At 55.4% G+C, this 57,423-nt stretch carries 52 protein-coding genes and 1 pseudogene (1 of these 53 only partly in view); 34 read left to right on the top strand and 19 right to left on the bottom strand.

Annotated features, from left to right (window positions below):
* On the bottom strand, positions 1–764 hold the start of the coding sequence (locus F7C11_RS07995; protein ID WP_366927982.1) for a DUF4129 domain-containing protein. 1,015 nt of this gene lie to the left of the window's left edge; 764 of the gene's 1,779 nt are visible here — the first part of the coding sequence; its start codon is at positions 762–764; its stop codon lies off the left edge, out of view.
* A gap of 41 nt (positions 765–805) precedes the next feature.
* On the opposite strand from F7C11_RS07995, the gene F7C11_RS07990 reads away from it, so the two are divergent.
* The 7 genes from F7C11_RS07990 to F7C11_RS07960 all read left to right on the top strand — a co-directional run bounded on the left by F7C11_RS07990 (position 806) and on the right by F7C11_RS07960 (position 8,819).
* Positions 806–1,579, top strand: coding sequence for a hypothetical protein (locus tag F7C11_RS07990; protein ID WP_297092672.1), 774 nt, complete (start codon positions 806–808; stop codon positions 1,577–1,579).
* Entirely contained in the window at positions 1,570–1,812 is a 243-nt protein-coding gene (locus tag F7C11_RS07985) for a hypothetical protein (protein ID WP_297092671.1), read from the top strand. The genes F7C11_RS07990 and F7C11_RS07985 overlap by 10 nt, the downstream gene beginning before the upstream one ends.
* Entirely contained in the window at positions 1,809–2,798 is a 990-nt protein-coding gene (locus F7C11_RS07980; RefSeq protein WP_297092670.1) for a DUF1616 domain-containing protein, read from the top strand. Before F7C11_RS07985 ends, F7C11_RS07980 begins: the two co-directional genes overlap by 4 nt.
* Positions 2,799–2,837: 39 nt before the next feature.
* The gene (locus F7C11_RS07975; RefSeq protein ID WP_297092669.1) at positions 2,838–3,479 is read left to right on the top strand and encodes a TasA family protein; all 642 of its coding nucleotides are present in this window, start codon (positions 2,838–2,840) and stop codon (positions 3,477–3,479) included.
* 30 nt (positions 3,480–3,509) lie between these two features.
* Positions 3,510–4,325 (top strand): HAD-IIA family hydrolase, encoded by an 816-nt coding sequence (locus F7C11_RS07970; protein ID WP_297092668.1) that lies wholly within the window; start codon positions 3,510–3,512, stop codon positions 4,323–4,325.
* A complete protein-coding gene (locus F7C11_RS07965; RefSeq protein ID WP_297092667.1) occupies positions 4,322–4,756 on the top strand; it encodes a ferritin family protein in 435 nt (144 codons plus the stop codon). Before F7C11_RS07970 ends, F7C11_RS07965 begins: the two co-directional genes overlap by 4 nt.
* A gap of 190 nt (positions 4,757–4,946) precedes the next feature.
* Positions 4,947–8,819, top strand: a complete 3,873-nt coding sequence (locus tag F7C11_RS07960) for an adenosylcobalamin-dependent ribonucleoside-diphosphate reductase (protein ID WP_297092666.1) — start codon at positions 4,947–4,949, stop codon at positions 8,817–8,819.
* Here the strand turns inward: F7C11_RS07960 and F7C11_RS07955 are convergent.
* Positions 8,809–9,222, bottom strand: coding sequence for a hypothetical protein (locus F7C11_RS07955; RefSeq protein ID WP_297092665.1), 414 nt, complete (start codon positions 9,220–9,222; stop codon positions 8,809–8,811). The genes F7C11_RS07960 and F7C11_RS07955 overlap by 11 nt on opposite strands.
* Before the next feature lie 383 nt (positions 9,223–9,605).
* Here F7C11_RS07955 and F7C11_RS07950 point away from each other — a divergent pair, with 383 nt between their 5' ends.
* From F7C11_RS07950 to cca, 6 genes are all read left to right on the top strand, one after another.
* Positions 9,606–10,070: a phosphoribosyltransferase gene (locus tag F7C11_RS07950; protein ID WP_297092664.1), complete on the top strand. Its 465-nt coding sequence runs from the start codon at positions 9,606–9,608 to the stop codon at positions 10,068–10,070.
* A 246-nt stretch (positions 10,071–10,316) separates the two neighbouring features.
* Positions 10,317–10,943: a hypothetical protein gene (locus F7C11_RS07945; RefSeq protein ID WP_297092663.1), complete on the top strand. Its 627-nt coding sequence runs from the start codon at positions 10,317–10,319 to the stop codon at positions 10,941–10,943.
* Positions 10,944–10,948: 5 nt separating this feature from the next.
* Positions 10,949–12,058 (top strand): hypothetical protein, encoded by a 1,110-nt coding sequence (locus F7C11_RS07940; protein ID WP_297092662.1) that lies wholly within the window; start codon positions 10,949–10,951, stop codon positions 12,056–12,058.
* Positions 12,059–12,380: 322 nt separating this feature from the next.
* Positions 12,381–12,935 carry an RNA 2',3'-cyclic phosphodiesterase gene (thpR, locus tag F7C11_RS07935; RefSeq protein WP_297092661.1) on the top strand — a complete coding sequence of 185 codons (555 nt, stop codon included), beginning with the start codon at positions 12,381–12,383 and terminating at the stop codon, positions 12,933–12,935.
* A gap of 16 nt (positions 12,936–12,951) precedes the next feature.
* Positions 12,952–14,187 (top strand): hypothetical protein, encoded by a 1,236-nt coding sequence (locus F7C11_RS07930; protein ID WP_297092660.1) that lies wholly within the window; start codon positions 12,952–12,954, stop codon positions 14,185–14,187.
* A 61-nt stretch (positions 14,188–14,248) separates the two neighbouring features.
* A complete protein-coding gene (cca, locus tag F7C11_RS07925; RefSeq protein WP_297092659.1) occupies positions 14,249–15,616 on the top strand; it encodes a CCA tRNA nucleotidyltransferase in 1,368 nt (455 codons plus the stop codon).
* Here the strand turns inward: cca and F7C11_RS07920 are convergent.
* Positions 15,539–15,766: a hypothetical protein gene (locus tag F7C11_RS07920; protein ID WP_297092658.1), complete on the bottom strand. Its 228-nt coding sequence runs from the start codon at positions 15,764–15,766 to the stop codon at positions 15,539–15,541. The genes cca and F7C11_RS07920 overlap by 78 nt on opposite strands.
* Before the next feature lie 106 nt (positions 15,767–15,872).
* Positions 15,873–17,612 (bottom strand): glycoside hydrolase, encoded by a 1,740-nt coding sequence (locus tag F7C11_RS07915; protein WP_297092657.1) that lies wholly within the window; start codon positions 17,610–17,612, stop codon positions 15,873–15,875.
* A gap of 126 nt (positions 17,613–17,738) precedes the next feature.
* On the opposite strand from F7C11_RS07915, the gene F7C11_RS07910 reads away from it, so the two are divergent.
* Positions 17,739–18,047, top strand: coding sequence for a hypothetical protein (locus F7C11_RS07910; RefSeq protein WP_297092656.1), 309 nt, complete (start codon positions 17,739–17,741; stop codon positions 18,045–18,047).
* Here F7C11_RS07910 and F7C11_RS07905 read toward each other — a convergent pair.
* From F7C11_RS07905 to F7C11_RS07895, 3 genes are read right to left on the bottom strand one after another with little or no spacing between them, the layout of a single operon-like run.
* Complete coding sequence (locus tag F7C11_RS07905; RefSeq protein ID WP_363316533.1) at positions 17,985–18,266, bottom strand: MoaD/ThiS family protein; 282 nt, start codon at positions 18,264–18,266, stop codon at positions 17,985–17,987. The two genes, F7C11_RS07910 and F7C11_RS07905, sit on opposite strands and share 63 nt — an antisense overlap.
* Positions 18,267–18,286: 20 nt before the next feature.
* The gene (locus F7C11_RS07900; protein WP_297092710.1) at positions 18,287–20,158 is read right to left on the bottom strand and encodes an aldehyde ferredoxin oxidoreductase family protein; all 1,872 of its coding nucleotides are present in this window, start codon (positions 20,156–20,158) and stop codon (positions 18,287–18,289) included.
* Between the two features lie 5 nt (positions 20,159–20,163).
* Entirely contained in the window at positions 20,164–20,691 is a 528-nt protein-coding gene (locus F7C11_RS07895) for a 4Fe-4S dicluster domain-containing protein (RefSeq protein WP_297092655.1), read from the bottom strand.
* Positions 20,692–20,817: 126 nt separating this feature from the next.
* On the opposite strand from F7C11_RS07895, the gene F7C11_RS07890 reads away from it, so the two are divergent.
* Complete coding sequence (locus F7C11_RS07890) at positions 20,818–21,648, top strand: DMT family transporter (protein WP_297092709.1); 831 nt, start codon at positions 20,818–20,820, stop codon at positions 21,646–21,648.
* On the opposite strand, the gene F7C11_RS07885 is transcribed toward F7C11_RS07890, so the two are convergent.
* The gene (locus F7C11_RS07885) at positions 21,632–22,243 is read right to left on the bottom strand and encodes a DUF116 domain-containing protein (RefSeq protein WP_297092654.1); all 612 of its coding nucleotides are present in this window, start codon (positions 22,241–22,243) and stop codon (positions 21,632–21,634) included. The two genes, F7C11_RS07890 and F7C11_RS07885, sit on opposite strands and share 17 nt — an antisense overlap.
* Positions 22,244–22,368: 125 nt before the next feature.
* Here F7C11_RS07885 and F7C11_RS07880 point away from each other — a divergent pair, with 125 nt between their 5' ends.
* Together F7C11_RS07880 and ileS are read left to right on the top strand one after the other, a co-directional pair.
* Positions 22,369–22,734 carry a hypothetical protein gene (locus tag F7C11_RS07880; protein WP_297092708.1) on the top strand — a complete coding sequence of 122 codons (366 nt, stop codon included), beginning with the start codon at positions 22,369–22,371 and terminating at the stop codon, positions 22,732–22,734.
* A 253-nt stretch (positions 22,735–22,987) separates the two neighbouring features.
* The gene (gene ileS, locus F7C11_RS07875) at positions 22,988–26,185 is read left to right on the top strand and encodes an isoleucine--tRNA ligase (protein WP_297092653.1); all 3,198 of its coding nucleotides are present in this window, start codon (positions 22,988–22,990) and stop codon (positions 26,183–26,185) included.
* Between the two features lie 22 nt (positions 26,186–26,207).
* On the opposite strand, the gene F7C11_RS07870 is transcribed toward ileS, so the two are convergent.
* On the bottom strand, positions 26,208–26,390 hold the full coding sequence (locus F7C11_RS07870; RefSeq protein WP_297092652.1) for a hypothetical protein: 183 nt from the start codon (positions 26,388–26,390) through the stop codon (positions 26,208–26,210).
* Positions 26,391–26,427: 37 nt separating this feature from the next.
* Entirely contained in the window at positions 26,428–27,204 is a 777-nt protein-coding gene (locus F7C11_RS07865) for a hypothetical protein (RefSeq protein WP_297092650.1), read from the bottom strand.
* Between the two features lie 82 nt (positions 27,205–27,286).
* On the opposite strand from F7C11_RS07865, the gene F7C11_RS07860 reads away from it, so the two are divergent.
* Positions 27,287–28,339 carry an ATP-binding protein gene (locus F7C11_RS07860; protein WP_297092648.1) on the top strand — a complete coding sequence of 351 codons (1,053 nt, stop codon included), beginning with the start codon at positions 27,287–27,289 and terminating at the stop codon, positions 28,337–28,339.
* Positions 28,340–28,402: 63 nt separating this feature from the next.
* On the opposite strand, the gene F7C11_RS07855 is transcribed toward F7C11_RS07860, so the two are convergent.
* The gene (locus F7C11_RS07855; protein ID WP_297092646.1) at positions 28,403–29,488 is read right to left on the bottom strand and encodes a radical SAM protein; all 1,086 of its coding nucleotides are present in this window, start codon (positions 29,486–29,488) and stop codon (positions 28,403–28,405) included.
* Between the two features lie 72 nt (positions 29,489–29,560).
* Here F7C11_RS07855 and F7C11_RS07850 point away from each other — a divergent pair, with 72 nt between their 5' ends.
* Complete coding sequence (locus F7C11_RS07850; RefSeq protein ID WP_297092707.1) at positions 29,561–29,923, top strand: ribonuclease P protein component 2; 363 nt, start codon at positions 29,561–29,563, stop codon at positions 29,921–29,923.
* Here F7C11_RS07850 and F7C11_RS07845 read toward each other — a convergent pair.
* Both F7C11_RS07845 and trmBL1 read right to left on the bottom strand, forming a co-directional pair.
* Complete coding sequence (locus F7C11_RS07845; protein ID WP_297092706.1) at positions 29,920–31,272, bottom strand: glycogen synthase; 1,353 nt, start codon at positions 31,270–31,272, stop codon at positions 29,920–29,922. The two genes, F7C11_RS07850 and F7C11_RS07845, sit on opposite strands and share 4 nt — an antisense overlap.
* 52 nt (positions 31,273–31,324) lie before the next feature.
* Positions 31,325–32,347: an HTH-type sugar sensing transcriptional regulator TrmBL1 gene (gene trmBL1, locus F7C11_RS07840; RefSeq protein WP_297092644.1), complete on the bottom strand. Its 1,023-nt coding sequence runs from the start codon at positions 32,345–32,347 to the stop codon at positions 31,325–31,327.
* Between the two features lie 72 nt (positions 32,348–32,419).
* Between trmBL1 and F7C11_RS07835 the strand changes: the two genes are divergently transcribed.
* From F7C11_RS07835 to glmM, 8 genes are all read left to right on the top strand, one after another.
* Entirely contained in the window at positions 32,420–34,360 is a 1,941-nt protein-coding gene (locus F7C11_RS07835) for an alpha amylase N-terminal ig-like domain-containing protein (RefSeq protein WP_297092642.1), read from the top strand.
* Positions 34,361–34,482: 122 nt separating this feature from the next.
* On the top strand, positions 34,483–35,835 hold the full coding sequence (locus F7C11_RS07830; protein WP_297092640.1) for an extracellular solute-binding protein: 1,353 nt from the start codon (positions 34,483–34,485) through the stop codon (positions 35,833–35,835).
* Between the two features lie 38 nt (positions 35,836–35,873).
* On the top strand, positions 35,874–36,773 hold the full coding sequence (locus F7C11_RS07825) for a carbohydrate ABC transporter permease (protein ID WP_297092638.1): 900 nt from the start codon (positions 35,874–35,876) through the stop codon (positions 36,771–36,773).
* Positions 36,770–38,038 carry a sugar ABC transporter permease gene (locus tag F7C11_RS07820; protein WP_297092636.1) on the top strand — a complete coding sequence of 423 codons (1,269 nt, stop codon included), beginning with the start codon at positions 36,770–36,772 and terminating at the stop codon, positions 38,036–38,038. The genes F7C11_RS07825 and F7C11_RS07820 overlap by 4 nt, the downstream gene beginning before the upstream one ends.
* Before the next feature lie 9 nt (positions 38,039–38,047).
* Positions 38,048–42,097, top strand: a complete 4,050-nt coding sequence (locus F7C11_RS07815) for a glucodextranase DOMON-like domain-containing protein (RefSeq protein WP_297092634.1) — start codon at positions 38,048–38,050, stop codon at positions 42,095–42,097.
* A gap of 32 nt (positions 42,098–42,129) precedes the next feature.
* Positions 42,130–43,248, top strand: coding sequence for an ABC transporter ATP-binding protein (locus F7C11_RS07810; protein WP_297092633.1), 1,119 nt, complete (start codon positions 42,130–42,132; stop codon positions 43,246–43,248).
* A gap of 32 nt (positions 43,249–43,280) precedes the next feature.
* Positions 43,281–43,685: a UPF0146 family protein gene (locus F7C11_RS07805; RefSeq protein WP_297092632.1), complete on the top strand. Its 405-nt coding sequence runs from the start codon at positions 43,281–43,283 to the stop codon at positions 43,683–43,685.
* A gap of 29 nt (positions 43,686–43,714) precedes the next feature.
* A complete protein-coding gene (glmM, locus tag F7C11_RS07800) occupies positions 43,715–45,079 on the top strand; it encodes a phosphoglucosamine mutase (protein WP_297092631.1) in 1,365 nt (454 codons plus the stop codon).
* 16 nt (positions 45,080–45,095) lie between these two features.
* On the opposite strand, the gene F7C11_RS07795 is transcribed toward glmM, so the two are convergent.
* Positions 45,096–45,317, bottom strand: a complete 222-nt coding sequence (locus F7C11_RS07795; RefSeq protein ID WP_297092630.1) for a hypothetical protein — start codon at positions 45,315–45,317, stop codon at positions 45,096–45,098.
* 10 nt (positions 45,318–45,327) lie between these two features.
* Entirely contained in the window at positions 45,328–46,143 is an 816-nt protein-coding gene (locus F7C11_RS07790) for an MBL fold metallo-hydrolase (protein ID WP_297092629.1), read from the bottom strand.
* A gap of 294 nt (positions 46,144–46,437) precedes the next feature.
* Between F7C11_RS07790 and F7C11_RS07785 the strand changes: the two genes are divergently transcribed.
* Genes F7C11_RS07785 through F7C11_RS07770 form a run of 4 tightly spaced genes read left to right on the top strand, consistent with a single transcriptional unit; the run spans position 46,438 to position 50,763 of the window.
* On the top strand, positions 46,438–48,312 hold the full coding sequence (locus F7C11_RS07785; RefSeq protein ID WP_297092626.1) for an OPT family oligopeptide transporter: 1,875 nt from the start codon (positions 46,438–46,440) through the stop codon (positions 48,310–48,312).
* A 53-nt stretch (positions 48,313–48,365) separates the two neighbouring features.
* On the top strand, positions 48,366–48,701 hold the full coding sequence (locus tag F7C11_RS07780; protein WP_297092624.1) for a PqqD family protein: 336 nt from the start codon (positions 48,366–48,368) through the stop codon (positions 48,699–48,701).
* A gap of 12 nt (positions 48,702–48,713) precedes the next feature.
* The gene (locus F7C11_RS07775; RefSeq protein WP_297092705.1) at positions 48,714–49,982 is read left to right on the top strand and encodes a M20 family metallo-hydrolase; all 1,269 of its coding nucleotides are present in this window, start codon (positions 48,714–48,716) and stop codon (positions 49,980–49,982) included.
* A gap of 37 nt (positions 49,983–50,019) precedes the next feature.
* Positions 50,020–50,763 carry a class I SAM-dependent methyltransferase gene (locus F7C11_RS07770; protein WP_297092622.1) on the top strand — a complete coding sequence of 248 codons (744 nt, stop codon included), beginning with the start codon at positions 50,020–50,022 and terminating at the stop codon, positions 50,761–50,763.
* A gap of 164 nt (positions 50,764–50,927) precedes the next feature.
* On the opposite strand, the gene F7C11_RS07765 is transcribed toward F7C11_RS07770, so the two are convergent.
* On the bottom strand, positions 50,928–52,118 hold the full coding sequence (locus tag F7C11_RS07765; protein WP_297092621.1) for a class I SAM-dependent rRNA methyltransferase: 1,191 nt from the start codon (positions 52,116–52,118) through the stop codon (positions 50,928–50,930).
* A gap of 70 nt (positions 52,119–52,188) precedes the next feature.
* Between F7C11_RS07765 and F7C11_RS07760 the strand changes: the two genes are divergently transcribed.
* Entirely contained in the window at positions 52,189–52,497 is a 309-nt protein-coding gene (locus F7C11_RS07760; protein WP_297092619.1) for a DUF5748 family protein, read from the top strand.
* Between the two features lie 10 nt (positions 52,498–52,507).
* Here the strand turns inward: F7C11_RS07760 and F7C11_RS07755 are convergent, their stop codons facing one another.
* The 3 genes from F7C11_RS07755 to F7C11_RS07745 form a co-directional block, all read right to left on the bottom strand.
* Entirely contained in the window at positions 52,508–53,635 is a 1,128-nt protein-coding gene (locus tag F7C11_RS07755; RefSeq protein WP_297092617.1) for a tripartite tricarboxylate transporter permease, read from the bottom strand.
* The gene (locus F7C11_RS07750; RefSeq protein WP_297092615.1) at positions 53,617–54,783 is read right to left on the bottom strand and encodes a hypothetical protein; all 1,167 of its coding nucleotides are present in this window, start codon (positions 54,781–54,783) and stop codon (positions 53,617–53,619) included. The genes F7C11_RS07755 and F7C11_RS07750 overlap by 19 nt, the downstream gene beginning before the upstream one ends.
* Positions 54,784–54,848: 65 nt before the next feature.
* Positions 54,849–55,598, bottom strand: a complete 750-nt coding sequence (locus F7C11_RS07745) for an ATPase domain-containing protein (protein WP_297092612.1) — start codon at positions 55,596–55,598, stop codon at positions 54,849–54,851.
* Positions 55,599–55,875: 277 nt separating this feature from the next.
* Between F7C11_RS07745 and priL the strand changes: the two genes are divergently transcribed.
* Together priL and F7C11_RS07735 are read left to right on the top strand one after the other, a co-directional pair.
* Complete coding sequence (gene priL / locus F7C11_RS07740; protein WP_297092704.1) at positions 55,876–57,087, top strand: DNA primase large subunit PriL; 1,212 nt, start codon at positions 55,876–55,878, stop codon at positions 57,085–57,087.
* Positions 57,080–57,423: pseudogene (locus F7C11_RS07735) on the top strand (DNA primase catalytic subunit PriS); the annotation flags it as partial. The gene priL and the pseudogene F7C11_RS07735, both read left to right, overlap by 8 nt.

The raw sequence follows: 57,423 nt of genomic DNA, 5'->3' as shown, positions 1-57,423 counted from the left end.
GCATGGTAAACTCCAGGCCTCTCGAAGGAAACCTCAAGGTGGAACATTCCGTTGGTGACGTTGGCCCTGTAGGCCGTGCCGTTTATTAGGATCCGCACGTCCTTGAGGCCAAGGGTGAAGCCGTAGAAGGTCACGTTTTCGTAGGCGTAGGGGGCAGGATTGGAGACGGAGAGTGTAAAGTTTTCGGGAACCTGGACCTGATCCAGAAGCCGTTCATACCTCCCAATCAGGAGATCAAGCTCCCCCAGCCTAGCGCGCAACTCTCCCACGTCAAACGCCAGCCGGGTTCCGTTTGGCCCGGTGAGGGTTGCGGAGGAGATCGAATCGAGGGCAGAACGGCACTCCCTCAGGCCCAGCTTCATCCTTATCAGCGCCCTCCTTGCACCGGGGTAGTCGCCCTCCGAAAAAGACTCTCTGAAGAGCCCGTTCCCGGAGGCCATCTCAACGGCACACGAACCCATCTGGACGAAGTAGGGGGCAACATCAAGGGCGCTCTGGCCGATTCCGGTGGCCGAGTAGGTTATGAGGGTCTCGTAGGTGGCGTTCAGCTGGGAGTACAGTTCCGCAGCAGTTTCAACCGTGCCGTTCTCTCCGCCAATAATCCCAGAGAAGAGAAGGTTAAACTCGCTCAAAAAGGAGTTGAAGTAAATGTAAGTCCCGTAATCGTCAGAACCTGCCGTCAGGTAGTCCGGCCCCCTGGCGGCAACGGTACCATAGCCAAAAACCAGCATGAAGATGAGCAGGAAGAGTGCCAGTTTCCTCATTTTAATCAACAACTCATGGTAAGACAAATCTTTTAAGGTTAATGGTTGTTGTGAGCGTGGGGGAGAGAATGGAAGCGAAGAACATCGTGGGTGCCTCTCTGCTCGCGGCCGGCGGCTTCCTGGCCGTTTACGGCTTTCTCAACGTCGTGGCCGGCTACATAAACCTGGGGATCGCCGGGATGTTCCTGGGGGCCGTTGTGCTCACGTTCAAGTCCTCAGGGTACGTGAAAAGGGAGTCCGTAGGCCTGGTCATGAAATCCTACGAGAGGTTTTCCAGGTCATTCGTTGAGAACCTGAGGCTGGAAGGAAATTCCGTTTACATACCCCCCTTCGAGAACCTGCCCGAAGGAGGGGTGTTCGTCCCTCTCCATGAGGATTTTGAGATTGACCTGGCGAGGATAGACGAGGGCACGGTCTTCCTGACGGAGGTTCCAAACGACAGGGCCATGGGGCTCTTCCTCGGGCCGCTGGGTGTTGATCTTGTAAAGAAGTACGAGGAGCACCTTGAGTATTCCCTGGCCGGTGCAGGGCCCGGAGAGGTTGAGGCGGCCGCCGGTTCCGTGCTCAAGGCCCTCGGACTGGCAGGGAGGGTCTACATAGAGGAAGCCGAGAACTCCTTCAGGGTGATCGTCCAGCCGACGATTCCCTGCGATGCCGGAGCATGTGAAAAGATGCCCTGTCCGATATGCTCCTCGGTGCTGCTCGCCCTCGCAAAGGCCACGGGGGAGCTAATCCACGTGGAGAAGGTGGAGGAAAAGGACTACGGGATAGAGATATCGGCGAGAAAGCTGGGAGGCGTCGAGGAATGGATGTAGAGGACTACATAGTGCTCGTCCTGTCCCTCTGGATCATCGTATCGGCCCTCACCGCTGGAAGCGTTGACGTGTTCCTGACGCTGACCCTCATAGGCCTCCTCATAACCCTGGAAGTGGGAGGCCTCTTCATGAGCAGGGAGCAGAAGGAGAGCCTGAAGCCCATGGTTGAACTCCTCATCGTCATATTCGTAATAATCGTTATGAAAAAGGTCTACGAGGTGCTGAGTGCATGAACCTACGCGACTACTGGGATTTAATAATGATTATGGCACTCTCACTCCTCCTCGACGTCCTTATTGCAGTCTACCCTGACAGCATTCTAAGAAAGGCCCTCGGCCTGGCCTTCGTCCTCTTCTTCCCCGGCTACGTCTTTATAACCGCCCTTTTCCCAGAGAGGAAGGAGCTCGACAGCCTTGAGAGGCTCGCCCTCAGCTTCGGCCTCAGCATAGCCATCGTTCCGCTCATCGGCCTCGCCCTGAACTACACCCCGTGGGGCATAAGGCTCATCCCAATACTCGTCAGCCTGACGGTCTTTAACATGGTATTCTCGCTGGCGGCAATTTACAGGAGGAAAAAAGCGATAAGTCCCTGGATACCGTGGATAACCCTCGACAGAATAAAGGAGGAACTCGAGTGGGAACGCTCAAGTAAGCTCGACAGGGCACTGACCGTCATCCTGATAATCGCCATACTGACCTCCATCGGGACGCTCGCCTACGTGGTCACCCACCCGAAACCCGGTGAGGCCTTCACCGAGTTCTACATCCTGGGCCCGGGAGGAAAGGCCGCCGACTACCCGACCGACCTGTTTGCAGGAGAGAACGGCACCGTCATCATCGGCATAGTCAACCACGAGCACAGGAACGTGACCTACTACGTCCAGATATGGCTGGTGAACCTGACGTGGGACAACAGCACGAACACGACAATAATCCACGAGATGTACCCCATGCCCGGCTGGTTCAACGTAACCCTGCCCAGCGTCCCGGTGAACATCGAAGGCAACTGGACGCCGCAGTTCGAGGCCAACTACACCTTCAGCATCGACAAACCCGGCCAGTGGCAGGTCTGGTTCCTCCTCTTCAAGGACAAACCTCCGGAGCTTCCCCCCGCACCTCCGGACGGGAACTACGCAGAAACCGGGGCCAGGAACCTCATCCTTGAGGCGATAAACGGCACGGTGCAGAGCCTCAAGCTCAACGTGAAGGTGACCTCCTGAACCCCACTTCTTACTATTTCAAGAGAAAATTTTATAAGCATGCCTTACGTAATTCTTCCGACCTACTACGTTAGGTGGTGCTTCATGAAATATGCAGGAGTTGTAGCAATCGGCCTCCTCGCCAGCCTGCTGGTGCTCGCCGGGTTCTCCAGCTCCCTCTTCACCGACACGGCCCTCTCGAAGAACAACGAGATATCCTCCGGGGAGTTCGACATAGCCATAAGCAAAGACGGAAACAGGTTCTACAACGACCTCAAGCTCTTTGACTTCTCCGACCTGAAGCCCGGCGACGAGGGAACCTTTACGTTCTACGTCAAAAACCGCGGCGACATCGACGTCTCCAGGCTGAGCATGGTGCTCAACGTCAAAGACCTCGAAGACGGCTCTATGAGCCCCGCGGAAAAGGCCGTCGACAACACGACAGACACGGGGGAGCTCAGCGGCTACCTCATCGTGAAGGAGCTGAATGTCTACCTCGGGGACGATTCGTGGACGGTCGGCTCGGTGGAGGGGAAGAGCCTGCGGGAGCTCAGCGGGAGGGGGATAGTGCTCGCGGAGAAACCTCTCAAGGGGGGCGATGTCCTGAGAGTCACGATGACCCTTAAGTTCTCAGAAAAAGCGGGAAACGAGTGCCAGACCGACAGGGTGGTTGTCGACATGAAGCTCAGTGCCGAGCAGTGAACTTTTAAACCCTTCCTCCATTCTTTTTCCATGCGGAGAAAAATCGGCCTCATCTTCGACATGGACGGGGTCATCTACCGGGGGAGAGAGCCGGTTGAGGGGGCGGGGGAGCTTATACGCTTTCTGAAGGAGAAAGGCATTCCTTTCATCTTCCTCACCAACAACTCGACCAGGGGCCCCTCCATGTACAGGGAGAAGCTCCTTTCGATGGGAATCGATGTCCCGGAGGAGGTTATAGTCACCTCTGGCCTCGCCACCAGACTCTACATGGAGCGGCACATGGAGCCAGGGAAGGTCTTCGTCATCGGCGGCGATGGTCTTCACAGGGAGATGGAGCGCCTCGGCTGGGGAATCGTTGGCATCGACGATGCCCGGAAAGGCCTGTGGAAAGAGGTTAAATACGTCGTCGTCGGCCTCGACCCGGCTTTAACCTACGAGAAGCTCAAGTACGCCACGCTGGCCATAAGAAACGGAGCGCGCTTCATAGGCACCAATCCGGACACAACCTATCCCGCCGAGGAGGGCCTCTACCCCGGCGCGGGTTCAATAATAGCCGCGCTGAGAGCCTCAACCGATGTCGAGCCCATCATCATAGGAAAGCCGAACGAACCGGCCTACGAGGTGGCGAGGAGCAGGCTCAACGCTGATGAGATATGGATGGTCGGCGACAGGCTCGACACCGACATGGCCTTCGCAAAGCGCTTCGGCATGAAGGCGGTGATGGTTCTAACCGGGGTGAGCACGCTGAAGGACGTTGAGGGGACGGGGACAAGGCCGGATTTAGTCATCCCAAGCGTTAAGGAACTGCTCGACTATATGGAAACCATTATGGAGGCGTCGGAATGAAGCTCCAGGAACTCCTCGAAAGGCTCATATGGCAGGAGAACGAGCTCTACAACCTCCACAAGCTCGGCGAGACCTTTGCCACCTTCGAGAGGCCGGAACTCGTGGAGACCTTCCAGCTGATGGCGGAAGAGGAGCTCAGGCACAGGAGGACCCTTGAGGGGATGCTCTCGGAGGGGACGCTGGAGGAAACCGCGGTCATAGACTACCTCGACTCTCTCTCCCTCGAACCCATGCTGAGCGACGGGAGGGCGGAGCCAAAAAGCCTCGAAGAGTTAATCCTCGAAGCTCTCGTGAGGGAGAAACACGCCTACGAGCTCTACACGAGGCTCTCCCAGATACTGGAGGGTTCGCTGGGGCACATCTTTAAAATGATGGCCGGGGAAGAGCTCAAGCACGCCTATCGGCTCAAACTGGTCTACGAGGGCCTTTGACATTTGGATAAATTATCCGACATCCCCCTTTTCTACCACCTTACATACCAGGCAAAGTTAGGGGCATAAATTCGTCACCCCGGCAACTTCCAACGGGGTAAGGTATATGTAGGGGTGACCGACATAAAATTTTGCTGATGCTTCTACCAATGGGGGCAACGATAAACAGCTGTATGTCAGGGGTGTTTATATGCCGGTTGAAAAAGTGATGAAAAGGGACGGCAGAATTGTCCCGTTCGATAAAGAGCGTATAAAATGGGCTATACAAAGGGCAATGCTTGAAGTGGGTGTCCGCGACGAGAAGCTCCTCAACAAGGTCGTCAGAAGGGTCGTCAGAAGGGTCAACGAGCTGTATGACGGCCAGGTTCCCCACATAGAGAACATCCAGGACATAGTGGAACTCGAACTCATGCGCGCCGGATTATTCGACGTGGCCAAAGCTTACATCCTCTACCGCAAGAAGAAGGCCGAGATCCGTGAAGAGAAGAAGAAAATCCTCAACAAGGACAAACTGGATGAGATAGACAAGCGCTTCTCCATCAACGCCCTCCGCGTCCTGGCGAGCAGATACCTGATAAAAAACGAGAAGGGGGAGATAGTTGAGAGTCCGAGGGAGCTCTTCGAACGCGTCGCAGTCCTGTCGGTCATACCCGACCTGCTCTACGATGAGAGGGTCTTTGACAGGGAAGGAGGACACAGGCAGAACCCCAAGGCGATCGAGAAGTACCTCTCAAAGCTGGACGAGTACGACGGGAAGCTCTCAATTGGAAGGTTCAGGCTCAACAAGTACCACTTTGAGAGGCTCCTAAACCTCTACCGCGAGCTGGCCGAGAAGGGCCAGATGAAAGTCCCAATCGACGATGTAATAAAGATGCTCGAAAACGGCGCCTTTGACGACTATGAGAGCGAAGTCGAGGAGTACTTCAGGCTCATGACGAGCCAGGTATTCATGCCGAACACACCGGCGCTCATCAACTCCGGCAGACCGCTTGGAATGCTCTCGGCGTGCTTCGTCGTGCCGATAGAGGACGACATGGAGAGCATCATGAAGGCGGCGCACGATGTGGCGATGATACAAAAGGCCGGTGGAGGCACCGGAATCAATTTCTCAAAGCTCCGCCCTGAGGGCGATTTGGTTGGGACCACCACCGGCGCCGCAAGCGGGCCAGTCAGCTTCATGCACCTCATCGATGCCGTCAGCGACGTCATCAAGCAGGGTGGCGTAAGGCGCGGGGCGAACATGGGCATTCTTGAAGTCTGGCACCCGGACATAGAGAAGTTCATCCACGCCAAGGAGAAGAACGTCGGAACCAACGTGCTCAGCAACTTCAACATCAGCGTGGGCATATGGGAGGACTTCTGGGAGGCCCTGAAGGAGGGCAAGCGCTATCCGCTTATCAACCCGAGAACCGGTGAGAAGGTCAAGGAGATAGACCCCAAGAGCCTCTTTGAGGAGCTCGCCTACATGGCCTGGGCTAAGGCCGACCCCGGCGTGGTGTTCTTCGACGTCATCAACAAGAGGAACGTTCTGGAGCCCGCAAAGGGCGAGAAGATAAGGGCCACCAACCCATGTGTCGTTGGAGATACCAGAATCCTGACGCCGGAGGGCTATTTGAAGGCAGAGGAGCTCTTCAGCATCGCAAAGGAGAGAGGTAAGAAGGAGGCCGTGGCGGTAGAAGGAATAGCGGAGGGTGGAGAACCGTACGCCTACTCGGTCGAGGTTCTTCTGCCAGGGCGTGAAGAGATCAAGTACGAAACCGCCCACGGAAAAGCCCTCGCGGTTGCCGATCCGGTTGCAGTTCCCGCCTACGTCTGGAAGGTCGGAAGGAAGAAGGTTGCCAGAGTGAGGACGAAGGAAGGCTACGAGATAACCGCGACGCTCGACCACAGGGTTATGACACCCAACGGGTGGAAAGAGATTGGGGAACTCAGGCCCGGCGACGAGGTACTTCTCCCACGCTTTGAAGTGGAGGAGGAATTCGGAAGTGAGAGCATAGGAGAGGAGTTAGCCTTTGTCCTCGGCTGGTTCATCGGGGACGGCTACCTCAACGTGAACGACAGGAGGGCATGGTTCTACTTCAACGCCGAGAAGGAGGAAGGGATTGCCTGGAAAGTTAAGGAGATACTGGCGAAGCACTTTGGAACTAAAGCCGAACCACACCGCTACGGCGGGCAGATAAAGCTCGGCGTCCGCGGGGAGGCTTACAGGTGGATTGAAAGCATTGTAAAGGGCAATGGGAAGAGGGTTCCGGAAATAGTCTACAGGCTCAAACCGAATGAAATGGCCGCATTCCTTAGAGGCCTCTTCAGTGCCGACGGGTACGTGGACAACGACATGGCCATAAGGCTCACCTCAAAGGACAGGGAACTGCTCAGGGATGTCCAGGATCTGCTCCTGCTCTTCGGGGTCCTCTCAAAGATATACGAGAGGCCCTACGAGAGCGAGTTCCACTACACCACCAAGGACGGGGAAGAAAAAACATACAGGGCCAAGGGCTACTACGAGCTCGTCATAGCAAACTACAGCAGGAAGCTCTTTGCGGAGAAGATAGGCTTTGAGGGCTACAAGATGGAGAAGCTCAGCCTTAAGAAGACAAAGATCGACGAGCCAGTCGTGACGGTTGAGAGCGTCGAAGTACTCGGAGAGGAAATCGTCTACGACTTCACGGTGCCAGAGCACCACTCCTACATAAGCAACGGCTTTATGAGCCACAACTGTGGAGAAGAGCCGCTCTATGACTATGAATCGTGTAACCTCGCCTCGATTAACCTTGCAAAATTCGTGAAGTACGACGAGAAAGGCCAGCCGTACTTCGACTGGGACGAGTACGCCTACGTCATTCAGAAGGTCGCCAAGTACCTCGACAACGCCATCGACGTCAATAAATTCCCGCTGCCGGAGATAGACCACAACACCAAGCTGACGAGAAGGATAGGCGTCGGAATGATGGGTTTAGCGGATGCGCTCTTCAAGCTCGGCATAGCGTACAACAGCAAAGAGGGCTTCGACTTCATGAGGAAGGCCACCGAGTACCTCACCTTCTACGCGTACAAATACTCCGTCGAGGCGGCGAAAAAGCGCGGGCCGTTCCCGCTCTACGAGAAGAGCAGGTACAGAGAGGGTGAACTGCCGGTCGAGGGCTTCTATCACCGCGAGATATGGAACCTCCCCTGGGACGAGCTGGCCGAGGAAATCAAGCGCTACGGTGTGAGGAACGGAATGACCACCACCTGTCCGCCGACGGGTTCGGTTTCGATGATAGCAGACACTTCGAGCGGAATCGAGCCGATATTCGCCCTGGTCTACAAGAAGAGCGTCACGGTTGGAGAGTTCTACTACGTCGACCCCGTCTTTGAAGCCGAGCTTAAGAAGCGCGGCCTCTGGAGCGACGAGATACTCAGGAAGATAAGCGACAACTACGGCTCGGTTCAGGGCCTTGAGGAGATACCGGAGGACATGCAGCGCGTTTTCGTCACGTCGATGGACATCCACTGGCTCGACCACATCCTGGCGCAGGCCAACATCCAGCTCTGGCTCACCGACAGCGCGAGCAAGACCATCAACATGCCCAACGACGCCACCGTCGAGGACGTTAAAGCCGCATATCTCCTCGCTTACAAGCTCGGCTGTAAGGGAATAACGGTCTACCGCGACGGCTCGCTCTCGGTGCAGGTCTACAGCGTTGAGGGCGAGAAGAAGCAGCGCGTGAAGGTCAAACCGAGCGCCTACGCGGTGGAGAAGCTGAAGGCGGTGGTGGAGGCCGAACCGTGGCTGGCGAAGTTCATCAACGTCGAGGGCATACTCAACGGCACCAACGGCAAGGAGAAAACCGAGAGCTCCCTCACATTCTCGATAAGCAGGCCCGTTGCGGCAAAGCCAAAGCACGAACACCCGCATCACGCCGAGAAGCCTGATGTGCCTGAAGAAAAGATACAGGAGCTCCTCGGCGTTGCATACTGCCCGGTCTGCTACGAGCAGGACGGTGAACTCGTCGAGCTCAAGATGGAGAGCGGCTGTGCAACGTGCCCGCGCTGTGGATGGAGCAAGTGCGTTATAAGTTAGCTTCTCTTCTTTCGGCTTTTATACCCATTTCCTCAAGGCGTATTTTGTAAGTCCTGTGGAAGAAAAAGACAGTCAAGATTATAATCAGAGACAGGGCGTAGCGAGACTGTAGTGGAAGAAAAGCCACCAGGGCCACTGAGAGGATATAATACGCCATCATCCTCTTGCTACTGTGGTATTTCTCCGCAATTCTCCTCTGTCTTGGATTTCTCATCAGGGCAAAGTATATTGCCAGTGAAAAACCTACCCAATATACAAAACTTTTAAGTCCCTCCCAGCTAAATCCGGGAAATCTCTCGGGGGTTGGAGTAGCGAGGACGTAGATACAGAACACCACGGGTATGAAAAGATAGATAAAGAGGAACTCACTCCAAAACTCGCCCAGGAAATTCCTCACATTCATCAATTAATCCCCCCACAATCAACGCTCTTGGGCCTGAAACATCAGCAGTCAAGCACACTACTAAACTCTAACTGGCACCCCAATATGCCCTGCTCTATTCTGCCATATAAATGTTTCCTGCTATCCAAAGTAATTTTTCTTTTTTGAGAGATAAATTTTTTCAGAGCACCCCATTGCAGGCAAAATGAATCAAAAGAAAGCGAAGTAAAACAACATATAAATGGAGCCAATTGTCATGTAAACGTTTCACATCCCAAAAATGATACTCGATTAACATTTCCCTGTCAAAGCATCCTTTTTAAGGGCCACGTTTTAACTTTTGCCACTCAGAGGAAAGCCTTAAGTGGACTTAGCGTTAACCCCCTGTATTCGGAGGTGTTGAGATGGACAAGGTTTACCTCACCTGGTGGCAGGTTGACAGGGCGATATTCGCGCTTGCAGACGAGATAAGAAAGCGCTTCACACCCGACGTCATAGTGGGAATAGCGAGGGGCGGGCTCATCCCGGCGGTGAGGCTCAGCCACATCCTCGGCGACATCGAGGTCAAGGTCATCGACGTCAAGTTCTACAAGGACATCGAGGAGAGGATGGAAAAGCCACGCATAACGATCCCCCTCCACGGCTCGCTGGAGGGCAAGAAGGTCGTCATAGTCGACGACGTCAGCGACACTGGGAAGACCCTCGAGGTTGTTATCGAGGAGGTCAAGAGAGCAGGGGCGAAGGAGGTTAAGGTTGCCTGCCTCAGCATGAAGCCCTGGACTAAAGTGGTTCCGGACTTCTACGTCTTCCGCACCGACAAGTGGATAGTCTTTCCCTGGGAGGAGTTCCCGGTCGTCGTGAGAGAATGAGGTTTCTTTCTTGCACTTTCTTTGCATCGCCATGCAACTCCTCTACTCAGACTTCTTTTGAAAAGTTCTAAGAGGAAAACTCGCATTAGAATAAATCCATACTCGAAAATAAAGGGAAGAATTTTTACTAAGAGTAAACGGAAAAGCTTATAAGGGATAAATCATCCAAATAGTAATGCAAAAACTATAAGGGGGGTGAACCACTTGCGATGGAAGCCACTGTTCGCAGTCCTGTTAGGACTGCTAATGATTGGAGTGACGGCTGGAGGAGCAATGGCTGTATCCTGGTATGTGACTCCTGAGAAGGCCCCCAAAAATCCACAGAAACCAGCTAGCTGGGGCCTAACTGCGCAGCTCACCACAATCGTGAAAGTTAATGGACAGGAATACAGACATCCTCAGCAGTTTGATAATTACAGAGTGTATGTCGTTCCTAAAAACTCAAAAGGGTCTTTCAAAATAGCCATCGGCAGGTTTCCAATAGGCACTTATCACGTGAAAATAGCAACTAATAAAGGATTCAAAATATATCCTTCGATGGTTAAGTCACTTGGAAGTGAGGAATGGGAGTATCAGGGCGTTAGATACAATGCAGGATACCCATTTTACGAGTTCAGCACCCCGCACCATGGATGGTGGGCCAGTTCTTCCTTCGAAGTTCCAGTTGAATTCAACAAGAAGACCGGAATTCTTGTGTACGGATACATAGGGGGAGATCCCGTTGAAACAGCCATAGCAGGAGGCCTTGGCGGCACTATTGGCGGCATTCTGGCAGCAGGCTTGGAGTTACCTTCTGCAGTTGGTGCATTACTAGGAGCAATCGCTGGGACAGAGTTCAGCATTGATGTTTTTGTCATTGTGCCCTCGGGGTGAGATTTATGAGCAAGATAAACCTCAGCACGGTTACAATACTCCTTTTTTCTTTTGTTATATTCCCTTTTATGTACTGGGAGGGCAATTTAACGTTTGGAGAAATCTATCTTTTAGTTGCACTGAGCATTGCTGGTTATATAACAGCCACGGGCATAATCACCACAGCCAAAGTAGGCAATATCAAGAAATTGTGGGGCTACTCCGTCATACTCATTTACACCCTTACAGCCTACTTCACTAGAGGCAATGACGTATTTTATGTTCAGGTGATTCCGTTATTTACTGGAATGATGTGTGGGATTATAATTGCATATACCCTCTTCTCGAGATCTTCAGAAGTATATTCTATCCCCTTAAAGTACTTAGTAATCCTCCTTGCACTCATCTACACAAGCATCTCTATTGTAATACTCCAAGGCAATGGGAACATGTCTAGTTCATCCTTGATTGGAGCTTTTATGATAGGAACAATGGGAATCATTACTAATGAGCAGAACCAAAACAGAAAAGAGATAATCTTGTATTCCCTTCTGGCAGTATATGCATATTTCATAGGATACTATCTGGGCAAATATGGAAATATGCTGGAAATAATTGTTGGTGGATTAATTCTAACAGGATTTTTATTTTCATTTTTTGTGAAGGGATTCCTTGATATTGGTGTTCAGATCTTCACCGTTGGCTTTCTGTTCCACTTGAATCAAATCGTCCCAATCCTTCTAACAGGAGAATTCCAAGTTCTCGTGCTCCAGATAATGGTAGGGTCAATACTAAAAGTGACACTGTGGGTCACTTTGACGATATTAACAACCTGGACAATAATAAAAATCACAAACTCCAGAAAGATACAGGTAAGTTCCTGTTTAAACCTCTACCCACTAGCATATTGGGGGTTAGTGGCAATACCGATCAAGGCAATTCCATATTTTGTGGATATGCACTTTACATGGACAATAAGGATCCTCCTAGATGTTGGAACACTCACCGCATGGGGAATATCTTACTATCTCCTGGCCAAGAATTTGAAGAGACAGGTGAAAAGCACAAAGACAGCAATAGTCTCAGCTCTAATCTCAGGAATAATGAATTTTGTGTTATTACCTCCACCTTTATAACGCAACCAGTACGGGACAGAAGTGTTGAATCCGATACTCACCCATACTTCTTTTTCCTTCTGTTCATGTTTACTTTTGATTTCTAAAGTGGGATAATCAGCCAATTAATGGGGGAGATATTGGAGTAATTGACTTCATCACACCCTTCCAAACAGGATATCTTTTAATGACTACCTAAAAAGAACCTCTCGCCCTCCCCTAGCTTATAACATACTTCATCACTTTTAGGATGAGTTAATCCTGATCATGAAGAACTCATATTTTTAAGAACAATGGTTCGAAACCCCTTTAACCCCTTTCCCCAACTTTTCTCGGTGGTGTTATGAGGGCATTCATAGCGATAGAGGTTAGCGACGAAGTCCGCGACAACCTCCTGAAGGCCCAGGAGAGAATAGGGAACAAAGCGGCAAAGATAAAGTTCGTCGAGAGGGAGAACTTCCACGTGACGCTCAAGTTCCTTGGAGAGATAGACGAAGCCTTGGCCGAGGAGGTCAAGAGAGCCCTGGAGGAGATAGCGAAGAAGCACAAAAAGCACCGCGTTCGCGTTAAGGGAATAGGCGTCTTCCCGAACCCGAACTACGTGAGGGTAATCTGGGCCGGCATAGAGAACGACGAGGGCATAAAGGCGATAGCGGCCGATGTGGAGAGGGAGATGCGCCGCCTGGGCTTCAAGAAGGACAAGGACTTCGTGGCGCACATCACCATTGGCCGTGTCAAGTTCGTCCGCGACAAGCTTGAGCTGGCGATGGCGTTAAAAGACCTCGCCAACGAGGACTTCGGGGAGTTCGACGTCGAGGCGATAGAGCTGAAGAAGAGCACGCTTACTCCTAATGGGCCGATTTACGAGACGGTGGCGAGGTTCGAGCTGGCCGAATGAGGTCTGGGGGCATAGAATGGAGCGGCAGGTTTTCTCATTTCTTCTCGTTGTGGCTTTGCTTCTCCCCCCTTCAAACATTGCACTGGGCCAGGACTGGGCCTTCAAAGATGTTGCCGTCTCAGACGGGATATACGCCATAACCGAAAACAACACCCTTGTTAAGCTTACCAAAAGCCTGGAACCTCTTTGGGCCCTTGAGCTCCAAAGGAATGCCTATATCGAACGCCTGATTCCCTCCAATGATGGAGTTCTCCTCCTTGGAGGCCTTCTGGCTAAGCTCGACGGTAACGGAACCCTGCTCTGGGCAAAGAACCTGAGCGTTGAGGACGCAGAGCCCCTGCCCAATGGAGATATTGCACTCTTGACGGACAACGTTGTGGGGCGTATAAGCCGGAACGGGAGAATCCTCTGGGCCACCAAAATCCTCCCGAACGGAACCAATGAGCGAACCCCCAGGGTTGAGGTACGCTTTGTCGCTCCCCTTAGAGAGGCCATTCTGGTCGTTGGAACCATCAGTCTTCCAGACGATCCGAAGTCCCATCTCTTCCTCGGGACTCTCTCGCTGAACGGAAGTCTCCTCTGGGCCAAAGTCATCAACACAAGCTACCATGACTCTCCCGATACTGCCCATTCCATGGGGAACTATGCTCTCGTTGCTGGGGTCTACGGCGGTGGAAGTGATGCACCGTGGATAGCGGACTACTTTGCCCTGAAAGTTTCTCCAGACGGAAAAATCGAGTGGTTTAACTCCTACATGTGTCCAAAAGGAGAAAACTGGGACGCATTCTGGACAATGAGAATACAGGGCGCCTTCTGTAACGGGGAGGTTTGCGCCTTCGACACAACTACTGGAACTTTCATCATAAACTCTGAGGGGGAACCTCTCGAGTACCCCAACGTTTCTGGGAAGGTCGCGGGAATAATGAACGACTCCCTGGTCTTGCTCTCCAAGGGAACGATACTCACTGTCCCACTCAGACAAAATGGAGAAACGGAAAAGTGCTACGCTCTGAAAATTCATTTTAGAGACGAGCCTGTTGATGTAAGGGCCGTTCCAGCGGAGTTCAAGGCACCTGACCTTCATCTGAGCGTGGTAAAACTGGGGGAAAGGAGCGAGCCAAAAAAGGAAGATGAAAAACTCGACAACCCTCAAGAGACGGAACCGAAGGGGAAGAACTACTATGGTATTGCCCTTACCGCCCTCGCACTTGTCGGGATTGCTCTGATGGTATTCAGAAAGACGAAACGATGAGCAAAGGCCGGAACAAAAAGTATATCAACCACACAATGGCCAAATACTAACAGGTGACGACATGGACGTCGAGGCTGTCATCGAAGAAGTCCTGCCCAGGATAAGGCCCACGGAGGATGAGAGGGCCTTCGTCGAGGGCCTGATGAAAGAGCTTGAAAAGCTGGCAGTGGAGACCATAGGGGAGCTCGGCCTCGACGTTAAACCCTACTTCGTGGGTTCCCTCGCGAAGGACACCTATTTGGCCGGAGACCACGACATCGACCTTTTCCTTGCCTTCCCCCTTGAGACCCCGCTTGAGGAGCTCCGGAAGAAGGGACTGGAGCTCGGAAAGGCCATAGCCGAGAGGCTCGATTCCTACGAGCTCGCCTATGCGGAACACCCCTACGTGAGGGCGCGCTATAAGGGCGTGAAGGTTGACCTCGTGCCCTGCTACGACGTTAAGAGCTGGGGGGACGTCAGAACCGCCGTTGACCGCTCGATACTCCACAACCGCTGGGTCCTTGAGAACCTCAACGGGAGAAACGAGGAAGTCAGGCTCCTCAAGCGCTTTTTGAAGGGTATAAACGCCTACGGAAGCGAGATCTACGTCAGGGGCTTTTCGGGCTATCTGGCCGAGATTCTGGTCATCAAATACGGCTCGTTCCTCGAAGTCCTCAAAAACACCGACTTCATGCTGAGGCAGAAGATAATCGACCCCGGGAACTGGCTCAAGCGCGAGTATGAGACCGCTATGCGAACCATCAGGCGCGAGGCCGATGCCGACAGACCGCTCATAGTCATCGACCCCGTCGACCCGAGGAGGAACGTCGCGGCGAACCTGAGTTGGGAGCGCTATGGGGTTTTCTACTTCAGGGCACACCAGTTTCTGGAGAGGCCCTCCGGGGAGTTCTTCTTCGGGAAAGAGAAGAGAAGCGGGAACTACCTTGAGGAACTCAGAAGGAAGGGAACTCACCTCGTAACTCTGGCCTTCAATGCCCCGAACCTCGTCGAGGACGTCCTTATCCCCCAGCTGGAGAGGAGCGCGCGGGGCTTTGAGAAGGCCCTCTCCAGAGAGGGCTTCAGCGTCCTCGGCTGGGACGTTGGACGTAAAGGTGAGAGGGCCTTCATAATGCTGGAAGTGGACAGAAGGGAGCGGGAAAGGGTGAAGATAAAGCCCGGGCCCGAGTTCTTCACGGAGAGGGGCTGGGACTTTTACAGAAAGAACGAGCGGGTGTGGATCATCGGAAAGAGACTCTTCGCGGAAAAGGCCGTGAAGGAAGACGTCTCCGGAGTCATCGTTGAACTCATCGAGAAGAACCGGATTGCCATGGGGAAGAACGTGAGGGAGAACATCAGAAACGCGGAGATTCTGCTAGATTACGTTCCGAAAGAGCTGGAGAACGAGGCTTACCTCTTCCTGAGCAGAGAGAAGTGGAACCTGAAGGAGTAGGAGGAGCATTCTGCTCCTGCCAATCCACCTTTCAATCTCATCCAGAACGCGCCTTATCCTTAGGTACATCGCACCATCGAGAATCCCAAAGATGAGCTCAAGCAGGCACTCACCCTCCCCCTCGAACTCCGGCCTCTTCAAGGACACCACCACCCGCACCTGGAAAGTACCGCCTGGATTTGTTTATAGGGCAAGAATAGTTTAAAAAGTTATGTGCCGGGCAGAAAAGTTGGATAAAAAGTCCAAAATTGTTTCCCTAATGTCCCCTATGCTCGCACCACTCGCGGTTCTCCCACTCCCCGTGAACCTCGCCCGGGATGTGGCCCGTGTCGGCGACGGCCCACTCAAGGTTGTAGGGCTCGATAAGGGAGCGGAGCTCGCCACGCAGGTCGAGCCTTCCAACGTAGAGTGCAGCCCTCGTCACGACGTTGTAGCCGCTGGTCGGGACTTCTGGCTTTAACGCATCCAGCCACGCTTTCTCACCCGTCTCCCAGCCCCCCAGGGAGGGCATCGCGCCGAGATTCCAGAGGTTGTAGAGGCTCTCGAAGTTGAGGAGCCTCAGGTAGGCTCCAATGAAGAGGCTCTGAAGCTCACTGCCGTCGAAGTGCTTCATCAGCTCAATGAGGGCCTTCGCCATGACCGAGACGTTGCCGAAGGCGACCCTCGTGTCGAGGTTCTCCCAGAAGCGGGGGCAGGAGTGGTTGGCGAGGAGCATGAGGTAGTAGACCCTTCCGAGCTTCAAAGCTTCCCTCTCGCCGTTCACCGGCTCAATGACATAGTCGGACGAGGTCTCCATGCCGAAGTACTCGTAGTAGTCCCTGAAGAAGATACGCGCGTAGCGGACGAGGAACTCTTCGGCCTTTGAAGGCTCAACCCCGAGGCCTTCGAGGCCCTTGATGACTCCAAGCCTAACCGCCTTGTTCAGCTCCTCAAACAGGCGCGTGAAGGCGACCTTCCAGAGCTGGGAGATCTTTCTCCCCTTCACCTCCCTCGCGAAGACCTTCCCGTCGGCCCTCCTGTAGCCGAGCCACCTTGAATCGCTCGTCTTGCCGTCGGGGCTCAAATCGAAGTAGTCGCTCCAGGAGGAGTGGTCCTTGACGCGCATCTCAAAGGAGCACTCGCCGTCGAGGCGTTTGAACTCACCGGAGAGCTTTCTCCTCACGAACTCCATCGCTGAGACCCTCTCGACGCCGTTACGCTCAAGCCCCTCCATCCAGGCGGTGAAGCGGTCGAGCTGCTGCGGGTTTCCGAGGAGGCTTTCCAGGTCACTCGCTGTGAAGACCAGGTAGGGGACGCCGAGGCTCTCCTTGTGGTCGTCGCGGTAGGAGAGGGTAGCGGAGACCAGACCGGGAACGTCGAGGGTGTTGAAGGCGAAGGCGTCGCTTATGCGCCACTCCCTCCCGAAGACGAAGGAGTTTCCGTAGCGGTTGCAGGAGTGCTTCGCCTGGGGGAGGTCGTAGAGGAGCTGCCTCTCGTCGAGGAGGAAGACCAGCCTTCTGTCAGTTGAAGACTCGACCACCGAGGCACCCTCCCTTGTTATCACGGCCTCGGGGAGCCAGTAGCCGATTACCTGCCTCTTCTCGACCAGAGGTGCATAGAAGTCAAAGGAGACCCGCGCGAGGATCCTCTGCTCGAATTCATCGAGGTGAGGGACGATCGGGTGGAACGGCGTTGTGGGAACCGCATCAAACCTACGGAGGAGCCCAACGGCGTCCTCAAAGGCCTTCCTGCGGTAGTGGAGAAGCATTAGGAATGTGAAGGGCTCTATGTCCACGCTCACCCCCTTCATGCGCGAGAGGGTGTCGGCTATGTGCTCGTAGGAGTAGAGCATAGCCCTCGTCCAGTTCTCGCCTCTCACCTCTTCGCCGCGAATTTTGACCGCGACCGGGCTCTTCCTCTCATCGTACTCAATTGGCCTTGAACCGTCACCGTCTTTAACGTAGACTATGTCGCCGGGCTGGTAGGCGTGGAAGTGGTGGGCGTACTTCATCTCCATTGTCTCACCGGGAGTGATATATCTTTTGCCCTTATTTCACTTTCGGCCTGAAAAAAGAGGGCATCTTTACACAGGAATGCCCGATAGATTAATAAACCTGTGCATTGAAATTCCAGCGGTGGAAAGATGGAGCGCGAATTCAGGTTGATTCTCGGCGAGGACCTGGCCAACTACCTCGAACTCATGAGGGCAAAGCTGGCCTTTGCCGAGGAGCTCTACGGCATAAAGATGAACTACGTCCCGCTCATCACCGAGGGGGAGATCGTCATTCTTGACAAGAACGACGGGAAGATCAAGTGGCTGAAGAGCAAAAGGCCGCTCACCCTTGAGGAGTTCCAGGCACTGGCGGATAAAATAAAGGAGAACCTGGAATCAGGCTACGTCGAGATGCTTCTGGCCATGAACATGGAGTGCGTCCACGGGCCCGGCGAGTGACCCGCCGTAGACCACCGGGAGCACCTTGATCCTGTCGCCCTCCCTGAGGGGATGGCTTTCTTCCACCCTTTTCTCGTTCACCAGGATGTGGTGCTCGTCCGTCCCTATTCCCAGCTCCCTGAGCAGCTCGCCCACTCTCTTGCCTTCCTCCACCTCAAGCTCCTTTCGAGGGCCGTGTTTTAGGGCGTGCTCCCCGTAGAGTATCAGGGTCACTTTCATGAGAACCACCAAGAGGAAAATCAGAGGCCAAGGCGCTCCCTTATGCGCTTCACCTCGCGCTTCGCTTCGCTCAGGCCGAGCTCCTCAAGGACTTCCTCCCTTGGGATTCCATGCTCGTCGTAGCCGACCTGCTCGTAGTACTGGCGGACCTTCTCGCTTATCTCCTCCCTGGTTGGAGCTTTACCCTTGACCGGCCCGGTCGGAAGGGGCTCGTAGAACCTCTCCGGGTTGTCGTCGTCCTTCCTCGGGTCCCAGTGGACGTCGGGCCCCCCGAGGAGGAGCAGGATCCTCTGGAGGTGGATTATTCTCAGGCCGGTCTCGTTGAACCACTTCTCCGGCGTCAGCTCAAAGCCCGTAACCGCGTTTCCGAACTCGATAATCCGCTCAAAGCCCGGTCTCGTCGTGAACATACATATAACGGCCGAGTCGTAGAAGGCATTCACCAGCTCGCCCTCGTAGCTCCTCGCCGGCAGACCGGCGGTTGCCGTGTGGTCGCCTCCCTGGACTGAAACCGCGTAGCTTATGTCCCTCGTGTAGTCGAGGTCGCTCCTTATCCCGTGGGCGCCCACTCCAATCCCCTTGACGTGGACTGCATATCTCATGGCATCGACGCCCTTCATCTCCGAGATCCTCTTCGCGGCCCGGTAAGTCCCCTCGGCCAGGATCTCTCCGATGCCTTCTCTGTTAACTATCAGCTCAAGGAGCCTTGCGAAGGCCTTCTCATCGCCCCATTCGAGCTTGAAGCCGATGTCTTCCTCAGTAAGGATTCCGCGCTGGTAGAGCTCCGCCGCAAAACCGAGGACGTTGCCCGCGTTTATCCCGTCGAGGCCGAGTTCGTCAACGAGGTAGGACAGGTAGACGACCTTCTCCGGCTCGAAAACGCCAAGGTTGGTCCCCATGTAGGCCATCAGCTCGTAGTCAGGGGCGTCGGTTATCGAGCCCTTGTACTCGCCATAGCGGAGGTAGGATATCTTCATGCAGTTGACGGGACAGCCGTAGTCGGCCCAGTACTTCTTGACCCAGGCCTTGAGCTCGAAGTTCACCACGCTTATCCTCTCGTCGTCGTGGTACTCCTCCTGCCAGTTCCTGACCGGCTGGCTTGAGCGGTCCTTGCCGACGCTGTAGCCACCTGCCCCGGTCCCCCACTGGCGGAAGGTGGTAAGGGTCAAAAGCTCCCTCTGGAACTCCCTGAGGAGGGACTTGAACTTTTCTTTGTCGTGAACCCCCGGCAGAGCTTTATTCCCCTTAACGATGACCGCCTTGAGATTCTTGCTCCCCATAACTGCCCCAAAGCCGCCGTAACCTGCTGCGTGCATCAGCTTGCTCATTATTGCGGCGAACCTCACCTTCTCCTCTCCGCCCCTGCCGATGTACATCATGGCGGGCTCCTTCGGGACGCCCCTCAGCTTGGCCTTCTTCCTCAGCTCGTCGTGGACTTCCTTCAGCAGGGTCTTGTGGAGCTCAAGGCCTCCCATTCCCCAGTACTTTGAGGCGTCCCTCACCTCCACATCGTCGTCGTTGATGAAGAGGTAAACCGGCTCCCTGGCCTTTCCGCGGATTATTATCCCGTCGTAGCCGCTCGCCTTAAGCTCTATTCCCACCTCGCTGCTGAGGACGCTTCCCACCACACCGTTGCTCTCCGGGGACTTGGCCAGTACAGCGGTCTTTATTCCCGGGTAGTAGCCCGTCAGCGGGCCGGTGAGGATCAGGAGGAGGTTCTCCTCGCCGAGCGGGTCTACCTTTTCCCACCTCTCGCCGAGCTCCTTCCAGAGGATGTAAGTGCCGAGCCCCCTGCCGCCGTAGAAGCGGAGCATGTCCTCATCCAGCTCGACAGTTTTCACGTTTCCCGTGCTCAGATTAACGTCCAGGAGCTTTCCAGCGTAGCCCTTCATCTCCATCACCCCAGAAACTCCTCTCCGTACATTTTCCTCGCCAGCTCGGCGCTCTTCTCGACCGGGTCCTTCGCGAATGTCCTGTACACCGAGCGGTACTGGCCCTTCACCAGCGTCAGTGCATCGTGGCCGGCCTCGTGGCAGACCTCAACGCACTTGGGCTGCCCCCCGCAGAGGTCGCAGATCACCACACTGCCCTTGCCCACCGGAATCCTTGGGACGTTGCCGGGACAGGCAAGGACGCACGCCCCGCACTCGGTGCACTTCTCTTCGTTCACCAGCACGGCACCCGTTTTCTCGTCGACGCTCAGCGCATCGAAGTTGCACGCGTTCACACACGGATAATCCGGGCACTGGACGCAGGTGTGGGGAACGTTGACGCCTGGCAGGAGTTCGTATATCCTTATACGCGATGCCTCCGGCCATATTATTCCCTCGTGCTCCAGCGAACAGGCCACCTCGCACAGCCTGCAGCCGCTGCACTTGTCCGGGGTTATCAGGATCCATACCTTCTCCACCACTTCTTCACCCATGGGAAACACCTATTATCCTACTTGGAACTCAGCCTATATAACCCTTATGAAACCACTGTAAAAACGCACAGATGCATGTTTATGCGAAGGGAAGGTCTTATAAACGAGGGGGCACTACACAACGCGATGAACCGCTCCGAGCTTGTACTCCTCGGTATAACCGCGATATGGGGCTTCACCTTTCCCGCCATGAAGGTTAGCCTCGACTACCTGCCGCCGATACTCTTCCTGGCCTACCGCTTCGGCATAGCCTCGCTCCTGATGCTCCTCCTCTTCCGGTCGAGGGTTTTGAGGGGGGAGACCTTCAGGGAGGGTTTCGTCCTCGGAGTTACACTCTTCTTCGGCCACGGCTTCCAGATAGTCGGGCTGAAGTACACCACCGCCTCGAATTCGGCCTTCATAACGTCCCTCTACGTGGTATTCACTCCCTTCATAGCGTACTTCCTTCTTCGGGATCGGCTCAAGCTCAGGGATGCCGTTTCACTTGCAGTAGCTCTGACCGGCCTCTACCTGATCTCAGGGGCGAGCCTGAACTTCAACTACGGCGACCTGCTTACGGTACTCTGTGCCCTCAGCTTCGCCTTCCAGATAGTCCTCGTTCAGCGCTTTGGGGAGAAGGACTACCTAAGCTTAGCCTTCTGGCAGATAACGTGGAACTTCGTCTTCTCGCTGGCATTTGCGCTCCTCTTCGAGCCATTCGCTGTCCCCACGGACCCGCTGCCCTGGGCCGGGGTGCTCTACACGTCGCTGTTCGCGACGGTCATAGCGTTCACCCTCCAGGTGAAGCACCAGAGGAACACGAAGGCCCACAAGGCGGCGCTGATATACTCCGCCGAACCGATATTCGGCCACATAGCGGCGTTCATAACGATAGGGGAAGTCCTCAGCGCCAAGGGCTACCTGGGCGCGGCGCTGATAATGGCCGGAATATGGAACGAGGTCAGAAACCGGGAGTAGCGCTGGAATCAATTGAAATCCTTCTCTTTTCCACCGGGACGACCCCCATCGCCAAGGTCTCCTCAACGCGCCTGAGGTCGACCGCGGTGTTTATGCAACCCGCCCGGATGAGCGGCACGGCCTGGAGAGGAAGCCGGAGATGGGAAAGCTTCTCAGCGGCTTCGGCAAGCTCCGGCCAGCAGGCGATTCCAACGGCAGCCTTGATCTCCCCCCTCGGGACTTTGGATTTGAGGATTTTCTTGACGAGGCTTCCACCGGGGACTATGTAGAACTGCCTGTAACCCATTCCCTCCCCGGCCTCGATAATGGAACATATCTGGCACCGCCCGCACTTCATGCATTCAAAGCCGTACTCCCCAAGCTCCGCAGGACATTCGCGGAAGTTTCTGAGGCACTGGGGGATGAAGACCGCCCTCTTCTCGGGAGGAACTTTTGCAAAATCCTCAGCATGGGCCCTGTTTTTGAGCTCAACGTAGATTTGATCCGCCAGTTCCTCATCTTCACCCATCAGAGAGAGCACGGCCCTGACAGCGCTCCTTGTGCTCAGGTCAGCACCGGAAGCAAGCAGTTTTGCAACGAGGTTTTCGATACCCATGCCGTCTCCCGCCACAGCCCTTTGTGGTATTTCAATCCCGGCGTGAATATAAGCCTTTGGGAAGGGATTTAGAAACAAAAAGTTAATAAATTTTTAGGTCGAATTGTTTCCCGGGGGTGGTGGCCATGGTGCACGCGTACATCAAGGAGAGAACCAAGGAGTTCTCGAAGGAGGATAAGGAGAGGCGCTACAAGTACCTCGGAAAAGAGGTCATAGACGTTGGCGATCCCGGGCTCGACAGCATCCCGGAGTTCTACGGCATAGCCAACGCCATATGGCACGACTGGAAGGAGGGAGAGATAAGCACCAGAACGGCACTCGGAAGGCTTGCCCTCCTGAAACTACTCACATACAAGACCAAGAACAGGAAAATCAAGGATATCCCTGAGGAGGAGCTTGAAGAGGTCAGAAAGTTCATAGACTACGTGATTCAGGTCATAAAGAACGAGAGCAGAAGGAAGGGCGAGCCCGAGGCGGAGCGTCAGGTTTAAATCATCCTCGCCCCAAGTTCAACCGGGCCCTCCCCCTCACGCCCCTGGGAGAAGTGACCTGGGGTCGGTCGGGGAGGGCACAGTCCCATATCCCTCGGGATTTCTATCCAAAAACCTTATAAGGGAAGTTCCCAATTTTGCCCCGATGCCCATGAGGGGGGAGTGTTTTATCCTTCGCTTCGCCCGTTTCGCGGCCTGAGTCCCCCTGTTCTAGGGTAGTCCATCCTAAAGATCATTTCTGGAGGGTTTTGGCATGATAAAGGAACCGGAGTTTAGGGAGTACAACCCAGGGAAGCTTGAGGAAAAGGTCGAGCGCTTTTGGAAGGAGAACAACACCTATGAGAAGGTGAAGGAAAGCAGGTCAAATGGCCCGAAGTACTACTTCCTCGACGGGCCGCCCTACGTCAGCGGTGCCATACACCTCGGAACGGCGTGGAACAAGATAATCAAGGACATGGTGATACGCTTCAGAACCATGCAGGGCTACGACGTGCGCAGGCAGCCGGGCTTCGACATGCACGGCCTCCCGATAGAGGTGAAGGTCGAGCAGGCACTTGGGCTCAAGGTCAAGAAGGACATAGAGACCGAGATAGGCGTTGATGAGTTCATAAGGAAGTGCAAGGAGTTCGCCCTCAACAACCTCAAGATAATGACCGAGCAGTTCAAGATGCTCGGCGTCTGGATGGACTGGGACAACCCTTACATGACCATAAAGAACGAGTACATCGAATCAGGCTGGTTCACGCTTAAGAAGGCCTGGGAAAAGGGGCTTTTGGAGAAGGACAAGAGGGTTTTGCACTGGTGCCCGCGCTGTGAGACGGCTTTAGCAGAACACGAGGTCCGCGGCGAGTACAAGATAAGGGAGGACCCGAGCATATACGTCAAGTTCCCGATAGAGGGCAAGGAGAACGAGTACCTTCTCATCTGGACGACTACCCCCTGGACGCTCCCGGCCAACTTAGCGGTTACAGTTCACCCGGAGTACGACTACGCCAAGGTCAGGGTCGAGACAGACTCTGGGGAGGAGTACTGGATAATAGCGAAGGCCCTCGTCGAGAGGGTTCTGAGCGAAGCCGGCGTCAGGGGCGAGATAGTCGAAGAGTTCAAGGGCGAGGAGCTTGAGGGACTCCGCTACGTGCACGTACTCATGGACGAGTATCCGACCCAAAAGGAGTTCCGCGAGAAGTACGAGTGGGCCCACAGGGTTATCCTCGGTGAGCACGTAACCCTCGGCGACGGTACAGGCCTGGTTCACACCGCTCCTGGCCACGGTGAGGAGGACTACGAGGTCGGAAGGCAGTACGGTCTGCCGGTTTACAGCCCGGTTGACGACGAGGGACGCTACACCGAGGGCTACTGGAAGGGAACCTACGTCAAGGACGCCGACAAGGAGATAATAGAGCACCTCAGAGCCAAGGACTACCTCGTGAAGGCCGGGACTATAGAGCACAAGTACCCGCACTGCTGGCGCTGTAAGACCCCGCTCATATTTAGAGCCACAGACCAGTGGTTCCTCAAGGTCAGCAAGGTCAAGGACAAGATAATCAAGGAGAACGACGAGAAGGTCACCTGGTACCCGGACTGGGTCAAAGTGCGCTACGACAACGGCGTCATGAACAGCGGCGACTGGGTCATAAGCAGGCAGCGCTACTGGGGAATCCCGCTCCCGATATGGCAGGCCGAGGACGGCGAGATATACGTCGTCGGCTCGTTCAAGGAGCTGGTGGAGCTCAGCGTCGCGATAGAGGTTAACGGCGAGAGAATAGAGCTCCCGGAGAGCTACGAGGAGAAGCTCAAGGCCATAGAGGAGAAGCTCGGCCCGGAGGACCTGCACAGGCCCTACGTGGATGCCTTCATAATAAAGGTCAACGGCAAGGAGATGCGCCGCGTCAAGGACGTCGTTGATGTGTGGTTCGACAGCGGAATAGCGAGCTGGGCTTCGCTGGACTACCCGAGGAACAAGGAGCTTTTCGAGAAGCTCTGGCCGGCTGACTTCATCGTCGAGGGTGAAGACCAGGTAACCAAGTGGTTCTACTCCCAGCAGGCTGCAAGCGTTATAGCCTTTGACACCGTTCCCTATAGAAAGGTCGCCATGCACGGCTACGTCCTCGATGAAAAGGGCGACAAGATGAGCAAGAGCCTCGGCAACATCATCCGCCCGGAGGAGGTCGTCCAGAAGGAGGGCAGAGACCCCTTCAGGTTCTACATGCTCTGGGCCACCAACCCGTGGGAGAACCTCCGCTTCAGCTGGAAGGGACTGGCACAGGTCAAGCGCATGCTCAACATACTCTGGAACGTCTACGTTCTCAGTGCCACCTACATGAGCCTCGACAGCTTCGATCCGACCAAGCTCAACCCGGAGGAGATTCCCTTCAGAGAAGAAGACCGCTGGATACTCAGCAGGGTCAACGGCCTGATAGGCGACGTCACTGAGGGCGTGGAGACCTTCAGGCTCACGAGAGCCACCAGGGCGATATACCACTTTGTCGTTGAGGATCTCAGCAGGTGGTACGTGAGGCTCATCAGGAAGCGCATGTGGGTCGAGGGCAACGACCCCGACAAGCTGGCGGCATACTACACCGTCTGGAAGGTCTTCGATGTGCTACTCAGGCTCATGGCGCCGTTTACGCCCTACATAGCGGAGGAGATATACCAGAACATGCTCAGGCCCTTCGTCGGTGTGGAGAGCGTCCACATGCTCGACTGGCCGGAGGCCGAGGAAGGGGCGAGGGACGAGGAGCTTGAGAGGGAGATGGAGTACGTCAGGAGGATCGTCGAGGCCGGCTCTTCAGCGAGGCAGAGGGCGAAGATAAAGCTCCGCTACCCGGTCAGGAGGATAATCATAGAGACGGAGGACGAAACCGTTGCGAAGGCCGTCGAGAGGCTCAACAGGCTCCTTAAGGACCAGCTCAACGCCAAAGAGGTCGTCGTTGGCAGGGTCGAGCGCGAGCTTATCATAAAGCCCAACTTCGCCAAGGTCGGGCCGGAGTTCAAGGGAGATGCAAAGCTCGTCATAGCGTGGATAAACGAGAACGGAAGGGAGCTCTACGAGGCTGGAGAGATGGACGTTGAAATCGAGGGCAAGACCTTCCACCTTACCAGGGAGCACCTGAGCATAGAGGAGAAGCTGCCGGACTTCTTCGTTGCAGAGGACTTTGAGGGCGGAAGGGTCTTCGTGGACAAGACACTCACGAGGGAGCTCCTCGCGGAGGGACTCGCCAGGGAGTTCGTCCGCAGGATACAGGAGATGCGCAAGAGGCTCGACCTCGACGTCAACGACAGAATAGTCGTCACCATAGAGACCACCGACGAGAACCGCGAGCTCCTCCAGGAGAACCTCGACTACATCATGAAGGAGGCGAGGGCGACCGAGGTAGTCTTTGGAGAAGCAAAAGGCTACGTCGTCGAGTGGCCCGAAGTTCAGGCGAAGATAGGGATTGAGAGGGTTTGAGCCTTCTCACTTTTCCAAAATTTCATTCTTCGTCTTCTCTTGAATTCTCCAATTGAGTGGGTGCCCAAGAGTTTATCCAGTCTTCGACTTCCTTGAGCTCCTTCTTAAGCCTCTCGACTTCCTCTTCGCTCATTGTTCCAAAGGCCATCATAAGCACGTGAAGATTGCCAGCTCTCTTTGGAGCATATTTTCTACCTCCATCCATGTCCGTGAATAGTGCTTGGCGTAATTAACGCTTTCCCTCAACCAAACAGCAAACCCCAGGCAACCCACAGCTGGCAGGAGACGATAAGAGCCAGGATTAAGGCCGTCGCATTTCCGATTCTCCTTGGCCCGTAAAAGCCGACCAGCCCAAAGAGGAAGTTCAGCGCCGAAAGCTCGAAAAGAGCATTCACAACGCGGTCGTTTCTTCCGAAGGCGATTAGCTCCATGATGTAGTGGGGGGCCGAAACATCGCCAACGTGAAGCGCGATGAGCCTGACTGCAATGAGAAGTACAGTGAGAACGAGGTTGTACTCGACGACAAAATCTAGGAGACCCCTGTGCGGTTCTTTACCTGTGAAAATCCGGTAGAGGGAGTGCGGAAATACCACCACCCAGATTATCATCGAGACCAGCAGAACGAAAAACGAAAATATCAGCGCGAACATCGCGACGGCGTTGACAACTCCCCACAGGGGGTTCCCTGTCAGCAAAACGGCCGAAGAAAACAGTCCCCAGAAAATAAGTGCATTTGCGATGGTATCAAAAATCTCCCTGGAGAGGTAGAGCCTGCCGTGGGTTCTCTCGATCATCTCCGGGAGTCTTCTAACGTCCCTTCTCGAGTAGCCGTAGTTCTCAAGGGTTCTTCCAACGAAATACAGGGCTATGAGGAGAAATATAGGCAGTAGAACGAAAACCGAAAGGACGTTCGGAAGCGAGAGGTTTTTCTCCTTCCCAGGAACAAAAACCCAGATGGCAACCCAGAAGATGATAACCAACAGCCAAGGGATGAGGTAATCCCTGATGAAGACCCGCATGGCCGTTAATATCCCCAAAGGCAAATAATTTTTTCGAAACCCTTATAACTTATGCCCCCGTAAGTTACTTACGGTGGCGTAAGTGCTGTTCGACCTAAGACCCAAGCAAAGGAGAGAGGATATCTTTGACAGGGAGAGGGAATTTAAAGAGCTTGAAAAAAGCGTTGAGACGTATCCGCTGAGCCTCCTCCTTGGCATCAGAAGGGTTGGCAAAAGCTCGATTCTCAGGGCGTACCTAAACGAGAACCCCGGAATACTGATTGACTGCAGGGAACTCTACGCCGAGAGCGGCCACATCACCAAGGAGGACCTCATCAGGGAGCTTCAGTCGAAGGGAAGCCTCTTACAGAGGATAATCTCAAGGTTTAAGGTCTCCCTTAACCTGAAGTTCCTCAGAGTGGAACCCCGGGATGCCTCGCTGAGGGACATTTTTAGGGAACTCAACGAAATCGGTGAGAAGACCGGGGGGCTTGTTATAGCATTTGATGAGGCCCAGTACCTCCGTTTTTACGGCTCCAGGGGTGGAAAAGAGCTCCTAGCCCTCCTTGCCCATGCATACGATAGCCTTCCGAACCTCAGGATTATTCTCACGGGCTCCGAGGTCGGCCTTCTCCACGACTTCCTTGGGATTGGTGATTACAACAGCCCGCTCTACGGAAGAGCAGCGGGAGAGGTTTACATCGAACCCTTCGAGCTAGAGGTGTCAAGGGAATTCCTGAAGGCGGGGTTTAAGGAGGCGGGTACTGACGTCCCGGAAGAGGCCATAGAGCACGCCGTTGAGACGCTGGACGGCATACCTGGCTGGCTTGTGCTCTTCGGCGTTGAATACTTAAGGAGCGGGAACTTTGAAAGGGCCCTTGATAGAACCCTCGAAACGGCCCGGGGGTTAATCCTGGGGGAGCTAAGGGAACTCGAAAGGAGAACTCCCCGCTACGTTGAGATACTCCGGGGAATTGCGCTGGGCTACAACAGGTGGAGCCTCCTGAGGGACTATCTGGAAGTCAAGGGTGTGAGAACCCCTGAGCCGAGGCTCTACGAACTTCTCAAAAACCTGAGGAAAATGGGGTGGATCATGGAAAAGAATGGAACCTACCAGCTGATGGATCCCCTGACAAAGATTGTCCTCCTCGATTGACTTATGCCCCCGTAAGTTACTTACGCCCCCAGAACCGGTAACCTATGGAAAATGGGGTAGAATTCAAGGTAGTGGAATCCTCTCGACCTCAAGCCTGTCAAAGGTCGGGTACTCCTCGACGATGAAGAACCTAACGTCGCCCTCTATCGCCTCCGCCAGCTCGACCGCGACTTCCTCCGGCATCTCTATCCTGCCCTTCGCCCTGTTGACGTACAGCCACTCCTCGGGAACCTCGGCCTCCTCCACGAGGAGGGTGTAGAGCTCGTCTAAATCCTCGTACTCAGCTATTCCAAAGCGGAGAGTCCCGTCCTCGGTGATCTCCATGTATGGCTTGGCCACGTTTTTGGCCATCCTCCTCAGCCTGTTCTTGAGCTGGACCGCATCCTTCAGCCTGGCAGTGCACAGGTGGTAGCTCAGCGATGTGTTCTCCTCGCCCCATTCAAGGAGTTTCAGCCCCAGCTCAAGGGAGCCCTTTATTGCGGCGCTCTCGTCGCTTATCGGCCTGTACCCCCTGTCGAGAATGGCCCTCAGGTTTGTCTCGCTGAACTCAAGCTCGTTCACGTTGAGGAACTTCGCCCCGAGGTTGTCGAGGAACTCCGCGTACCACCTCATCCTCTCGAACTGCCCTGGAACCGAGGGGATCTCGCCGCCCACGTCCCAGTCGAAGTCGAAGGCGTTCTTTATGTTCTCGATTTCGACTTTGAAGAGCTTCGAGTTCGGGTTGAACAGGTCGGGGTGGAAGCGTATCTCATCCAGACCGGCATCGTAGAGCTTTTCGAGGTTCTTTTTGGTCGCCAGGGCGCCGGTGGTGTAGAGGTGGACGTGAAAGTCCTCGCCAAAGGCCTCCTTCAGGGAGCGGATATACTCAACCGTCCTGTCGAGCCTCGCCAGCGGGTCGCCGCCGGTAACGCCGGCACCCTTCGCCTCCATCAGGAGGGCTTCCTCACTGACGTCATCAAGGCTTCTCACCGGTCTCTCGTTGGCGTAGACAACGTCCCCCCTCCGCGTCTCGCTCAGCGGGCAGTAGAAGCAGTCCCTCGGGCATGCCCCGGTTGTGAAGAGGACAAGCTTCTCACCCCTAACGCAGAGCTGGCAGCCCCGGGGAAGCTCTCCCACGGCGTAGGAAAAGTAAGGCGTCTCCCGAACCATCGACTCACCTCGCTAACCCTAAACGCGGGGGAGGGCTTAAAAAGGTTGGCGGGCAAAGTTGTGCAGATGCCTATGAGGGAGAGGCCGAAATACCTGCCACCAACGTTGAGGGACAAGCACCGCTACATAGCCTTTCAGGTAATCGGAGAGAGGCAGTTTAAGAAGGACGAAATAAAGAGGGCCATATGGGAGGCGAGCCTCTCAACGCTGGGGACCCTCGGCTCGGCGAGGGCAAAGCCCTGGTTCATAAAGTTCGACGAAAAGAGTCAGACCGGAATCGTTAGGGTCGACAGGAAGCACGTGGAGGAGCTCCGCTTTGCCCTGACACTGGTCACCCATATAAACGGCTCAAGGGCTGTCTTCATAACCCTCGGCGTCTCTGGAACGATAAAAAGGCTGAAAAAGAAATTCCTGGCCGAGTACGGCTGGCGCTAGTGGAGGAACGGAACGGCCTTGTCAACGGCCCCCTCGTAAACCCTCACGTACCTCCTGCAGGCGTTCTCCCACGTGAAGTCTTTCCTCGCCCTCTTCTTCCCGTTCTCCCTGAGCTTTCTCAGGGTCGAATCATCCAGTTCCTTGGCGAACACCATGGCCCTCGCCAACGCGAAAGCGTCCCTCGGGGGAACGAGCAGTCCCGTGGCGTTCTCCGGATCGGAGTTAAGGTCTATTATGGTGTCCTTTATCCCCCCGACCGAACTGCCTATGGGTATCGCCCCGAGGCACATGGCCTCAAGCTGCACCAGCCCGAAGGGCTCGAAGTACGAGGGGATTATCACGAAGTCCACCGAACCGTAGAGCTCCCTAACGGTCTCCCTGCTGAGGAGTTCGGTAATCACCCTGACGTTCTCGGGGAAGCGGTTTTGAACGGCTCTGGCCCAGGCCTCAAGCTCCGGGTGACCCTTACCGATTATGACGAACCTCATCTCCTTGAAGGCCGGATCCGCAGAGAGAACCTCTATAGCCCTTAGGAGGGTGTCAACTCCCTTCTGGGCCTTGTCAAAGCGCCCTATGAACATGAAGGCCTTCCCATCGCTCAGGCCAAAGCGCTCCAGCACGAGCTTCCGCCGCTCCTCCCTGGGGAGGTCTTTCGTCTCCATGAGCTCCTCGTTCCAGAAGGAGCAGTCTATACCGTTGAAGACATGCGTAACTTTGCCCTCGAAGTGCTTGAAGAACCCCCATTCCTCCCACAGATAGCTCCTGCTGACGGTCGTTACGGCGTCCGCTATGTACCCGGCGGTGTGCTCGGGGTCTATATCCGGGTACGGTGCAAGTTCCCCGAGGTTTGCGTCGTGGAAGTAGTGCCCCGGAATCTTGGCCTTGTTGAGCCTGTGAACCGTGAAAACGCTTCTTATGCCGAAGTACTTCTTTAGAAGGCCAAGGGCAAAGACGGTGTGCCAGTCGTGGGCGTGGATTACGTCCGGAGTAAAGGCGTCGATCAGCTCGTTCATGAGCCCCACACTGGCCTTCCCGAAGAGGACAGTCTTCCTGAGCAGACCTTCCCAATTCGAGCCGTAAACATCGGGCTCGCTGAGGAGTCCCCCGCCGAGGGAGTACACAACCACCCCGTTCTGCTCACGCTTTCTGACAGTTATCGAAACTTCCCCACCGAAGGCCGAAACCCTGAAGGAACCGACGACTTCGCCGAGGCTTTTCCCGTGATCCGGGGTGAAAACGACGACCTCGTTTCCGAGCTCGCTCAGCCCCTCCGCTATGCTGGTTATCGCCTCGGCGAGGCCACCCACCTTTACGGGCAGGTACTCAAACCCTATGACCAGAATCTTCATTGGCATCACCTCTCCTACAAGGAGTTCAACGAATTGAAAAGAAAGAACGGTCTCACTCAAGGAGTATGAACTTCTCCCCCTCAACGTCCTCGAAGTAGCTGCCTATACCACCAACCTTAAGCTCGTTCCCGTTGTACCTGAACGTTATGTTCGCCGTCAGCGGTGTGTATTCGTAGTCCACTATGGTGCCATCGAGCGTTACCTTCTCTTTGGTGTCTATCATCTTGCCCACTATCTCCGCTCTCCTAGGCATCCCGGCCATTTTGAGCACCGTGATCAGCGTTCTTATGTTGACGAGGGAGAGTGGCTTGGAAAGGGACTCGTAATCAAGGGCCTTAATGATCTCGCTGTTGTCGAGGTATATCGTATAGAACCAGTGCATGTAGTTCTGGATTATCTTGGGGCTCTTTGCCCAGAAGGAATAGAACTTCTCCTTCCGCCTGTCCTTGGGCAGGGCACCGAAGAAGAGGGCGTAGTTGAGGTCGCCGATTATCCAGCTGGCCATCAGCCAGGGGGCGCCGCCGGTTCTGGCAAGGATTATATTGTCCCTCTTCAGCCAGTCGGGTATCTCCTCGAAGTTGCTTATGATGACGAAGATTATGTCCTTCCTCGCGCGTATCTCGCCCTTGAGAAGCTTGAGGAACTCGAAGGGTGTGTTGATGAGAACCTCGTGCTTGGCCGTTCTTATGACGTACTCGGCGCGCTCGACAGTATTGTCGAACCCCTGAATCGTCCAGATTTCGGGCAGATCTTCCCCGTGAACATCGCGGTAGAGGTCGAGGAAAGCGACCTTTAGGTTTTCAATGTCCTCTATGAAGTCCTCCTTTATTTTTTCAAGCACCACCTCGGGATTAACGGGCTTGTAGAGCCTCGGAGACCCGTGCATAACGTCAACAAAACCCTTCCTGTGAAGGGAGCTCAGAACGTCGTAAACCCTGGTGTGGGGAATCCCGCTCTCTTTGGTTATGTCCGTGGCCTTGCTGGGGCCGAGCTTGAGAAGGGTTATGTAGGCAAGGCTCTCGTACTTGGTGAGGCCAAGCTTCTGAAGCTTATCAATAATTTCCTCTTCCTTCATGCCGAGACCTCCAAACTTTTAAGTTTCACTCGCAATAGTTTATTCATCAGTAGTGATACTTGGGTGGGGAAGGTGTATAAAATTTTCGGGTTCAATCCCGATGAAAAATTCGGCAGGGTCGCCGAGGTTGAGTTTTCGATACCAAGGGAAGGGAGCTACGCCTACCTCCTTGGAAGCTTCAACGCCTTCAACGAAGGCAGCTTCCGAATGAGGCCGAAGGGGGAAAGGTGGAGCATAAGGCTGGAGCTCCCTGAGGGGATCTGGCACTACGGCTTTTCGGTGGAGGGGGAGTTTCGGCCCGACCCTGAAAACCCGGAGGGGGAAACCTACAGGAGGTTATCGTACAAGTTCGAGAGGAAAGTTAGAGTGGCGAGAATAATCGGGGAGGGCGAGTTCTTCCACAGGCCGAGCGCCACCTACCTCTACTCCTTCGCCGGGAGAACCCACGTGATCTTCCGCTCACTGAGGGGAGAGACCTCAAAGGTCGTCCTAAGGGCCGGAAACAGGGAAATCGAGATGAGGCCAAAGGCCCACGATGAACTCTTCGAGTACTTCGAGACAGTTCTTTCCGGCGAGGGGGCAGTCGAGTACTCTTTCCTCGTAGAATCCGGAAGGAAAACCATCGAATACGGCCCATTTGACGCCGAACCCTACAAGTCAGAGCCCCCAGGGTGGATTTTCGGGAGGGTGTTCTACCAGATAATGCCCGACCGGTTCGAGAAAGGCCTGACCGGAACGTCCGGGGGAGAGGCCTTCAAGGGTGAGGATTTCTACGGTGGGGATCTGGCGGGGATAACAAAGAGGCTCGACCACATTGAAGGCCTCGGCGTAAACGCGCTCTACCTCACCCCAATATTCGAGTCCATGACGTACCACCGCTACGACGTTACGGACTACTTCAGAATAGACAGGAAGCTCGGCGGTTGGAGGGTTTTCAGAAAGCTCGTTGAGGAGCTCAGAGAGAGGGACATGCGGCTGGTCCTCGATGGAGTCTTTCACCACACGAGCTTCTTCCACCCCTACTTCAAGGACGTCATTCTGAAGGGCGAAAGGAGCAGGTATAAGGACTTCTACAGGATCACCGGATTCCCCGTTGTCCAGGAAGAGTTCATGGAAGTTCTGAAATCCAAGGAGCCGTGGCCGGAGAAATATAGAGAGCTCAAGGGGATGAAAAGAAACTACGAGAGCTTTTATTCCGTCTGGCTGATGCCCAGGCTGAACCACGATAATCCCGAAGTGAGACGGTTCATAAAGGACGTGATGATGTACTGGCTTGAGAGCGCCGACGGCTGGCGTCTCGATGTTGCCCACGGCGTTCCTCCCGAACTCTGGAGGGAGATAAGGGGGGCTATGCCGGGGGAGGCATACCTCTTCGGGGAGGTCATGGACGACGCCAGGCTCTGGCTGTTCGACGTCTTTCACGGCACCATGAACTACCCCCTCTACGAGCTCATTCTGAGGTTCTTCGTGGAGGGCGAAATCACCGCAAAGGAGTTCCTCAACGGCCTGGAGCTTCTGAGTGTCCATTATGGGCCAGCCGAGTACGCCATGTACAACTTCCTCGACAACCACGACACCGAGCGCTTCATCGATCTGGTCGGGGACGAAAGGAAATACCTCTGCGCGCTGGCGTTTCTGATGACGTACAAGGGAATTCCCTCGATATTCTACGGGGACGAGGTTGGCCTCAACGGTGGCGGAGAAGGCCTGAGCGCGGGGAGAACCCCGATGAAGTGGAACGAGGAGGAGTGGAACCTCAACGTGCTGAAGGTCACCAAGGAACTGGTCAGACTCAGACGGGGGAGCAGGGCGCTCCAGCTGGGAGAGTTCAGGCCCCTATCTTTCAAGGGCGGACTGCTCCTCTACGAGAGAATCCACGGTGACGAGAGCATTCTCGTCGGGATAAACTATTCCGGGGAGAGAAAAACCATCGGCGTGCCCGGAAAGTACCTTCCCGAAGGAGGGGGAAAGGTTACACTGGCACCCTGGTCCTTCACCGTGCTAAAAGGGTGAACTCAACTCTTCATCGGGGTTCCATCATATTCATCCACCCATAGTTGAACAGGAAAGCGCAAGGTATATATATCACTGCCGATGATACTATATCACCCAAAATCTAAGCGGGTGATAAGGATATGAAGAAAGGATTGTTTGCCCTGCTTTTGGTCGGAGTTTTGGTTTTGAGCGTCGTGGCCAGCGGCTGTATTTCTTCGGGAGGGGAGAGCCCGACCACCACTACCCCGAGCAGCCCGAGTGAAACCACCTCAACGCCCAGCGAGACGACAACCACACCGAGCGAAACGACCACCACCCCGACGACCACCACGACAACGCCGCCCGAAACCGAGTGCGGCAGTGGAAAGGTAGTCATCTGGCACGCCATGCAGCCCAACGAGCTCCAGGTCTTCCAGAGCCTGGCCGAGGAGTACATGGCCATGTGCCCCGACGTCGAGATAGTCTTCGAGCAGAAGCCCAACCTTGAGGACGCCCTTAAGGCGGCCATTCCTGCCGGCCAGGGACCTGACCTCTTCATATGGGCTCACGACTGGATTGGAAAGTTCGCGGATGCCGGACTTCTTGAGCCCATTGACGATTACGTCACTGACGACATCCTCAACCAGTTCGCCCCGATGGCCCAGGAGGCCATGCAGTACAAGGGCCACTTCTACGCCATGCCCTTTGCCGCCGAGACCGTTGCGATCATCTACAACAAGGACATGGTGAGCGAGCCGCCCAAGAGCTTTGACGAGATGAAGGCCATAATGGAGAAGTACAACGACCCGAACAACGAGAAGTACGGAATAGCGTATCCCGTTAACGCCTACTTCATATCGGCCTGGGCACAGGCCTTTGGAGGCTACTATTTCGACGACAAGACCGAGATGCCCGGTCTTGACAAGCCCGAGACGATAGAGGGCTTCGAGTTCTTCTTCCAGAACATCTGGCCGTACATGGCTCCAACAGCGGACTACAACACCCAGCAGAGCATATTCCTCGAAGGAAGGGCCCCGATGATGGTCAACGGTCCGTGGAGCATAGCCAGCGTTAAGGACGCTGGAATCAACTTCGGCGTCGTCCCGCTTCCGCCCATAACCAAGGACGGCAAGGAGTACTGGCCGAGGCCCTACGGTGGAGTTAAGGACATCTACTTTGCCGCCGGAATCAAGAACAAGGACGCCGCCTGGAAGTTTGTCAAGTGGTTCACCACCAGCCCGGAGGTCATCAAGGAGCTCTCGCTCCAGCTCGGCTACATCCCGGTTCTCACGCCGGTGCTCAACGACCCGGACATCAAGAACGACCCGGTCATCTACGGCTTCGGACAGGCCGTCCAGCACGCCTACCTGATGCCCAAGAGCCCGAAGATGGGAGCCGTATGGGGCGGCGTTGACGGGGCCATCAACGAGATACTCCAGGACCCGGCCACAGCAGACATACCTGCCATCCTCAAGAAGTACCAGCAGGAGATTCTGAACAACATCGGAGGCTGAAGCCTTCTCCCTTTTCCTACCTTTTTGGAGGGATTGGGATGAAAAAGACCACAACAATCGCCGTGTTTCTGATACTCCCCGGAATAGCAGCGTTCCTGTTCTTCAACCTGTGGCCTATAGTGTACTCGATCTACCTGGCGTTCACCAACGCCCAGCTCGGAAACTTCCCGATTCAGGCGCCGCAGGCACCCAAGCTGACCTTCGTGGGGCTTGACAACTTCAGGTGGATACTGAGCGACGAGAAGTTCAGGAGCGCGTTCCTGTGGACGTGGCTGTTCGTGCTGACGAGCGTTACCCTCAAAGTCCTTGCCGGAATCTTCCTCAGCCTGCTCTACAACAGCAAGTACGTTAGGGGGAAGATGGTTTACCGCTCGCTCTTGATAATACCCTGGGCGCTTCCGCTCCTGTTCTCGGTCACCGTGTGGAAGTTCATGTTTGACCCGATTTTTGGCCCCATAAACCAGATGCTAAAATCCCTGGGAGTCCAAACGCTCCCGAACTGGATTAACGACCCGCTCTGGGGCTTTCTGGCCCTGAACATCATTGAGGTATGGCTGGCGTACCCCTTCATGATAACGGTCATAACCGCCGCCCTCCAGTCGGTTCCCGAGACGCTGGTAGAGGCGGCAATAATAGACGGTGCCAGCTACTGGCAGAGGATAAGGCACGTGGTTCTCCCAATAGTTGGAAAGCCGATAGCCTTTGCCACGATACTAACCAGCGCGGCCAGCTTCCAGTACTTCATGGTGCCCTATATCTACAACGCGGGCCTCTTCGAGGACAAGTTCATACTGCTCTACGGTTTCAGGAAGGCCTTCGGTGCGACGCCCCACTACGGCAGGGCAGCGGCGGTGATGATAATAGCGACCCTCGTCCTGGCGGTGTACATGTACGTCAACGTTAGGATAACCAGGCTCCAGGAGGGTGCTAAAGGATGAGGCGCATGAGGAAGGGTGAGGCTCTGAGGAGCCTCGTTCTCACGGCACTGGCAGTGTTCGTCATGTTCATAATACTCTTCCCGGTCTACTACATCTTCGTGGTCTCAATAAGTCCGGGCTCAACACTCGCAACCACCGAGTTTCATCTGATTCCCCAGAACGTTAGCCTCGACTCGTACAGGGAGGTGCTCTTCGGGTTCAAGGGCAGCAGAATAAACGAGAACTTCACCGGAACCATCGAGGGCAGCGCACACATCCAGGACGGGAAGCTCTACGTTGTCAACGGCAAGCTCATCGGAAAGGTCAAATACGGGCCATTCACCGGGCTCACGTTTGAAATACCGCTGTCCAGTGCGGTCTTCGAGGTCTCCGCGGGCGAAAACGTACAGGGACAGCTGAAAGGGAACGTTAAGGGGCTGTTCGTCCTCACCAAGGTCAACGAGGACGGGAGCATTGGCTTCGGACTCGTCAGGAACCTCGAAATCACGAACGGCGAGGTTGGGGGGACTTCATTCTCCGGGATACTCCTCCAGGGGCCGACCGGAAGGAACTACATCGTGATCAGGAACTCAGGAAAGGTTACCTTCACCCACATAGGCATGTTCGTCAATTCAGTGTTCTTCGGCTACCTCAAGAACAGCCTTATAATAGCCGGCCTTGCGGTGCTGCTGACCCTCATATTCGTCGTTCCAGCCGCCTATGCGTTCTCGCGCATGAAGTTCTTCGGCAGGGATCACGTGCTGTACTTCTACCTGATGTTCACCCAGGTGGCTGGAGGTCTTGGAATAGCGGGCTTGATAGCGCTCTACGGTATGATCGTCAAGCTCGGCCTCTACGACAAGCTGCCGGTGCTGTCCTTCATCTACGCCGCCGGCGGTGTGCCCTTCAACACGTGGCTCCTGAAGGGCTACATCGACTCGATAAGCCCGGACTTCGACGAGGCGGCTCTGGTCGACGGCGCCAGCTACCTCCAGATAATCCGGCACGTGCTCCTCCCGATGGCACTGCCCGGAATAGCGACCGTTGCGATATTCGCCTTCATAGGAGGCTGGACAGAGTTCATTCTGGCAAGCCTCCTCCTGACGGAGAAGAACCAGCCGCTTTCCGTGTGGATATACCTCCTAATGGGCGGCATCGGCAGGGGCATCGACTGGAGCTACTTCGGGGCCGCTGCCCTGCTCTTCGCCCTGCCGGTGTTCATAATGTTCATGCTCGCCCAGAACTACATAAGGAGCGGCCTCACGATCGGAGGCCTGAAGGAATGAGGTGATAGTATGAGACGGGTAATTGCCCTCTTTATTGCAATTTTGATGCTTGGAAGCATCGTAGGAGCGAACGCTAAAACGGTCGGAGCGGCGGAGCCGAAGCCGCTGAACGTGATAATAGTCTGGCACCAGCACCAGCCCTACTATTACGACCCGATCCAGGGGATATACACGAGGCCTTGGGTCAGGCTTCACGCGGCGAACAACTACTGGAAGATGGCCTACTACCTCAGCCAGTACCCGGAGGTTCACGCCACCATCGACCTGTCCGGTTCCCTCATAGCCCAGCTGGCGGACTACATGAACGGTGCCAAGGACAACTACCAGATAGTCACCGAGAAGATAGCCAACGGGGAGCCCCTGACGGTCGACGAGAAGTGGTTCATGCTCCAGGCACCGGGAGGGTTCTTTGACCACACCATACCCTGGAACGGTGAGCCTATAACAGACCCCAACGGCAACCCGATAAGGGACTTCTGGGACCGCTACACCGAGCTGAAGAACAAGATGATGGCTGCAAAGGCCAAGTACGCCAATCTGCCACTTGAGGAGCAGAAGGTTGCCGTGACAAACGAGTTCACCGAGCAGGACTACATAGACCTCGCCGTGCTCTTCAACCTCGCATGGATAGACTACAACTACATAATGACCCATCCCGAGCTCAAGGCCCTCTACGACAAGGTCGACGAGGGCGGCTACACGAGGGACGACGTCAAAACCGTCCTCGATGCCCAGATGTGGCTTCTCAACCACACCTTCGAGGAGCATGAGAAGATAAACCTCCTCCTCGGAAACGGCAACGTTGAAGTCACGGTCGTGCCCTACGCCCACCCGATAGGCCCGATACTCAACGACTTCGGCTGGGAGAGCGACTTCAACGACCAGGTCAAAAAGGCGGACGAGCTGTACAGGCAGTACCTCGGCGGCGGAACCGCCGTCCCTGTCGGCGGGTGGGCGGCAGAGAGTGCCCTCAACGACAAGACCCTCGAAATACTCGCCGACAACGGCTGGCAGTGGGTCATGACCGACCAGATGGTTCTCCAGAAGCTCGGGATAGAGGGAACCGTTGAGAACTACTACAAGCCCTGGGTGGCCGAGTTCAATGGAAAGAAGATCTACCTCTTCCCGCGCGACCATGCACTCAGCGACCGCGTTGGTTTCACCTACAGCGGAATGAACCAGTACCAGGCCGTCGAGGACTTCGTCAACGAGCTCCTCAAGCTCCAGAAGCAGAACTACGATGGCAGCCTCGTTTACGTGGTGACCCTTGACGGTGAGAACCCGTGGGAGCACTACCCGTACGACGGCAAGCTCTTCCTCACCGAGCTCTACAAGAAGCTGACCGAGCTCCAGCAGCAGGGCCTCATAAGAACCCTCACGCCGAGCGAGTACATCAAGCTCTACGGCGACAAGGCCAACAAGCTCACGCCGCAGATGATGGAGAGGCTTAACCTCACGGGCGACAACGTCAACGCCCTCCTCAAGGCCCAGAGCCTCGGCGAGCTCTACGACATGGCTGGCGTCAGGGAGGAGATGCAGTGGCCCGAGAGCAGCTGGATAGACGGAACCCTCTCCACGTGGATAGGAGAGCCCCAGGAGAACTACGGCTGGTACTGGCTCTACCTGGCCAGAAAGACCCTGATGGAGAACAGGGACAGGATGAACCAGGCCGACTGGGAGAAGGCCTACGAGTACCTGCTCCGCGCCGAGGCGAGCGACTGGTTCTGGTGGTACGGGAGCGACCAGGACAGCGGGCAGGACTACACCTTCGACCGCTACCTGAAGACCTACCTCTACGAGATATACAAGCTGGCCGGAACCGAGCCGCCGAGCTACCTCTTCGGAAACTACTTCCCTGACGGTGAGCCCTACACCACCCGGGCCCTCGTCGGGCTCAAGGACGGGGAGATAAAGAACTTCTCCAGCATGTCCCCGACATCGAGCGGTGTGAGCGTTTACTTCGATGGGGACGGACTGCACTTCGTTGTCAAGGGCAACCTTGACGAGTTCGAGGTGAGCATCTGGGAGAAGGGCAAGAGGGTAGGAAACACCTTTACCCTCCTCCAGGAGAGGCCAAGCGAGCTGCGGTACTCACTCTTCCCGTTCTCAAGGGACAGCGTCGGGCTGATGATAACCAAGCACATCGTTTACCGGAACGGCAAGGCGGAAATCTACGGGGCGACAGACTATGAGAACAGCGAGAAGCTCGGAGAGGCCACCGTCAAGGAGACAAGCGATGGAATCGAAGTCGTTGTACCCTTCGACTACATAGAGACTCCCGACGACTTCTACTTCGCTGTCTCAACGGTCAAGAACGGAAACCTTGAGGTGATAAGCACCCCCGTGGAGCTCAGGCTTCCGACGGAGGTCAAGGGAGTCCCCATAGTTGACATAACCGACCCCGAGGGGGACGATCACGGGCCAGGAACATACACCTACCCGACCGATAAGGTCTTCGTTGATGGTGCCTTTGACCTCCTCCGCTTCAGGATGCTTGAGCAGACCGACAGCTACGTCATGGAGTTCTACTTCAAGAACCTCGGCGGCAATCCATGGAACGGGCCAAACGGATTCAGCCTGCAGATAATTGAGGTCTATCTCGACTTCAAAGACGGTGGAAACAGCAGTGCCATCAAGATGTTCCCGGACGGGCCGGGGGCGAACGTTAACCTTGACCCAGACCACCCGTGGGACGTTGCCTTCAGGATAGCAGGCTGGGACTACGGAAACCTCATCGTCCTGCCGAACGGAACCGCACTCCAAGGTGAGATGCAGATCTCGGCCGATCCCGTCAAGAACGCGGTAATAGTCAAGGTTCCGAAGAAGTACATCCAGATAAACGATGACTACGGCCTCTGGGGAGTCGTCCTCACGGGAAGCCAGGACGGATACGGTCCGGACAAATGGAGGCCCGTCGCAGTCGAAGCAGAGCAGTGGAAGGTCGGAGGTGCAGACCCGCAGGCGGTGATCAACAACGTTGCCCCGCGCGTCATGGACCTGCTCGCTCCGGCCGACTTCAAGCCCACCCAGGAGGAGCAGCTCAGCTCCTACGATGCCAACGAAGTCAAGCTTGCCACGGTCAAGGCATTGCCACTCCTCAAACAGGGCATAGTCGTGAACGACCCCGAAGGGGACGACCACGGGCCAGGAACCTATACTTATGCCACCGATAAGGTCTTCGTGCCGGGCCACCTCGACCTGCTCAAGTTCAAGATGATCGAGGGAAGCGATGACTGGACGCTGGAGTTCTACTTCAAGGACCTTGGAGGCAACCCGTGGAACGGGCCGAATGGCTTCAGCCTCCAGATAATCGAGGCCTACTTCGACTTCAAGGACGGCGGAAACACGAGCGCCATCAAGATGTTCCCGGACGGGCCGGGAAGCAACGTCCAGCTCGACCCGAACCACCCGTGGGACCTCGCGCTGAGGATAGCCGGCTGGGATTACGGCAACCTGATAGTCCTCCCGGATGGAACCGTTTACCAGGGAGAGATGCAGATTTCCGCTGACCCGGTCAAGAACGCAATAATAGTCAAGGTCCCGAAGAAGTACCTGAGCATCTCCGACTACGGCCTCTACGCTTCAATCCTCGTGGGTTCTCAGGACGGATACGGTCCGGACAAATGGAGGCCCGTTGCCGTTCAGGCGGAACAGTGGAAGCTTGGCGGGGCAGACCCGCAGGCAGTCATAGACAACCTCGCACCGAGGGTCGTTGACGAGCTCGTTCCCGAGGGCTTCAAGCCCACCCAGGAGGAGCAGCTGAGCAGCTACGACCTCGAAAAGAAGACCCTGGCGACGGTGCTCATGATACCGCTCATTGAGGGAACTGGCGGCGAGCAGCCGACCCCGACCGAAACCCCAACTGAAACCACCACTACCCCGACCGAGACCACCACCACTTCCAGCCCCAGCGAAACAACCACCACATCCCCATCAACGACGAGCCCGAGCGAGACCACCACAACGACGACCACCCCTGAGGAAGGCGGAGGAATCTGCGGTCCGGCCCTCATAGTGGCACTCGCGGCAGTACCGCTCCTCCTCAGGAGGAGGCGCTGACGCCTTCCTTCTCTTTTTTGAGGGGTGATACCATGGCAGAAGTGAAGCTCGTAAACGTCTGGAAGATGTTTGGGGACTTCACGGCAGTGAAGGATATGAACCTTCATATCAAGGACGGGGAGTTCCTCGTCCTCCTCGGGCCGAGCGGTTGCGGAAAGACGACCACACTCAGGATGATATCCGGGCTGGAGGAACCAACGAAAGGGCAGATCTACATCGGCGACAGGCTCGTCGCAGACCCTGAGAAGGGAGTATTCGTCCCTCCAAAGGACAGGGACATAGCCATGGTCTTCCAGAGCTACGCGTTATACCCCCACATGACAGTCTACGACAACATAGCCTTCCCCCTCAAGCTCAGAAAGGTTCCGAAACAGGAGATAGACCAGCGCGTCAGGGAGGTGGCCGAGCTCCTCGGCCTGACAGAGCTCCTCAAAAGAAAGCCCAGGGAGCTCTCCGGCGGCCAGAGGCAGCGCGTCGCCCTTGGAAGGGCAATAGTCAGAAAACCGCAGGTCTTCCTTATGGATGAACCCCTCAGCAACCTCGACGCCAAGCTTCGTGTGAAAATGCGTGCGGAGCTCAAGAGGCTCCAGAGACAGCTCGGCGTTACCACAATCTACGTCACCCACGACCAGGTCGAGGCGATGACCATGGGCGACAGGATAGCGGTAATAAACGCCGGAGTTCTGCAGCAGCTCGGAACACCGGAGGAGGTCTACGACAGGCCGGCGAACACCTTCGTGGCGGGCTTCATAGGCGCGCCGCCCATGAACTTCATAGATGCGACGATAACAGAGGACGGCTTTGCAGACTTCGGAGAATTTAAGCTCAAACTCCTGCCCGACCAGGTCGAGGTGCTTGAAGAGAGGAACCTGGTCGGAAAAGAGGTCATCTTCGGCATAAGGCCCGAAGACCTCTACGATGCAGTGTTCGCCCAGGTAAAGATCCCCGGCGAAAACATGGTGCGTGCAAGGGTGGACATTATCGAGAACCTCGGAAGTGAGAAGATCGTCCACCTGCACGTCGGAAACGTGGCCTTCCTTGGAGCGTTCAGGTCGGAGTCCAAAGTGAAGGAAGGCCAGGAGATAGACGTCGTCTTCGACATGCGCAAGGCCCACGTCTTTGAGAAGGGGAGCGGAAAGGCAGTGTTCTGAAGCTTTTTAAATTCCCCTCCCCATTTTCTCCCATGCCAGTCGAAGACTTCGCCGACTTTATAGCCCAAAACGTTCCGAAGGGGAAAGTGGCAGAACTTGGCATAGGCTTTCAGTTTAAGGTGGCACTGAGGCTCAAAGAACTCGGCTACGACGTTCTGGCCGTTGACTGGAACCCAGAATCCGTAAGAAGGGCCAGGGAGCTGGGCATCAACGCGGTGAGGGACGACGTCTTTGCCCCGAACCTTGAGCTCTACCGCGGGGTTAAAGCCCTCTACTCGGTGAGACCCACGCCGGAGATTGTGAGACCGATTCTGCGCCTTGGGGAAAGGCTCAGGCTCCCGGTTTATATTCTCCCCCTAACTGGCGATACGATGCCCAGGAGAATGAAACTGGTGAACTACCGCGGACTGGCCATATACGTGACTAAACCTATTTAAACCGCCTCCCAAGTAGTCATGGTGGTGATATGAAGCTCTTCGGTACCGCTGGAATTAGGGGCACCCTGTGGGAGAAGGTCACGCCCGAACTTGCAATGGACATTGGAAGGGCAGTGGGGACTTACATCGAGGGGGAAACGGTGGCCGTCGCGAGGGACGGCAGGACGTCGAGCGTAATGCTCCAGAGCGCGCTTGTCTCAGGGCTTCTATCGACGGGAACCGAGGTTCTTGATTTCGGTTTGATCCCGACGCCCGCCTTAGCATGGGGGACGCGGGAGTACGGCGATGGAGGAGTCATGATCACAGCGAGCCACAACCCGCCGACCGACAACGGGATAAAGGTCTTCAACGGCGATGGAACGGAGTTCTACGTCGAGCAGGAGAGGGAACTGGAGGAGCTGGTCTTCTCGGCAAGGTTCAAAAAGGCCAGGTGGGACGAGATAAAAACCGTTAAAAGCCTCGACATTGGGGACGAGTACATAGGGGCCGTTCTTGACTTCGTGAACCATGAAACAGACCTCAAAGTCCTCTACGACGGCGCCAACGGTGCCGGGAGCGTTTTGGCGCCTTACCTGCTCCGCGAGATGGGGGCAAAGGTGATAAGCGTAAACGCCCACGTTGACGGCCACTTCCCGGGAAGGAAGCCGGAACCGAGGTACGAGAACATAGCCTACCTCGGCGAGCTGGCCAGGGAGCTCGGCGTTGATCTTGTCGTTGCCCAGGACGGCGACGCGGACAGGATAGCTGTCTTCGATGAGAAGGGACAGTACGTGAACGAGGACACTGTTATAGCGCTTTTCGCGAAGCTATACGTGGAGGAGCATGGAGGGGGGACGGTCGTCGTTTCCATAGACACCGGCTCAAGGATAGACCACGTCGTTGAGAACGCCGGCGGCAGGGTTGTAAGAATTCCCCTTGGCCAGCCCCACGATGGGATAAAGAAGTACGGGGCGATATTCGCAGCGGAGCCGTGGAAGCTGGTCCACCCGAGGTTTGGCCCGTGGATAGACAGCTTCGTGACCATGGGGCTTCTCATAAAGCTCATAGACGAGCGCGGAAAGCCGCTCTCACAGATAATCCGGGAGGAGATACCGACCTACCACCTCACCAAGAAGAACGTGAAGTGCCCGGACGGGTTCAAGAAGGCCGCCCTTGAGAGGGCATACAGGATACTCGAAGAAAAGCTGGGGAAAGAGGTGAAGAAGGTTCTGACGATTTCCGGCTACCGCCTCCAGCTGAAAGACGGTTCATGGGTTCTCGTGAGGCCAAGCGGCACCGAGCCGAAGATACGCGTCGTCGTTGAAGCTCCCAGTGAAAAGAGGCGCGACGAGCTGTTTGAGCTTGCCTACGAAACCGTCACGAGGGCAGTGGAAGACGTTATGAAGAAGGGCTGAGACATCATTTCCATCGTCAAACCAGGGTCCCGAGCACCCAGCCCGCTGTGCCGGCCGAGAAGATTACCGCAAAATCCCTGATTAGAAGCCCCACATGGGGCTTTTCTTCCATCCCTGCAAGGTAGAGCCAGTAAAGGAACAGGGGGAGCAGAAGGTCGAGCGACAGACGGGACTCGCCGAAGAACAGGTTGGAAAGAAATGAGAAAATTGAAACCAAAGCGAGAGCCTTTCTGCCCATCAAAACCCCCTCAGACAAACCTGGCTGGCCTAAGCGTCCTCACCGATATCTCGTTCTTTTCCACCATGACCTTGAAGCCCTCTTTCGCAACATAGGTCTTGACGCCGGTGACGGTCTCTATGTACTTGGCCTCCTTGTAGGGGTTCGCGAAGTGCATCTTCATCCCTATGTGGCTCATCACGAGCACTTCCGGTTTTTCTTTCATTCTCTTGAGCATCATGACGATATCATCGGTGCTCAGATGGTAGGGAATACCCATATCCCTCGGCCTCGTTACTGCGGCTATCAGGAGCTTTGAACCATCGTGCCAGTCTATGAGCCCATCGAAGTACGCTGTGTCCGGAATGTAGGATATATCACCGTAGTGGGTCCTCATGCGAAATCCTATCGTCGTGGGGTCCGAGTGGACGGTGGGGGTTATTATCAGCTCCTCCTCACCGATGGCTATCTTGCTTCCGGGTTCGGGTATGTGGATGCTCTCAAGGACGTCCATGTGGTACTTGCTCACCGCAGGGGTGTGCGTCTCATCGCCGTACACGACGCTCTTCGATGCTATCAGCATGCCGCGCTTTTTCAGTGCACCGCCCGTCATGGCCTCTATCATGACCTCGGTATCGTTGCAGTGGTCGACGTGCCTGTGGGATACGAAGATCGCGTCCAGCCTCCTCGGGTCGAGCTTGTACCGCCAGCTCCTCACGAGTGCTCCCGGCCCCGGGTCAACGTAGATGTTCCTGCTGGCCCGGATGTGGAAACCCCCGGTGGAGCGGAACTGGGTTATCGTAATGAACCTGCCGCCCCCGCTGCCAAGGAACGTTATCTCAATCACCAATACACCCCCGTTTTCTTTTGCAGACGTAGGGGTATCACAGTGAGGGTATATAAGGCATTACCTTCATTGGGTCGTTTTGACATATGAATTTGACGGCATATATCTCAGGTATAGATGGGCACATTATAACATCTTGACCAGAAGGGCGGGCAGTAACACCAAACTGATGCAACTACATGTTACACAAAAATGCCAAATTTTTTCTAGAATATGTAAAAATGCCCATTCAGCAAAACATTTTTAACATCAGATGTGTTCAATTACTACGCCACCATTCATGGGGGTGCAGCCATGGAGTTCAAACCGTACATACCTCCCGAAAAATCCCTACCGGAGTACACCATCAAGGCCTTTGTCCTGGGTGTTATTTTATCGATAGTGATGGGTGCAGCGAACGCATACCTCGGCATGTACGCCGGTATGACCGTCAGTGCCAGCATCCCGGCGGCAGTCATCTCGATGGCGATACTCTTTGCCTTCAAGGACAGGAACATCCTGGAGAACAACATGGTCCAGACGGCGGCGTCAGCGGGTGAGTCGCTCGCGGCCGGAGTCATCTTCACCTTCCCGGCGCTGGTCGTTCTGGGCTACTACACGACCTTCCCGTACTACATCGTGACACTGATAGCAGCGCTCGGTGGTTCCCTCGGCGCCCTCTTCACAGTCGTACTCAGGAGGGCGTTCATAGTCGAGGAGAAGCTCCCGTACCCCGAGGGTACCGCCTGTGCCGAGGTTCTCATAGCCGGAGATAAAGGCGGAAGCCACGCAAAGCCCATCCTCTACGGTGGAATCTTCGGAGGCCTCTTCAAGCTCCTCGGAAGCTCGGGCCTCTGGAGGGGCACCGTTGAGGCAGCGAAGATGGTGGGCTCACGCGTCTACTACTTTGGAAGCGACCTTTCAGCGGCGCTCATTGCCGTCGGCTACATCGTCGGCCTTAACATAGCCTTCCTCGTGTTCCTCGGCGGTGCAATAGCCTGGTTCATAGCCATACCCATATACGCGGGCCAGATGAGCGGCACCGACCTCAGTCCTATCGACCTCGCGTGGGTCATATGGAGCACCAAGATCAGGTACATGGGCGTTGGTGCAATGGTCGTCGGTGGAATCTGGAGCCTCATTAAGCTCAGGAACCCGATAAAGAGGGGCATCAAGGCGGGTCTTGAGGTCGCCAAGAAGAGGCAGGCGGGAGAGGCAGTCCTCAGAACCGAGGAAGACCTTCCGCTCAACTACGTGCTGATACTCATAGCGGCCTTCGTGATACCACTGTTCCTGCTGTACTTCCACATCATCGGATCAATAGGAATCGCGGCGGTTATGGCGGTGATACTCCTCATCGTCGGCTTCCTCGGAAGCTCGATAGCTGGCTACCTGGCGGGTGTCGTCGGTTCATCCAACAACCCGGTCTCGGGAATCACCATCATGAGCCTGCTCTTCACTGCCTTCGTGCTCAAGGCCCTCGGCCTCAGCGGAATGGAGGGCATGGCGGCCACCATACTCGTCGCCGCTGTGATATGTACGGCAGCTGCCATAGCCGGTGACACCATGCAGGACCTTGCCACCGGTTACCTCGTCGGCGCGACCCCCAAGAGGCAGCAGGTCTTCGAGATAGTTGGAACGTTCTTCGCCGCCCTCGTCATGGCCCCGGTGCTCAACCTGCTCATCCAGGCCTACGGTATAGCCGGAACCCCGACCGCCAAGGAGAACGCTTTAGCCGCGCCGCAGGCCTTCCTCATGGCCAAGGTCACCGAGGGTGTCTTCACCGGCAACCTTGAGTGGAACATGATCTACATCGGCGCCGGGATAGCCATAGCCCTCATAATCCTCGACGAGATACTCGCAATGAGGGGCTCCAAGTTCAGAACCCCGGTCATGCCTGTCGCGGTCGGCATCTACCTGCCGCTCAGCCTCGGCGTCCCGATATTCATCGGCGGTCTCCTCAGGTACTTCGTCGGCAAGGCCAGGGGAGACGGGGCAGAGAAGCCGACCGACCCGGGTGTCCTCGGTGCGGCTGGACTCATCGCCGGTGAGGCCCTTATGGGCATATTCTTCGCGGCACTCATAGTTGCCGGTGTTGCACCGAGCTTCGGCTTCAGTAGCAACCTCATCGGTGTCCTTGCCCTGGCAGGAATAGCCGTCTGGCTCTACATGACGGGCAGGAAGGAGTGACTGCCCGTTTTTTTCTTCCCAACCTTTAAATTTTGAGCACTGGAGGAAGAACCATGGAGGAATACATGAACCTTGTCCCAGTCCGCAACGAAAAGGTCGAGCTGAGGAAAATCGATGGGAAGTACTACCTCCTCATTCCAATGGACTCAAAGCTTGACTTTCTCGCGAGAAAGCTCCACGGCGAGCACAGGAGAATAGAACTCGACGAAGTTGGAGCGTACATCTGGGAGCTCTGCGACGGGAGGAGAAACGTTATGGAGATAGGGAAGGCTCTCCGAGCGCGCTTCGGTGATGAAGTCGAGCCCCTATACGAGCGCTTGGTAGTCTTTCTCCTCGAACTGGGGAAGAGGTATTTGATTGAGTTTAAAAGGACGGACGAGATAGTTTAGGTGGTGATCGGAATGAGCGAAACCCTCGGAAAGGTCTCTAAGGAGATAGAAAAGCTCCGCGATGACATGGTTGAAACCCTCGTCGAACTCATAAAGATACCGGCCATAAGCCCGGACTACGGCTACGAGGGAGAATATGACAAGGCCCAGAAGCTGCTTGAGATAATCAGGGCCTGGCCCTTCGACAAGGTCGAGGTCTACAACGCGCCGGACGAGAGGGCCAAGAACGGAGTGAGGCCGAGCATTTTAGCGTACTACTACGGTGAAAAGGGTGAGGACAGTCCGAGGCTGTGGATTCTCACCCACATAGACGTCGTTCCGCCCGGCGACATGAGCAGGTGGACGGTCACCGAGCCCTTCAAACCGGTCGTCAAGGACGGCAAGGTTTACGGAAGGGGAAGCGAGGACAACGGACAGAGCCTCGTCGCGAGCCTTTATGCTGTAAAGGCCATGATGAACCTCGGGATAAGGCCAAAGAGAACCGTAATCCTAGCCTTCGTCAGCGACGAGGAGACGGGGAGCAAGTACGGTGTCGAGTGGCTGATGAGGGAGCACCCGGAGCTGTTCCGCAGGGATGACCTGGTTCTCGTCCCCGACGGTGGAAACGAGGATGGAACCTTCATCGAGGTGGCCGAGAAGAGCATCCTCTGGCTCAGGATAAAGGTCAGGGGCAGGCAGGTTCACGCGAGCATGCCCGACAAGGGCCTCAACGCCCACCGCGTTGCTCTGGACTTTGCGTACCACCTCGACAGGCTCCTACATGAGAAGTACGGCGAGAGGGACGAGCTCTTCGAGCCAGCGGAGAGCACCTTCGAGCCGACGATGGTTCGCGGCCCGGCCGACAGCCCGAACATAGCGCCGGGCGAGCACGAGGTCGTCTTCGACTGCAGGATTCTGCCGAGGTACAGCATAGACGATATCCTGAGAGACGCCGAAAGACTGGCGGAGGAGGTCAAGGAGAGATACCGGAAGGAGTTCGATGGAAAAGTTCTGCCCGAGATAGAGTTCGAGGTTCTCCAGCGCATGGACGCTCCAGAGCCGACCGACCCGAACAGCGAGATAGTGAAGCTCCTCCAGGAAGCGCTCAGGAAGCTCCGCGGGAAGGAGGCAAAGGTCGGCGGAATAGGCGGCGGAACCTTTGCGGCCTACTTCAGGAAGCTCGGGATTCCGGCGGTCGTGTGGGCGACCCTCGACGAGACCGCCCACCAGCCCAACGAGTACGCGAAGATAGAGAACATGGTCGAGGACGCGAAGGTCATGGCCGCTCTGGCGCTTCTCTGAGCGAAAACCTTTTCTCCTCCCTTTTCCATCCTCCACCATGCCCACCTGGAAGGACGGAAAGCTCGGACTGCCGGTAAAAGAGGCAGTGAAGCTGTTTCCGGAGCTGGAGAAATATCTCGACGAACGCGGAAGGCTTGACTTCTCGAACAGGGAAGCGAGGATACTCTACAACAGGGCGATTGCTAAAGCGGTCTTCGGTCTCGATATAGAGTATCACCCGAGGGGGCTCGTCACGACCCCGGTTTCGCGCTACCTCTTCCTCAAGACATTCCTGCGCGGGGGAGAGAGGGTTCTGGAGATAGGGACGGGGCACACGGCTTTAATGGCCCTCATGGCGGCGAAAATATTCAACTGTGACGTTACCGCGACAGAGCTCGACGATGAGTTCTTCGAGTACGCGATGAGGAACGTTGAGGGGAACCTCGCTAAGGTAAGGCTCATCAAGAGCGATGGGGGGATAATAAAGGGAGTAATCCCCACGGGGGAGAAGTTCGATGTTATCTTCTCCGCCCCGCCCTACTATGAGAGGCCGACGAAGGGGGTTCTAACGGAGAAGGAAGGTGTTGGGGGTGGAGAATACGGCGAGGGGTTCTCTGTGAGGCTCATTAAAGAAGCCCTGGACCATCTGGACCCCAGAGGAAAGGTCGCCCTTTTCCTCCCCGACAAGGAGCCCCTGATTAAAGCCATAACGGAAAAGGGAGAAGAGTTAGGCTACTCAGTCAGGGACATCAGGTTCAAGGCCGGAACCAGGTGGAGGCACAGTTTGATACTCAGGCTGTAATAGTCGTTGTAACAACCATAACTTCTGCGATTTTGGTCGTTTGAACAACCAAATAAAAAAGAGTTTCGGTGGTAAAGCGACCAATTGAGGGACTCAGACCGTGGGCGTCTCAGCATTCACGCCGGTCTCAGGGGAGGTGCTTTCTCCTCATCGTCCCCGCTCAATCATTTCATATCCTCAACGTAGAGGAAGAGGGCCTTGAGATACTCCGTGTCCTTCGAGGCCATCAGTATCGGGTGATCTGGGGCCTGCGTCCTGTAGGGCTCAAGGAGCTTGAGGAACTTGCCGGCCTTGGCTGCCGCTGCAATAACCATGTCCTTGAAGGCCTGCATGTCCACGTGCTGGGAGCAGGAAGCTGTCACGAGTATTCCGCCCTCCTTCACCAGCTGTAAGCCGGCGTAGTTCACGTTGAAGTAAGCGCGAAGCCCCCTCTTGAGGTCCTTCTCGTGCTGGACGAAGGCGGGGGGATCGAGGATAACTATGTCGAACTTTTCACCGCGCTTTATCATCTCCTCCATGATCGGGAAGGCGCTCCCAACGACGTACTTCATCCTATCCTCGACGCCGTTGAGCTTGGCGTTCTCCTTGACCATGTTGATGGCCCAGGGAGACTTGTCCACCGCCACAACCTCGTCAGCGCCGGCAACGGCCGCGTGTATCGCGAAGCCGCCCGTGTAGGTAAAGACGTCCAGAACGCGCATCCCCGGCTTGACGTACTTCTCCAGTGCAATGCGGTTCTCTCTCTGGTCGAGGAAGAAGCCCGTCTTCTGGCCGCGCATGTCCACGATGAACCTGGCTTTGCCCTCTTTGATTACCGTCCGGTACTTCTCCTTGCCGAGGAGGACGCGCTCTATCTCGGGCAGACCTTCCCTCCTCCTTGAGCGGCCGGTGTTCTTCTCGAAGACCGTCTCGATTTCCGGCTCGGCATCCATTATTGCCTCCGCAAGGTCGAGTTTGAACTTCTCCATCCCTATGCTTGAAATCTGGATGGAGGCTATCTCGTTGAAGCGGTCAACTATAAGGCCGGGAAGGTAGTCCGCCTCGCCGTATACCATGCGGTAAGCCTTATCGTAGCCGAGAACCCTCTTGCGGTACTCGTTGGCCCTCCTGATTCTCTCACGGAAGAGTTCCTTGTTTATCTCCGTCTCGCGATCCTTGGTCACCAGCCTGATCATGATGTTGGAGTTGGGGTTGACGAAGCCCTTTCCAAGGAACTTGCCGCCCCGTGTGTAGACCTCAACTACATCCCCCGGCTCAAACTCGCCCTCCGTTCTCACAACACCCTTCTTGAAGACTATCATCGCACCCTTTCCTATTGCCCTCGCAGCCTGGGCGTCAACGATTACCCTTGCCATCTCTCACCACCGGTGGAAGTTCGGCGATAGGTATATAACCCTTAGCGTCCTATATTATGCCGGTGGTTCTATGCACTTCGAGGTAGTGAAGGAGTTTCTTGAGGAGATAGGGGCGGATTGGATAGAGATTGACGGAGAAATCCACCTTGAGCCCGAGGTCTTCTACGAGGTCTGGAAGTACGTCGGACAGCCAGACCTCGAGACCTACACGGTGGAAGACGAGGTTGTCGAACCGGGTTCTTACGATCCGCCCGAGATGAAGTACACGGATGTTAAAAAAATCAAACGAAAGAAGGCATACTTCACGACCCTGGACGACAGGAGGATAGTAACGGACTACGCCGAATTTCAGAGGATTCTTAAGGAAAAGTCCGTCTGATCCTCTCTTCTTATCCGATTATTATTTGGAGCATGAGGACTCCCATGCAGTTCGTCCTTTTGACCCCAAAGAGCACCGCCAGAAGGCCTACCATGCTCCCTCCCGCCAGGACAAGAAGTCCTAGAGGGCCATCGAAATATAAGGACAGAAACACGAGGAGGATCACAACGGCGCCGTTTAGGAGCCTGTAGGGTATGCGGGCCAGAGCCTTGAGTACAGCACCCGCCAAGGCCTCTCCGTAGCTCACAACTAGGAGGGAAACAAAGACCGCCGCCAGAGCGTAGTACGGCAGAAAACCCCGGCCCGGGGGACTCATGAGGGCCACTATGCCGTTTCTTACCCTCCCAGTTTCCAGGAAGTTCATGAAGGAGAACAGAAAGTTGGAGGTGTTGACGGAAAAAACAACCGTCAGGAACGAGCGCTCATCCCTTGAGAAAAAAGAGCCCATAAGGGCCGCCTGGGAGGCGGTGAAGGCCGGGATCAGTGAGGCGACCATTCCAAGGAACGTCCCCAGAAGAGAAAAGCCAATGAAGCGCTTTGTATCCATATCAATTTCTGCACTGCCCTCAGAGATGTTTCCTCCCCCACCTATCAGCGCCGTAACCAGCACGGGAATGCCAAATAGACCAGTGAAGAGGTGATAGTACGGCTCCTCCAGCGGGAGCCTGAACGCCAGAATCCCCAGCAGACCGGAGAGGAGGAACACCAGCATCGCGTAAATCTTCTTCAAACCGCTTTCCGTGAGGATTAAAAGTAGGGCCAGAAGGCCCACCGCTATCCTACCTGTCCGGGGAGCGTAGGCCCGGGCCAAGAATGGATAGAGCAGGGAAAGAGGTATCGCCATCAGTACCGCAAGGAGGCTCGCCCACAGTGCTATCCTGACGACCTCCATTGCCCTCCCCCGAAGAACGAGTCTGTGTGCTGGGAGAATCCCGAGGGCAGTTCCCTCATCGGGAACACCGAGAAAGGCCGACGGAACAACATCGAGAAACGTGTGGGTCAGACCCATCGAAAACAGCAACAGGTTACCGCTCGTCCCGACCTCCGCCAGAAACGCCCCCAGAGTATTCACATGGATTCCCGGGAGAACGCCGCTGATTGTTCCGGCGGCAATGCCCTTCAGCATCTCTCCGAGCAAAGGTCATCACCCGACGGGACTTCAAAGGCGGGCATGCCCCTGTACGTTGTGAAGAACCCATAGGCGGTAACGCTCTGGTTGACCTCCAGGGAAACGTCGAGGGACTTTCTGAGCTTAAGAAGTACCCAACACTTATCCCCTGTAACGTTGGCCAGCCCAAAGCCGTTTTTGTACACCTTGACCCACTCCACCCGTCCGGATATCCTGGCAAACTTTCCCTCAGAGAACGAGCATATCTCATTGGGGAGATGCTCCCTTGGCTCTATAACGCGGCAATCAACGCAGTAGAGCGAGGATTTTCTTTTGACCGCCTCAAAGTAAACCCTGTCACCCACTCTCGCCCTGAAGTTGCTGAGCCTTAGCCCCGTGCAGTCGAGCTTGAGCGAACGGCCGACACCAATCACCGTGCAGTTCCCAACGGCGATGTCCCCGATGGACGCTTTCGAAACAGGAACCCTCTCACCGTGCCCCACGACGAGAACATCGTCTGGAGAGTCAACGATGAGGGAAAGCCGTGAGTAGAACCTGACTATGCCCACCACCCTAACCCGTCTCCCGACCTCCACCTCTGTCCCGTAGGGGAGGTAAAGAACCACCTCCTCGCTTCCGTTCCAGAGCACCGGCCTTGTGCCGCCGTAAATCACCGTGCCCTCGACCCGCCAGGGCATGCCGTTTCTGGGCCTTTCGGAAAACCCCAACACACTGTACCCGAGGGGATAGAACCTGTTCCGGTACCATATTCCCTCCACCGTCACCATTTCCCCTTTTTCAACCGGCAGGGGGACGGCCAGCTTTACCTTCTCTGGCGTCAATATGTAATGACCCGAGGACGTCCAGTAGGCACCCTTCACGGTGGACAGCGGAAACGTTGGTTCAGCTTGCTCTATTCGGACGTGTCTGATCCTGAGACCGGAACTCGTGTTGTACATCCTCCCCTCCACCCGATAGACCACTCCCTCCTGGAGAGGTGAATACACCCCCACGGAAATCCTGCCGTCGCTCAGGATGGAGAATGAGTCCGAGGAGTACACACAGACCCCCGTAAACTTATCGAGTTTCCCCGGCGAGGCACCTATGGTGGCCATCGCAATTAAAACCACTGCCGAACCAATTAAAAGGACAATTTTAAGTTCTTTGTTTGTGACCATGATTGATGGTAAGAACAGGAACTTAAAAACCTTACCCCCAACTGGAAGGGAATAAAGAAGAGGGGTCAGTAGACTTCACCGCTCGGATAGACAACGATACCTTCCTCGTTGATCTCAAAGGGATACTTCTTCATCGAGTGCTTGGTTTCGCGCATTTTCCTGATGAGGAGATAGCGCTTCAGTTCGACTTCCTTTTCCACGAAGTCCAGAAGGACAACGCCCCTTGCTATGTACTCCTCCATCCCATAGCGGCTTATTCTACCCCTGCTTGGGTCGGGGGCCTCGGTCGTGAGTATCGACGTGACACCCATCTCAAGGAGTATCGTGTTGAGCTGGAGAAGAACCTCCCTTATCTTGCTCTCCTCCTGGAGCCTGAATGCGATGGAGGGAATCGAGTCGATAACAAGCCTCTTGGCATTTATGGCCTTGACGACGCGGTAGACGTAGCGGAGGAAGTCCTCGGCGTTGAGGTTGCCTTCCAGGACGTACTGTTCCTCGGATGGGAGACCCACGACAGCGCTCACTCCGTCAACTATGGCTATCTTTCTCTCCCTCTCGTACTGTTCAAGGTCCCACCCAAAGGCCAGCATTTCCCTTCTCAGGTCCTGTGCCCTTTCCTCAAGGGTGACTATGACTCCCGGCTCATTGTACTCTGCAGCTCCTTTGTAGACGAACTGAACTCCAAAAGTAGTCTTACCGCTGCCCGTTGGGCCGGTAACCAAAACTGTGGTTCCCAATGGAAAGCCGCCCTGGATTAGATCATCAAAACCGGGAATGCCACTCTTTACTCTTTCGACAGTGTATTTCATGACCATCCAAATCACCCGTGAAATCTTTGCGAACTCTCTCTTTATGTCTAATATAACATGTGGAACCAAAGAGATATAAAACTTTTGGGGTGCAAGTGGCCACTCCAGTTTAAATCAATATGGCCGGGCGATTGTTCGGAAGTTTACGCTATTTGCGCCTGCAAGTACCATAAACAGCCTCTCTGAGGCTTTTTGAAAAATTGGCCCGATTCATGAGTGACCTCCCCCAGCCACGGAAACCGTTTTATGTCCCAAGGTAAACCTATCGATGAGAGGTGAAGCCATGCTTGATCCCTTCGGTGATAAAGCCAAAAGGCTCGTGAAGGAAGAGTTTGGTGGAATAACAGAACTGCTGTCGATAATCCCGTCCTACGTTGGAATAGAACAGGCCTTGGAGAGGGTTTCATGGGTAAAGTCCGGAGAGGTACCAAGGGATGTTCTCGATATGGGTGACGTTCAGGATTTGCTGACGTTTTATGCGCTCCTCGGTGCCCTCGCATTCTCCCCGTACGGCATTGAGATGGAGCTCGTAAAGGAGGCCAACTCAAAGATATACTCCGAGAGGCTGAGAAGGGCGGGAAGAATAAGCGGAACCGCGGTCGAGCTGAGGACCGTTAGGGAGGGGGACATACCCCCGCGGGACAGGACGATACTCGAGAGAACCCACCACCACGAACTTCCTCCCGATGAGAGGGAAAGGCTGAGGTTGAGGTACAAGGTACATCTTGGAAAGTTCCTGGAGCTGTGGGAGGGAAGCCTCAAAGAGGTGTACCTCAGGAAGGGGCACGCGTATTTGACCACGGAGCAGGCCCTGAGGCTCTGGGAGAAGTCCTTTGAGAAGAACTTCGAAAGGGCCGTTAACCTTCTGTATGAGGTGAGAGATGAGCTTCCAGGCTACTACCTTCAGCTCTACGAAAGGCTGGGCGAGATAGCAAGGGAGTACTTCAAAGAGAGACTTGAGAGAATGGGCTCGGCTGAAGCCCAGCCACTGCGCTTTGAACTCTTCCCTCCGTGCGTGAAAATCGCCCTTGGGGGTGTCCCCTCGGGACTGAGAAACTACGCCATAACGGTTCTCCTCACGAGTTTTCTGAGCTACGCGAGACTGTGTCCAAGCCCCTCCAGAAGGGACGTCAGAATAAGAGACTGCGTCAGCGACCTTAGCGTGGTTGAGAAGGAGATACTGCCCGTCATAATCGAGGCCGGAAACCGCTGTTCTCCACCCCTCTTCGAGGATCAGCCGCATGAGGTCAAAAACATCTGGTACCACCTCGGCTTTGGCCTAACCGACAGGCCAACCCTTGAGGACAGCGGGAACTCCACGTGGTACTTCCCGCCGAACTGCTCCAAGATACGGGCGAACGCTCCGCAGCTCTGCAAGCCGGACAGACACTGCAGGAACATCAAGAATCCACTGACTTACTATCTCAGGCGCCTCTACATCGAGGGCAGAAAGGGTAAGGAAGAAGAGAACGTCGAGGGTGGTGGAGATGGCTGAGCTGTTCAGAGAGGCGACGGAAAAGGAGCGGAAGCGCTACTATTCAAAGGAATGGAGCGCCAAAAGGCTTCCGGAGTTTATAGTCAAGACCCTTGAGGAGAGGGAGTTCGGATTCGATCACACCGGTGAGGGGCCGAGCGACAGGAAGAACGTTTTCATGGACGTCCGCGACCTGGAGGACTACGTGAGGGCAACGGCCCCATACGCGATATACTCAAGCGTTGCGCTCTACGAGGAGCCGAAAAGCATGGGTGGCTGGCTCGGGGCGGAGCTGGTCTTCGACATAGACGCGAAGGACCTGCCCCTGAGGAGATGCTCGCACATCCATGAGCACGG

Origin of the sequence: Thermococcus sp., assembly GCF_015521605.1 — an archaeon.
In the GTDB taxonomy this organism is placed as follows: Archaea; Methanobacteriota_B; Thermococci; order Thermococcales; family Thermococcaceae; genus Thermococcus.
This window is presented reverse-complemented; position numbering and strand designations above follow the sequence as displayed.

Coding starts and splice junctions, on each gene's coding strand:
- F7C11_RS07990 (WP_297092672.1), top strand. CDS start 806: ATGGTTGTTGTGAGCGTGGGGGAGAGAATGGAAGCGAAGAACATCGTG.
- F7C11_RS07985 (WP_297092671.1), top strand. CDS start 1,570: ATGGATGTAGAGGACTACATAGTGCTCGTCCTGTCCCTCTGGATCATC.
- F7C11_RS07980 (WP_297092670.1), top strand. CDS start 1,809: ATGAACCTACGCGACTACTGGGATTTAATAATGATTATGGCACTCTCA.
- F7C11_RS07975 (WP_297092669.1), top strand. CDS start 2,838: ATGCCTTACGTAATTCTTCCGACCTACTACGTTAGGTGGTGCTTCATG.
- F7C11_RS07970 (WP_297092668.1), top strand. CDS start 3,510: ATGCGGAGAAAAATCGGCCTCATCTTCGACATGGACGGGGTCATCTAC.
- F7C11_RS07965 (WP_297092667.1), top strand. CDS start 4,322: ATGAAGCTCCAGGAACTCCTCGAAAGGCTCATATGGCAGGAGAACGAG.
- F7C11_RS07960 (WP_297092666.1), top strand. CDS start 4,947: ATGCCGGTTGAAAAAGTGATGAAAAGGGACGGCAGAATTGTCCCGTTC.
- F7C11_RS07955 (WP_297092665.1), bottom strand. CDS start 9,222: ATGAATGTGAGGAATTTCCTGGGCGAGTTTTGGAGTGAGTTCCTCTTT.
- F7C11_RS07950 (WP_297092664.1), top strand. CDS start 9,606: ATGGACAAGGTTTACCTCACCTGGTGGCAGGTTGACAGGGCGATATTC.
- F7C11_RS07945 (WP_297092663.1), top strand. CDS start 10,317: ATGATTGGAGTGACGGCTGGAGGAGCAATGGCTGTATCCTGGTATGTG.
- F7C11_RS07940 (WP_297092662.1), top strand. CDS start 10,949: ATGAGCAAGATAAACCTCAGCACGGTTACAATACTCCTTTTTTCTTTT.
- thpR (WP_297092661.1), top strand. CDS start 12,381: ATGAGGGCATTCATAGCGATAGAGGTTAGCGACGAAGTCCGCGACAAC.
- F7C11_RS07930 (WP_297092660.1), top strand. CDS start 12,952: ATGGAGCGGCAGGTTTTCTCATTTCTTCTCGTTGTGGCTTTGCTTCTC.
- cca (WP_297092659.1), top strand. CDS start 14,249: ATGGACGTCGAGGCTGTCATCGAAGAAGTCCTGCCCAGGATAAGGCCC.
- F7C11_RS07915 (WP_297092657.1), bottom strand. CDS start 17,612: ATGGAGATGAAGTACGCCCACCACTTCCACGCCTACCAGCCCGGCGAC.
- F7C11_RS07910 (WP_297092656.1), top strand. CDS start 17,739: ATGGAGCGCGAATTCAGGTTGATTCTCGGCGAGGACCTGGCCAACTAC.
- F7C11_RS07905 (WP_363316533.1), bottom strand. CDS start 18,266: ATGAAAGTGACCCTGATACTCTACGGGGAGCACGCCCTAAAACACGGC.
- F7C11_RS07900 (WP_297092710.1), bottom strand. CDS start 20,158: ATGAAGGGCTACGCTGGAAAGCTCCTGGACGTTAATCTGAGCACGGGA.
- F7C11_RS07895 (WP_297092655.1), bottom strand. CDS start 20,691: ATGGGTGAAGAAGTGGTGGAGAAGGTATGGATCCTGATAACCCCGGAC.
- F7C11_RS07890 (WP_297092709.1), top strand. CDS start 20,818: ATGAACCGCTCCGAGCTTGTACTCCTCGGTATAACCGCGATATGGGGC.
- F7C11_RS07885 (WP_297092654.1), bottom strand. CDS start 22,243: ATGGGTATCGAAAACCTCGTTGCAAAACTGCTTGCTTCCGGTGCTGAC.
- F7C11_RS07880 (WP_297092708.1), top strand. CDS start 22,369: ATGGTGCACGCGTACATCAAGGAGAGAACCAAGGAGTTCTCGAAGGAG.
- ileS (WP_297092653.1), top strand. CDS start 22,988: ATGATAAAGGAACCGGAGTTTAGGGAGTACAACCCAGGGAAGCTTGAG.
- F7C11_RS07870 (WP_297092652.1), bottom strand. CDS start 26,390: ATGGATGGAGGTAGAAAATATGCTCCAAAGAGAGCTGGCAATCTTCAC.
- F7C11_RS07865 (WP_297092650.1), bottom strand. CDS start 27,204: ATGCGGGTCTTCATCAGGGATTACCTCATCCCTTGGCTGTTGGTTATC.
- F7C11_RS07855 (WP_297092646.1), bottom strand. CDS start 29,488: ATGGTTCGGGAGACGCCTTACTTTTCCTACGCCGTGGGAGAGCTTCCC.
- F7C11_RS07850 (WP_297092707.1), top strand. CDS start 29,561: ATGAGGGAGAGGCCGAAATACCTGCCACCAACGTTGAGGGACAAGCAC.
- F7C11_RS07845 (WP_297092706.1), bottom strand. CDS start 31,272: ATGAAGATTCTGGTCATAGGGTTTGAGTACCTGCCCGTAAAGGTGGGT.
- trmBL1 (WP_297092644.1), bottom strand. CDS start 32,347: ATGAAGGAAGAGGAAATTATTGATAAGCTTCAGAAGCTTGGCCTCACC.
- F7C11_RS07830 (WP_297092640.1), top strand. CDS start 34,483: ATGAAGAAAGGATTGTTTGCCCTGCTTTTGGTCGGAGTTTTGGTTTTG.
- F7C11_RS07825 (WP_297092638.1), top strand. CDS start 35,874: ATGAAAAAGACCACAACAATCGCCGTGTTTCTGATACTCCCCGGAATA.
- F7C11_RS07820 (WP_297092636.1), top strand. CDS start 36,770: ATGAGGCGCATGAGGAAGGGTGAGGCTCTGAGGAGCCTCGTTCTCACG.
- F7C11_RS07815 (WP_297092634.1), top strand. CDS start 38,048: ATGAGACGGGTAATTGCCCTCTTTATTGCAATTTTGATGCTTGGAAGC.
- F7C11_RS07810 (WP_297092633.1), top strand. CDS start 42,130: ATGGCAGAAGTGAAGCTCGTAAACGTCTGGAAGATGTTTGGGGACTTC.
- F7C11_RS07805 (WP_297092632.1), top strand. CDS start 43,281: ATGCCAGTCGAAGACTTCGCCGACTTTATAGCCCAAAACGTTCCGAAG.
- glmM (WP_297092631.1), top strand. CDS start 43,715: ATGAAGCTCTTCGGTACCGCTGGAATTAGGGGCACCCTGTGGGAGAAG.
- F7C11_RS07795 (WP_297092630.1), bottom strand. CDS start 45,317: ATGGGCAGAAAGGCTCTCGCTTTGGTTTCAATTTTCTCATTTCTTTCC.
- F7C11_RS07785 (WP_297092626.1), top strand. CDS start 46,438: ATGGAGTTCAAACCGTACATACCTCCCGAAAAATCCCTACCGGAGTAC.
- F7C11_RS07780 (WP_297092624.1), top strand. CDS start 48,366: ATGGAGGAATACATGAACCTTGTCCCAGTCCGCAACGAAAAGGTCGAG.
- F7C11_RS07775 (WP_297092705.1), top strand. CDS start 48,714: ATGAGCGAAACCCTCGGAAAGGTCTCTAAGGAGATAGAAAAGCTCCGC.
- F7C11_RS07770 (WP_297092622.1), top strand. CDS start 50,020: ATGCCCACCTGGAAGGACGGAAAGCTCGGACTGCCGGTAAAAGAGGCA.
- F7C11_RS07765 (WP_297092621.1), bottom strand. CDS start 52,118: ATGGCAAGGGTAATCGTTGACGCCCAGGCTGCGAGGGCAATAGGAAAG.
- F7C11_RS07760 (WP_297092619.1), top strand. CDS start 52,189: ATGCACTTCGAGGTAGTGAAGGAGTTTCTTGAGGAGATAGGGGCGGAT.
- F7C11_RS07750 (WP_297092615.1), bottom strand. CDS start 54,783: ATGGTCACAAACAAAGAACTTAAAATTGTCCTTTTAATTGGTTCGGCA.
- F7C11_RS07745 (WP_297092612.1), bottom strand. CDS start 55,598: ATGGTCATGAAATACACTGTCGAAAGAGTAAAGAGTGGCATTCCCGGT.
- priL (WP_297092704.1), top strand. CDS start 55,876: ATGCTTGATCCCTTCGGTGATAAAGCCAAAAGGCTCGTGAAGGAAGAG.